General features: G+C 69.2%; 51 protein-coding genes (2 of these 51 cut by a window edge). 22 read left to right on the forward strand and 29 right to left on the reverse strand.

The genetic code is table 11. From position 1 onward, the window contains the following. From OHN74_RS07630 to OHN74_RS07680, 11 genes are all read right to left on the reverse strand, one after another. Positions 1-943: the 5' end (the start) of a DEAD/DEAH box helicase gene (locus OHN74_RS07630; RefSeq protein WP_327693762.1), read on the reverse strand. Its footprint begins 1,919 nt before the window's first position; only the first 943 of its 2,862 coding nucleotides appear in the window; it begins with the start codon at positions 941-943; the stop codon falls past the left edge of the window. Between the two features lie 116 nt (positions 944-1,059). After that, positions 1,060-2,019 carry a twin-arginine translocase subunit TatC gene (gene tatC / locus OHN74_RS07635; RefSeq protein WP_327693763.1) on the reverse strand — a complete coding sequence of 320 codons (960 nt, stop codon included), beginning with the start codon at positions 2,017-2,019 and terminating at the stop codon, positions 1,060-1,062. Positions 2,020-2,072: 53 nt separating this feature from the next. After that, on the reverse strand, positions 2,073-2,357 hold the full coding sequence (tatA, locus tag OHN74_RS07640) for a Sec-independent protein translocase subunit TatA (RefSeq protein ID WP_164408752.1): 285 nt from the start codon (positions 2,355-2,357) through the stop codon (positions 2,073-2,075). A 258-nt stretch (positions 2,358-2,615) separates the two neighbouring features. After that, complete coding sequence (locus OHN74_RS07645; protein ID WP_327693764.1) at positions 2,616-2,810, reverse strand: hypothetical protein; 195 nt, start codon at positions 2,808-2,810, stop codon at positions 2,616-2,618. A 51-nt stretch (positions 2,811-2,861) separates the two neighbouring features. Next, positions 2,862-3,155, reverse strand: a complete 294-nt coding sequence (locus OHN74_RS07650) for a hypothetical protein (RefSeq protein WP_189146338.1) — start codon at positions 3,153-3,155, stop codon at positions 2,862-2,864. Continuing rightward, positions 3,152-4,219: a helix-turn-helix transcriptional regulator gene (locus OHN74_RS07655; RefSeq protein ID WP_327693765.1), complete on the reverse strand. Its 1,068-nt coding sequence runs from the start codon at positions 4,217-4,219 to the stop codon at positions 3,152-3,154. The genes OHN74_RS07650 and OHN74_RS07655 overlap by 4 nt, the downstream gene beginning before the upstream one ends. A 16-nt stretch (positions 4,220-4,235) precedes the next feature. After that, the gene (locus OHN74_RS07660; RefSeq protein WP_327693766.1) at positions 4,236-5,189 is read right to left on the reverse strand and encodes a helix-turn-helix transcriptional regulator; all 954 of its coding nucleotides are present in this window, start codon (positions 5,187-5,189) and stop codon (positions 4,236-4,238) included. Between the two features lie 201 nt (positions 5,190-5,390). Beyond that, complete coding sequence (locus tag OHN74_RS07665) at positions 5,391-5,762, reverse strand: FKBP-type peptidyl-prolyl cis-trans isomerase (RefSeq protein WP_189146341.1); 372 nt, start codon at positions 5,760-5,762, stop codon at positions 5,391-5,393. A gap of 56 nt (positions 5,763-5,818) precedes the next feature. After that, positions 5,819-6,802 carry an FKBP-type peptidyl-prolyl cis-trans isomerase gene (locus OHN74_RS07670; RefSeq protein WP_327693767.1) on the reverse strand — a complete coding sequence of 328 codons (984 nt, stop codon included), beginning with the start codon at positions 6,800-6,802 and terminating at the stop codon, positions 5,819-5,821. A gap of 297 nt (positions 6,803-7,099) precedes the next feature. Continuing rightward, positions 7,100-8,461, reverse strand: coding sequence for a Pup--protein ligase (gene pafA / locus OHN74_RS07675; protein WP_327693768.1), 1,362 nt, complete (start codon positions 8,459-8,461; stop codon positions 7,100-7,102). A 9-nt stretch (positions 8,462-8,470) separates the two neighbouring features. After that, positions 8,471-9,730 carry an MFS transporter gene (locus tag OHN74_RS07680; protein ID WP_327693769.1) on the reverse strand — a complete coding sequence of 420 codons (1,260 nt, stop codon included), beginning with the start codon at positions 9,728-9,730 and terminating at the stop codon, positions 8,471-8,473. A gap of 108 nt (positions 9,731-9,838) precedes the next feature. On the opposite strand from OHN74_RS07680, the gene OHN74_RS07685 reads away from it, so the two are divergent. After that, a complete protein-coding gene (locus OHN74_RS07685; protein ID WP_327693770.1) occupies positions 9,839-10,858 on the forward strand; it encodes a LacI family DNA-binding transcriptional regulator in 1,020 nt (339 codons plus the stop codon). Positions 10,859-10,948: 90 nt separating this feature from the next. Here the strand turns inward: OHN74_RS07685 and prcA are convergent, their stop codons facing one another. From prcA to arc, 6 genes are all read right to left on the reverse strand, one after another. Then, the gene (gene prcA, locus OHN74_RS07690) at positions 10,949-11,686 is read right to left on the reverse strand and encodes a proteasome subunit alpha (RefSeq protein WP_327693771.1); all 738 of its coding nucleotides are present in this window, start codon (positions 11,684-11,686) and stop codon (positions 10,949-10,951) included. Between the two features lie 56 nt (positions 11,687-11,742). Then, entirely contained in the window at positions 11,743-12,588 is an 846-nt protein-coding gene (gene prcB / locus OHN74_RS07695; protein ID WP_327693772.1) for a proteasome subunit beta, read from the reverse strand. Next, complete coding sequence (locus tag OHN74_RS07700; protein ID WP_327693773.1) at positions 12,540-13,085, reverse strand: endonuclease VII domain-containing protein; 546 nt, start codon at positions 13,083-13,085, stop codon at positions 12,540-12,542. Before OHN74_RS07700 ends, prcB begins: the two co-directional genes overlap by 49 nt. An 80-nt stretch (positions 13,086-13,165) precedes the next feature. Next, on the reverse strand, positions 13,166-13,381 hold the full coding sequence (locus OHN74_RS07705; protein ID WP_006379817.1) for a ubiquitin-like protein Pup: 216 nt from the start codon (positions 13,379-13,381) through the stop codon (positions 13,166-13,168). A 155-nt stretch (positions 13,382-13,536) separates the two neighbouring features. Next, on the reverse strand, positions 13,537-15,048 hold the full coding sequence (dop, locus tag OHN74_RS07710; RefSeq protein ID WP_371658795.1) for a depupylase/deamidase Dop: 1,512 nt from the start codon (positions 15,046-15,048) through the stop codon (positions 13,537-13,539). A gap of 234 nt (positions 15,049-15,282) precedes the next feature. After that, the gene (arc, locus tag OHN74_RS07715; RefSeq protein ID WP_189146348.1) at positions 15,283-17,049 is read right to left on the reverse strand and encodes a proteasome ATPase; all 1,767 of its coding nucleotides are present in this window, start codon (positions 17,047-17,049) and stop codon (positions 15,283-15,285) included. 253 nt (positions 17,050-17,302) lie between these two features. Between arc and OHN74_RS07720 the strand changes: the two genes are divergently transcribed. Then, a complete protein-coding gene (locus tag OHN74_RS07720) occupies positions 17,303-17,608 on the forward strand; it encodes a ferredoxin (protein WP_327693774.1) in 306 nt (101 codons plus the stop codon). Between the two features lie 119 nt (positions 17,609-17,727). Here OHN74_RS07720 and OHN74_RS07725 read toward each other — a convergent pair whose 3' ends face one another. After that, complete coding sequence (locus tag OHN74_RS07725; RefSeq protein ID WP_327693775.1) at positions 17,728-18,303, reverse strand: hypothetical protein; 576 nt, start codon at positions 18,301-18,303, stop codon at positions 17,728-17,730. A 196-nt stretch (positions 18,304-18,499) separates the two neighbouring features. Next, positions 18,500-19,402 (reverse strand): tRNA (adenine-N1)-methyltransferase, encoded by a 903-nt coding sequence (locus OHN74_RS07730; RefSeq protein ID WP_164320531.1) that lies wholly within the window; start codon positions 19,400-19,402, stop codon positions 18,500-18,502. 206 nt (positions 19,403-19,608) lie between these two features. On the opposite strand from OHN74_RS07730, the gene OHN74_RS07735 reads away from it, so the two are divergent. The 3 genes from OHN74_RS07735 to OHN74_RS07745 all read left to right on the forward strand — a co-directional run bounded on the left by OHN74_RS07735 (position 19,609) and on the right by OHN74_RS07745 (position 23,633). Beyond that, a complete protein-coding gene (locus tag OHN74_RS07735) occupies positions 19,609-21,057 on the forward strand; it encodes a glycosyltransferase family 2 protein (RefSeq protein ID WP_327693776.1) in 1,449 nt (482 codons plus the stop codon). Positions 21,058-21,168: 111 nt separating this feature from the next. Continuing rightward, positions 21,169-22,203: a glycoside hydrolase family 113 gene (locus OHN74_RS07740; protein ID WP_327693777.1), complete on the forward strand. Its 1,035-nt coding sequence runs from the start codon at positions 21,169-21,171 to the stop codon at positions 22,201-22,203. Further along, positions 22,200-23,633, forward strand: a complete 1,434-nt coding sequence (locus tag OHN74_RS07745) for an acyltransferase family protein (RefSeq protein WP_327693778.1) — start codon at positions 22,200-22,202, stop codon at positions 23,631-23,633. The genes OHN74_RS07740 and OHN74_RS07745 overlap by 4 nt, the downstream gene beginning before the upstream one ends. Positions 23,634-23,661: 28 nt before the next feature. On the opposite strand, the gene OHN74_RS07750 is transcribed toward OHN74_RS07745, so the two are convergent. Continuing rightward, positions 23,662-25,119, reverse strand: coding sequence for a site-2 protease family protein (locus OHN74_RS07750; RefSeq protein ID WP_327693779.1), 1,458 nt, complete (start codon positions 25,117-25,119; stop codon positions 23,662-23,664). A gap of 178 nt (positions 25,120-25,297) precedes the next feature. Here OHN74_RS07750 and OHN74_RS07755 point away from each other — a divergent pair, with 178 nt between their 5' ends. Together OHN74_RS07755 and OHN74_RS07760 are read left to right on the forward strand one after the other, a co-directional pair. Next, positions 25,298-26,176, forward strand: coding sequence for a RecB family exonuclease (locus OHN74_RS07755; protein WP_443060354.1), 879 nt, complete (start codon positions 25,298-25,300; stop codon positions 26,174-26,176). Between the two features lie 130 nt (positions 26,177-26,306). Next, complete coding sequence (locus OHN74_RS07760) at positions 26,307-26,978, forward strand: response regulator (RefSeq protein ID WP_055529669.1); 672 nt, start codon at positions 26,307-26,309, stop codon at positions 26,976-26,978. Between the two features lie 76 nt (positions 26,979-27,054). On the opposite strand, the gene OHN74_RS07765 is transcribed toward OHN74_RS07760, so the two are convergent. From OHN74_RS07765 to metH, 4 genes are all read right to left on the reverse strand, one after another. Continuing rightward, a complete protein-coding gene (locus OHN74_RS07765; protein WP_327693780.1) occupies positions 27,055-28,635 on the reverse strand; it encodes an ABC transporter substrate-binding protein in 1,581 nt (526 codons plus the stop codon). Positions 28,636-28,720: 85 nt separating this feature from the next. After that, positions 28,721-30,325, reverse strand: a complete 1,605-nt coding sequence (locus tag OHN74_RS07770; RefSeq protein WP_327693781.1) for an ABC transporter substrate-binding protein — start codon at positions 30,323-30,325, stop codon at positions 28,721-28,723. Between the two features lie 460 nt (positions 30,326-30,785). Further along, positions 30,786-31,484, reverse strand: coding sequence for an HAD family hydrolase (locus OHN74_RS07775; RefSeq protein ID WP_327693782.1), 699 nt, complete (start codon positions 31,482-31,484; stop codon positions 30,786-30,788). Between the two features lie 118 nt (positions 31,485-31,602). Further along, positions 31,603-35,118 (reverse strand): methionine synthase, encoded by a 3,516-nt coding sequence (metH, locus tag OHN74_RS07780; RefSeq protein WP_327693783.1) that lies wholly within the window; start codon positions 35,116-35,118, stop codon positions 31,603-31,605. 307 nt (positions 35,119-35,425) lie between these two features. Between metH and OHN74_RS07785 the strand changes: the two genes are divergently transcribed. The 4 genes from OHN74_RS07785 (at position 35,426) to OHN74_RS07800 (ending at position 40,553) form a co-directional block, all read left to right on the forward strand. Then, complete coding sequence (locus tag OHN74_RS07785) at positions 35,426-36,190, forward strand: IclR family transcriptional regulator (RefSeq protein WP_327693784.1); 765 nt, start codon at positions 35,426-35,428, stop codon at positions 36,188-36,190. A gap of 313 nt (positions 36,191-36,503) precedes the next feature. Next, complete coding sequence (locus tag OHN74_RS07790; protein WP_327693785.1) at positions 36,504-37,295, forward strand: MIP/aquaporin family protein; 792 nt, start codon at positions 36,504-36,506, stop codon at positions 37,293-37,295. A gap of 81 nt (positions 37,296-37,376) precedes the next feature. After that, the gene (gene glpK / locus OHN74_RS07795; protein WP_327693786.1) at positions 37,377-38,927 is read left to right on the forward strand and encodes a glycerol kinase GlpK; all 1,551 of its coding nucleotides are present in this window, start codon (positions 37,377-37,379) and stop codon (positions 38,925-38,927) included. Positions 38,928-38,936: 9 nt separating this feature from the next. Then, positions 38,937-40,553, forward strand: coding sequence for a glycerol-3-phosphate dehydrogenase/oxidase (locus OHN74_RS07800; RefSeq protein ID WP_327693787.1), 1,617 nt, complete (start codon positions 38,937-38,939; stop codon positions 40,551-40,553). Between the two features lie 104 nt (positions 40,554-40,657). On the opposite strand, the gene mtnK is transcribed toward OHN74_RS07800, so the two are convergent. The 4 genes from mtnK to OHN74_RS07820 form a co-directional block, all read right to left on the reverse strand. Further along, entirely contained in the window at positions 40,658-41,827 is a 1,170-nt protein-coding gene (gene mtnK / locus OHN74_RS07805; RefSeq protein WP_327693788.1) for an S-methyl-5-thioribose kinase, read from the reverse strand. An 11-nt stretch (positions 41,828-41,838) separates the two neighbouring features. Continuing rightward, entirely contained in the window at positions 41,839-42,885 is a 1,047-nt protein-coding gene (locus OHN74_RS07810; protein WP_327693789.1) for an ABC transporter permease, read from the reverse strand. Positions 42,886-43,057: 172 nt separating this feature from the next. Further along, a complete protein-coding gene (locus OHN74_RS07815; protein WP_327693790.1) occupies positions 43,058-44,617 on the reverse strand; it encodes a sugar ABC transporter ATP-binding protein in 1,560 nt (519 codons plus the stop codon). Continuing rightward, positions 44,604-45,701, reverse strand: coding sequence for a substrate-binding domain-containing protein (locus OHN74_RS07820; protein ID WP_327693791.1), 1,098 nt, complete (start codon positions 45,699-45,701; stop codon positions 44,604-44,606). Before OHN74_RS07820 ends, OHN74_RS07815 begins: the two co-directional genes overlap by 14 nt. Before the next feature lie 595 nt (positions 45,702-46,296). Here OHN74_RS07820 and OHN74_RS07825 point away from each other — a divergent pair. Genes OHN74_RS07825 through mtnB form a run of 3 tightly spaced genes read left to right on the forward strand, consistent with a single transcriptional unit; the run spans position 46,297 to position 48,301 of the window. After that, positions 46,297-46,896 carry a 1,2-dihydroxy-3-keto-5-methylthiopentene dioxygenase gene (locus tag OHN74_RS07825; RefSeq protein WP_327693792.1) on the forward strand — a complete coding sequence of 200 codons (600 nt, stop codon included), beginning with the start codon at positions 46,297-46,299 and terminating at the stop codon, positions 46,894-46,896. Positions 46,897-46,898: 2 nt separating this feature from the next. Beyond that, a complete protein-coding gene (gene mtnC, locus OHN74_RS07830) occupies positions 46,899-47,696 on the forward strand; it encodes an acireductone synthase (RefSeq protein WP_327700037.1) in 798 nt (265 codons plus the stop codon). Next, positions 47,693-48,301: a methylthioribulose 1-phosphate dehydratase gene (gene mtnB / locus OHN74_RS07835; RefSeq protein WP_327693793.1), complete on the forward strand. Its 609-nt coding sequence runs from the start codon at positions 47,693-47,695 to the stop codon at positions 48,299-48,301. The genes mtnC and mtnB overlap by 4 nt, the downstream gene beginning before the upstream one ends. Positions 48,302-48,366: 65 nt before the next feature. Here the strand turns inward: mtnB and mtnA are convergent, their stop codons facing one another. Then, on the reverse strand, positions 48,367-49,407 hold the full coding sequence (gene mtnA, locus OHN74_RS07840; RefSeq protein ID WP_327693794.1) for an S-methyl-5-thioribose-1-phosphate isomerase: 1,041 nt from the start codon (positions 49,405-49,407) through the stop codon (positions 48,367-48,369). Between the two features lie 317 nt (positions 49,408-49,724). Here mtnA and OHN74_RS07845 point away from each other — a divergent pair, with 317 nt between their 5' ends. From OHN74_RS07845 to OHN74_RS07880, 8 genes are all read left to right on the forward strand, one after another. Further along, a complete protein-coding gene (locus OHN74_RS07845; RefSeq protein WP_327693795.1) occupies positions 49,725-50,777 on the forward strand; it encodes a BMP family ABC transporter substrate-binding protein in 1,053 nt (350 codons plus the stop codon). Beyond that, on the forward strand, positions 50,755-52,332 hold the full coding sequence (locus tag OHN74_RS07850; protein ID WP_327693796.1) for an ABC transporter ATP-binding protein: 1,578 nt from the start codon (positions 50,755-50,757) through the stop codon (positions 52,330-52,332). The genes OHN74_RS07845 and OHN74_RS07850 overlap by 23 nt, the downstream gene beginning before the upstream one ends. A gap of 1 nt (position 52,333) precedes the next feature. Next, a complete protein-coding gene (locus OHN74_RS07855) occupies positions 52,334-53,398 on the forward strand; it encodes an ABC transporter permease (protein ID WP_327693797.1) in 1,065 nt (354 codons plus the stop codon). After that, positions 53,398-54,303, forward strand: a complete 906-nt coding sequence (locus OHN74_RS07860; RefSeq protein ID WP_327693798.1) for an ABC transporter permease — start codon at positions 53,398-53,400, stop codon at positions 54,301-54,303. Before OHN74_RS07855 ends, OHN74_RS07860 begins: the two co-directional genes overlap by 1 nt. Beyond that, positions 54,300-55,085 (forward strand): nucleoside phosphorylase, encoded by a 786-nt coding sequence (locus OHN74_RS07865; RefSeq protein WP_327693799.1) that lies wholly within the window; start codon positions 54,300-54,302, stop codon positions 55,083-55,085. Before OHN74_RS07860 ends, OHN74_RS07865 begins: the two co-directional genes overlap by 4 nt. Beyond that, on the forward strand, positions 55,082-56,395 hold the full coding sequence (locus OHN74_RS07870; protein WP_327693800.1) for an amidohydrolase: 1,314 nt from the start codon (positions 55,082-55,084) through the stop codon (positions 56,393-56,395). Before OHN74_RS07865 ends, OHN74_RS07870 begins: the two co-directional genes overlap by 4 nt. Before the next feature lie 208 nt (positions 56,396-56,603). Beyond that, positions 56,604-57,275 (forward strand): FadR/GntR family transcriptional regulator, encoded by a 672-nt coding sequence (locus OHN74_RS07875; RefSeq protein ID WP_327693801.1) that lies wholly within the window; start codon positions 56,604-56,606, stop codon positions 57,273-57,275. Positions 57,276-57,500: 225 nt separating this feature from the next. After that, on the forward strand, positions 57,501-57,545 hold the start of the coding sequence (locus OHN74_RS07880) for a PAC2 family protein (RefSeq protein ID WP_327693802.1). 960 nt of this gene lie beyond the right edge of the window; the window shows 45 of its 1,005 coding nt (coding positions 1-45); its start codon is at positions 57,501-57,503; its stop codon lies beyond the right edge, outside the window.

The following is a 57,545-nucleotide window of genomic DNA, read 5'->3' on the forward strand; positions in this document are numbered from 1 at the left end:
TGATGGCGGGCAACAGGCCCTCGGAGTCGAGCCGTTCGATGACTTCGGGCCGCCCCGGCGTCCACACGCGTGAGCGGGATCTGCGCTCCCGCTCACGGTCGGCCTCGCGCATGGCGCGCCCGCGTTTGCGGTCCTGGAAGGACGGCCGCTGGGCCTCCATCCGCGCGAGCCTCGTGAGGTCGGGGTTGACGGCCTTCCTGCTGCCCTCGCCCTCCTCGAAGAGGTCGTACATCCGGCGTCCGGCGAGCACGTGCTGGAACAGGGGCACGGGCCGGTGCTCGGAGACGATCACCTGGGTGTCGCCGCGCACGGTGTCGAGCCAGTCGCCGAACTCCTCGGCGTTGGACACGGTCGCCGACAGCGAGACGAGGGTGACCGACTCGGGGAGGTGGATGATCACTTCCTCCCACACGGCGCCTCGGAAGCGGTCGGAGAGGTAGTGCACCTCGTCCATCACCACGTAACCGAGGCCCAGGAGGGTCTGCGAGCCCGCGTACAGCATGTTCCGCAGCACCTCGGTGGTCATCACGACCACCGGGGCATCGGAGTTGACGCTGTTGTCGCCGGTGAGCAGGCCGACCTTGTCCGCGCCGTAACGACGGCACAGGTCGGAGTACTTCTGGTTCGACAGGGCCTTGATGGGTGTCGTGTAGAAGCACTTCTTGCCCTGCTGGAGGGCGAGATGGACGGCGAACTCGCCGACGATCGTCTTGCCCGAACCGGTGGGGGCGGCCACCAGCACGCCCTTCCCCGCTTCGAGCGCCTGGCAGGCCTCGATCTGGAAGGGGTCGAGGCCGAAGTCGTACATCTCGCGGAAGGACGCGAGTGCGGTGGCCTGCTCGACAGCGCGCTTGCGTGCTGCCGCATACCGCTCGGCCGGTGAGAGGTCCTCTGTCATCGTGCTTTCGAGACTACCGGCCCCCACTGACAACAGGACGATCATTATCCGGATCGATGCCTGCGAAACCCGGGATCGACGCAGCTCAACAACGTGGAAGCGGCCGGGGCGCCTGGTGGGCGCCCCGGCCGCTTCCATGTCGGGGGTGTGGGGACTGAGCCTCAGGTCACGTCGTCATAGCCGTTGACCCGTTCCGTGCCCGTCTGTTCGGGCAGGGCGGCCCGGCTGGCGGAGACGGTCTCGATCTCGCCGATGTCCTCGGGGGTGAGGTCCAGGTCGGAGGCCTCGTCGTCGTCCGGTCCCTCCGCGTCGCGGCGGGACCGGCGTCTGTCGTTGGCCAGGGCGATGGCCGACGCGCCGAAGTACATGATCCAGATGGGGCCGGCCAGCGCCAGCATGGAGATGGGGTCGGTGCTGGGGGTGGCGATCGCGGCGAACACCGTGATGCCCATGATCATGCCCCGCCACCAGCCGGCCATCTTCTTGCCCGAGAGGACGCCACCGAAGTTCAGCATCACCAGCAGCAGCGGCAGCTCGAAGGAGAGGCCGAAGACGAGGATCATCCGCATGATCAGCTGCAGAAGGTCGTCGAGAGGCAGCTGGTTGTCACTGCCGATGATGGAGAACTCCAGCATCACGGACGCCATCTTGGGCAGTGACCAGTAGGCGAAGTAGCCACCCATCAGGAACAGGGGGAACCCCGCCCCCACGAAGCCGAGGCTGTACTTCTTCTCGTGCCGGTGCAGGCCCGGCGCCACGAAGCCCCAGAGCTGGTAGAGCCAGACCGGGGTGGCGAGCACGACGCCGGACGACAGCGAAACGGTGAGCGCGAGCGTGAAGGGGCTGAGCAGACCGTTCTGCACGATGCGCGCGCACTGGGTCGTGTCAGTGGTGGCCTCGGCCAGCTCCGCGAAGCTGTACTTGCACCCCACCGCATCCAGGATCGGGTCCGTGAAGAACTGGATGATGTCCTTGTAGAAGAAGGCCGCGATCACGGTCGTGACGACGATCGCGAGCAGGCTCTTCACGAGGCGGTTTCGCAACTCGCGGAGGTGCTCCACGAGGGGCATCCGCCCCTCGGGATCCCTCTCCTTCTCCTTGTTGCGGGCAGACTTGAGCAACCCACGTCCTCATCTCGTGCGGCAGGCCGGAGGTATCCGGCCTTGCGTCAGCGTCAGCGCTTGGTCGTGTCCGTGGGCTCGGTGACCGGGCGGGCGCTCGTCACGTCACCGGGGGCGGCCTGGATGGTGCGCTGCACCGGGGCCGGCTCATCGGTGTGCGGCGGGGCGGCGGGGGCGGGGTCCTGACCCTCTGACTTCATCGCCTTGGCTTCGCTCTTCAGGATGCGCGCGGACTTGCCGAGCGAGCGCGCCATGTCCGGAAGCTTCTTCGCGCCGAACAACAGGATGATGACGACGAGGATGAGAATGATCTCGGGGGCTCCGAGCCTTCCGAACATAAGTCTTTACCTTCTCACCGAGGCGGCTGGGTGGGGATGCTGTCCGATCGTTCGGACAGGCGTCCGACCGTCGTGTTCACAGCGATCGTAACGCTCGGGGGTAAACCTGAGGCAATCCCTTTGCGTACTCCCGGTTTGCGGTCCGGGCCTCGTTTTCCGGCCGCGATCAGCAGCGTACCTGCCGACACCGACAAGGTGACAGGGCGAAGTCGCCCAAAACACATCAACCCGTGGACTCACAGGAGAGCCGTCGGACAGTCACAGCGCGTCCACAGAGCGTGCCGTGTGCACGGCGGCCCGTTCCAGGTCCTCGGCGGCGCGGCTGATGCGCCGCGCCGAGTCCGTGACCTGCCTTCCCAGGCGCTGCGCCTCCAGGAAGACCCGGACGGCGAGCACCCCGAGAACGGCGAGTCCCAGGAACCCCACAGCGATCGCGAACATCGGCCAGAACATGGCGCCGAGCCTAGCCCCTCCCCGGGTCCCGTCCGCGGGCCGCCCAGGGCCTCACGAGGGCCCGGCCAGCCTCAGTGTCCTGACCCCGCCGCCGGTGAGCAGTTCCACGACACGCTCCCCGGCCGGTTTGCGGACGGTCACGTCGCAGTCGGGGCAGGTGAAGGAGTAGAACGTGGTCCGGCTGGTGGCACCGATGGCCAGGCGCAGGGCGCTCGCGGTGAGCTCGAAGTTGCCGCGGCAGTCCGGGCAGGCGGCGCGGAACACGACGGGGGCCACTCTTCTCATTCCGGCGAAGGCTGCGGCCACGGTCATGTCCCGCACACCTGACATCGGAGACTCGCTCAACGCCCCTGCTCCCGCCTGTCGTACAGCCCGTCCTGAACTCCGTGCGCCCCGGGCGTCCGCAGCTGCGTCCCAGGGGCGGCCCGGGGGGCGTCGTACGCCGCCAGCGCCTCCTGGGCGGCCTGTCGGGCGCTGTCCGCGAGGTCCTGCGGCGAGACGATGCGCCCGTCGCGGCCGAGCCGCAGTGCCAGGCGCCGCAGCGACGCCGGATCGGGGGTGCGCAGAGTGATACGCAGCCCGCCGTCGGGAAGCTCATCGGCGCTGTCGTGCGGGTAGTACTCGGCGACCCAGCGTCCGCCGGGGCCGACCTCGACGACCACCTCGGGGTCCTCGGCGGCGGGCTGCACCAGGCCCTCCGACAGGTCCCGCAGCTCTATCTCCGGCGGGGCGGCCGCCTCGTCCATGATCCTGATCTCGGCGACCCGGTCGAGGCGGAAGGTGCGGCGCGCCTCGGAGCGCCGGCACCAGGCCTCCACGTAGGTGTGTCCGACGCTGACCAGGCGGATCGGGTCGATCTCCCGTTCGGTGAGCTCGTCGCGCGCGGGCGAGTAGTAGCGGATCCACAGGCGGCGGCGCTCGGAGATCGCCCGGTCGACGTCCGCGAAGACCCCGCCCTCGGACTCGAAGGTCACCGACAGCCGCGCGCTGGCCCCGGCGGCCTCGCCCGCCGCCGTCTCCACCTTGGCGGTGGCCCGCAGCAGCGCCTGCCGGTCGCCCTCGCGCAGCCCGGGCAGGGTGGACACCGCGCGGGCGGCGACCAGCAGCGCGGTCGCCTCGTCGGCGGCCAGTCTGAGCGGTTCGGCGGCCTCCTCGCCGAGGGCCGCGGGGTTGTGCCACCAGATCCGGTCGCCGTCGGTGTCGATGTCGAGCAGGTCACCGCCGCGGAAGCTGGTGCCGCACATGGGCAGCACGTCCAAGTCCGAGACCAGCTCGTCCTCGGTGATTCCGAACGCGCGCGCGACGTCACCGACGCGCGCGCCGGGCCGCTCGCGCAGATACGTCACCAGGGACAGCATTCGCCGTGTCTGGTCGATGGCGTTCACGGGCCTGGCCGGTTTGCCTGCCACTTGCTTGTGCTCTCCCTCAGCCCTTGGCCACGGCGCGCAGCCGGTCCACCACGTCGGAACGCAGCTCGGCCGGCTCCAGGACCACCACGTCCGGTCCGAACTCCACCAGCCAGGCGTCCAGCCCGTGCCCGTACGGAATCTCCAACTCGTCCCAGCCGTCGCCGAGTTCCCGCACCGCCGACGCCTTCGCCCGAAGGGGGTAGCCGGCGCCCACCCGCAGCCGGATCAGCGCCGAACGGTCGGCGCTCTCCCCCGCCCAACTGGCGACGGTCTCGCGGACCGTGACGACATCGGGCACCTCGGCGGTGAACTTCGCGCTCCGGCTGCGGACCTTCCCGGTGATCCGCGAAAGCCTGAACACGCGTTCGGCGCTCCGGTCACGGTCCCAGCCCGCCAGATACCAGTGGCCGCGCCAGCACTCCAGCGCCCACGGCTCCACCTGACGGGGCTCCGGGCGGGCGGCGGTGGCCTTGCGGTAGTCGAAGACGACCGGGCGGCGGTCCCGGCAGGCCAGCATCAGCGGCTCGAAAGCCGCCTCGTGCACCGGAATACGGGGTTCCAGGGCGCCATGGGCCTCGTACGGGTCGACATCCTCGGGCAGCCCGGCCGCGCGCAGCTTCTGCAGCGCGCCACTGGCCGCGCCGGCGAGGCGGGCCTGCTGCCAGACCTTCGCGGCCAGGCCCAGGGCGGCGGCCTCCTCGGCGTCGAGGGTGATGGCCGGCAGCCGGTTGCTGTCGCGGCCGGCGCGGTAGCCGATCTCACCGTCGAGGTTCTCGACCGTTTCGATGACCAGTCCGAGCTCGCGCAGATCGTCCTTGTCGCGCTCGAACATCCGATTGAAGGAGTCGTCGCTGCCCGCTTCGAGATAGGCCTCGATGGAGTCACGCAGCTCGCGCTTGCTCAGCGGCCTGCGCGTTCCGAGCAGACACAGCGCCAGATTCATCAGCCGCTCTGCCTTGGCAATGGCCATCGACGCCCTTCGCCTTCCCTATGGTGCTTACGACGGATGACCGTACCGCCCCGAAGTGGCGCGGCAAAAGCCGAGGGCCCATGCCCGGACAGGCATGGACCCCGGATGATCAAGTCCGGTCGAACCCCGTACCTACGCCGTAGGACGATCCGACCTGATCCCGATCACATTCGACTGTCGTACGACGATCGGACCGGACGGTCAGACCGCGACCAGGTCCACCACGAAGATCAGCGTCTCGCCCGGCTTGATCGCCGGCGTGGGGCTCTGGTTGCCGTAGGCGAGGTGGGCCGGGATGGTCAGCTCACGCCGGCCACCGACCTTCATGCCCTGCACACCGAGGTCCCAGCCCTTGATGACCCGGCCCCCGCCCAGCGGGAACTTGAACGGGGTACCCCGGTTCCAGCTGGCGTCGAACTCCTCGCCCGTGCTGAAGGAAACTCCCACGTAGTGGACGGTGACGTTCTGACCCGCCACCGCTTCGGCGCCGTCGCCCTCCCAGATGTCCTTGATCTGGAGGTCCGCCGGGGGCTCGCCACCGGGGAAGTCGATCTCGGGCTTCTCGATGCTCACTTCATCTCTCCTTGTTGCGTGACCTGCGTCGGGAACAGTCTCACAGACGAGCGCGGTCAGACGGCGCCGAGGATGTCCACCACGAAGACCAGCGTGTTCTTCGCCAGCTCACTGCCGGGGCTCGCGCCGTAACCGAGGGAGGGCGGAATCACCAGCAGCACCCGGTCGCCCACGTTCTTGCCGACGAGACCCTGGTCCCAGCCCGCCACCACCGAACCGGTGCCGATCTGGAAGGCGGTGGCGCCACCGTGGTCCCAGGAGGAGTCGAACTTCTTCCCGTCCTCCCACTTGACCCCGGTGTACTGCGCGACCAGCCCCTGCCCGGCCTCGACCTTCTTGCCGCTGCCCTTGATCAGCACCTGCTGCTCAAGGGCCTTGGGAGCCTTGACCCCCTTGGGGATGGTGACGACCGCCGCCTTCTGCGACGGGGCCTCGACCTTGGGCAGGCCCGCCTCGGAGGCCGCCTGCTCGCCCTTGGCCTCGGCCTTGGCGTCGACGGTGCCGACGCCGACCGCGTCGACCACCCAGACCAGCACGTCGGTCGTGGCGAGCCCGGCGGACGTGTTCAGGTTCTCACCGATCAGGTCACCCGCGGTGCCCTGCACCAGGGTCCGGCTGCCGGGCTTCTTGCCCTTCACCGCATCGAGGACCTTCGCGGGCAGTTGCTGGCTCTGCTTGCCGACCTGCTCGACGGACTGCCGTCGGGCCGTCGAGCCGTCTGCCGCGGCAGCCCAGGTGCCGCCGAGTTCCTCAGCGCCGCCCCACTTCTCGACGGTCCAGTCCAGCCGGACGAAGTCGGAGGCCTTGATCGGACTTCCGCTGCCCTCCGAAACCGTCTTGACCACGGTCTTCCCGGCCGGCTTGCCGCCCTTGGGCACAGAGATCTCGGGCTTCTCCCCAACCTTCCCCTTGACCTCGGCGACGCCGCCCACCACCGCCTCGTCCTTCTTCTTGTCGTCCGATCCGCACGCGGCGGCGGTGAACAACAGGGCGGGAACGGCCAGCAGCGCGACCATGCGTCGTTTCGTGTTGTAGTTCATCAGTCCAACTGGGATCGGGGGCGGGGACAATGGCCGCCACTCTACGACCTACGCGCTCCCGGTACGGATCGGCACAGGACACGCCGTCGGACAGGCCATGGTCACAGCGGCCGCCGCGAAGCCGACACCCCGTCACAAATGAGCGCCACCAGGACGAACAATTCCACTCAGGAAATCAGCACAACCCGGAACGGGAACACCCACGGCGGCGCGAGGAAAACGCCGGTGCCCGGAGGCACGAACGCCTCCGGGCACCGGGATCCCACACTGATTACGCGCCGGCCGACCGACAGTCGGTCACATTCCGGCGATCAGCTTCTCCACCCGCTCGTCGACACTGCGGAACGGGTCCTTGCACAACACCGTGCGCTGTGCCTGGTCGTTGAGCTTCAGATGCACCCAGTCGACCGTGAAATCACGGCGCTGTTCCTGAGCCCGCCTGATGAAGTCACCGCGCAGCCGCGCCCGAGTGGTCTGCGGCGGAACCGACTTGCCCTCGAAGATCTTCAAGTCGTTGCAGATCCGCGCGGCTTGGTTCTTCCTCTCCAGCAGGTAGTAAAGACCCCGCCTGCGGTGAATGTCGTGATAGGCGAGGTCTATCTGAGCGACGCGCGGATGCGACATCGTCATGTTGTGCTTGGCCCGGTACCGCTCGATGAGCTGGTACTTCATCACCCAGTCGATCTCGGTGCCGATCCGGTCCAGATCCTCGGCCTCGATGGAGTCGAGCACCCGGCCCCACAGCTCCAGCACCTGCGCGACCGTGCCCGTACGGATACCTCGCCGCTCGACGAAGTCCACGGCCTTCTCGTAGTACTCGCGCTGCACATCCAGCGCCGAGGCCTCCCGGCCGCTGGCCAGCCGCACCTTGCGGCGGCCCGTGATGTCATGGCTGACCTCGCGGATCGCCCGGATCGGGTTCTCCAGAGTCAGGTCCCGCATCACCGTGCCCGCCTCGATCATGCGCAGCACCAGGTCGGTGGCACCGACCTTGAGGAGCATGGTCGTCTCGGACATGTTCGAGTCGCCGACGATGACATGCAGCCGGCGGTAGCGCTCTGCGTCCGCGTGCGGTTCGTCACGCGTGTTGATGATCGGCCGGGAGCGGGTGGTCGCCGAGGAGACGCCCTCCCAGATGTGCTCCGCCCGCTGGCTCACGCAGTACACGGCACCGCGCGGCGTCTGCAGCACCTTGCCCGCACCGCACAGCAGCTGGCGGGTGACGAGGAACGGAATGAGGATGTCCGCGAGCCGGGAGAACTCCCCGTGCCGGGCCACCAGATAGTTCTCGTGGCAACCGTAAGAGTTGCCCGCCGAGTCCGTGTTGTTCTTGAAGAGGTAGACGTCGCCCGCGATTCCTTCCTCGTGCAGGCGTCGTTCGGCGTCCACCAGGAGTCCTTCGAGAATGCGCTCGCCGGCCTTGTCGTGGGTGACGAGTTCCGTCACGTTGTCACATTCCGGTGTCGCGTATTCCGGATGTGATCCCACGTCAAGATAGAGGCGTGCGCCGTTTCGCAGAAAGACGTTGCTGCTACGGCCCCATGACACGACACGGCGGAAGAGGTACCGAGCCACCTCGTCGGGAGACAGACGCCGCTGTCCCCTGAACGTACACGTGACGCCGTACTCGTTCTCCAGCCCGAAAATGCGGCGGTCCATGACTGAACATTACGCCCGATCCCCCGAGCTGAAACGGGATCCGGCAGCACGGTTTGGATCATTTTCCGATGAGACCGCAACCACCGCACCCCCGGCGGGCACCGCCAGCACCCGCCCGGTGACCAGCAGAACCAGCAACGACACGGCCCCCGCGGCCCCGGGCACGACGAACCCCCACAGCGTTCCGCCCCACTCCACGACCGGCCCCGCGAGGCCCGTTCCCAGCGAAGCACCCACGGTGAACGTCGTCACAAGCCAGGAGAAAGCCTCGGTGACCGTCCCCCGCGGGGCATGCCGGTCGACCAGCACGAACACACACGCGAGAGCCGGCGCCAGGAACACACCCGCGAGCACCATCAGCAACGTCATCGCGACCGCACCAGGCATCAGCGTCAAGGGCAGGTAACACACCGCCAGCAGCCCTACCAGCACCGTCAGTCGCCGCTCCGCCGGCCCACTCCACTGCCGCGCCCCGTACACCGACCCACCCAGCAGCGCACCCAGCCCGACGGCCGCCATCAGCCAGCCGTACACCGTGTCACCCCCGTGCTCGTCCGCGTACGACACCGACGCCACCGTGATGGACCCCAGCGCGATCCCCACGAACAGGAACGCCCCCAGCATCACCAGCAGCCCCGGCGACCGCAGCGCCCCCAGCCAGTGCGCCTCGCGCGGCGCCGAACGCCAGTCCCGCGAAGGCGGCGACAGCACCACGGAGAGCGCCCCCAGGACCCCGATCACGTTCAGCACGAGCAACGCGGCCTGCGCCGACCACAGTGACGCGCACAACGTCACCAGCAAGGGCCCCAGGGTGAACATGACCTCCTGCGCCACCGCGTCTATCGCGTACGCCGTGTGCACCTGGCCCTCCTCGCGGAGCACAGAGGGCCACAGCGCCCGCAGACCGCCCTCCAGGGGAGGCGTGAACAACCCGGCGACCGCCACGGCGGCATACGCGAGGGGCAGCGGATCCGTGCCCGCGAACGCGAACGCCGCCATGCCGAACGCCGACACGAACGCGGCCGACAGCTGGACCCGCGGCTGCCCGTACAGATCGACCAGCCGCCCCAGCAGCGGCTGTCCCACGGCATTGGCCACCCCGTAGGCCGCGGCGAGCCCGCCGGCCAGGCTGTAGGTGCCGCCTTCGGCCCGGACGAACAGCACGATGGCGATCGCCGCCGTGGCGTTCGGCAATCGGCCCACCAGGGTGCCCACGAGCAGCCGCACCGCATGCCGTGCCCTGAGGATCTCCAGGTAACCCGTCGCCATGACCCGCCCTTCCCGTCCATCGCGACGCCGGAAGTGTTACGTATAACGTCGCCCGTCATACGTACCATGTGCCCAGTCCGCACGTCCACACGAAGGAGCAGGCACACGGTGGCACGAGGCAGCACCCGACCCACCAGCCGCGACGTAGCCCGGGCCGCAGGCGTCTCCCAGGCCGCCGTCTCCCTCGTCCTCGGCGACAAATGGCGCGGCCGCGTCTCAGAGACCACCGCGGACCGCGTACGCACCGCCGCCCGCGAACTCGGCTACCGCCCCAACCTCGCAGCCCGCAACCTGCGCCTCGGCCACACCCGCACCGTCCTCCTCGTCGTCCCCGCTCTCACCACCGAGTTCTTCGCCGGCGTCTACACCGGAGCCGCCCGCGTCGCCGCCGAACACGGCTTCGGCGTCGTCCTCTACCCCTCCCCCGAAGGCATCGGCCCCGCCCGAGACCCCTTCCACTCCGCCCAGGCCGCCCTCGACGGCGTCCTCGCCTCCTCCATGGCAGCCGACGCCCTCACCGCCATCCGCGGCGACCAGCTCCCCCTCGTCATGCTCGACAGCGACCCCCAGGGCAGCCTCGGCGCCGCCACCGTCAACCTCGACATCGCCGACGGCGTACGCCAGATCGCCGACCACCTCCTCGGCCTCGGCCACCGCAGCTTCCTCCACCTCGCCGCCGACATCCCCTCCTGGACCTTCGCCGTACGAGCCCACGAACTCGCCACACGGCTCGCCACCGTCCCGGACACCCACGTACGCACCATCCACGCCCCCATCTCCATCGAGGGCGCCCAGCAGGCCACCACAGCCGCCCTCACCGGCCCCGGCCCCCACCCCACCGCTCTCGTCTGCGACGACGACAAACTCGCCACCGGCGCCTACAAGGCCATCCGCCGCCTCGGCCTGCGCGTCCCCGACGACCTCTCCGTCACCGGCCTCGACGACCTCGCCCTCGCCACCGCCATCGACCCCGAGCTGACGACCGTCCGCCTCGACGCCGAACTCTTCGGCGAACGCGGTATGCAGGCCCTCCTCGCCGTACTCGACGGCCGCACCCCCACCCAGGGCGACATCCCCGTCCAACTCGTCGTACGCGGCTCCACAGCGCCACCCCGCAGCCGGCCCTGAACCCCACCAACGCCGACACCCCGGCCGCCAGAAGCGACCGGGGTGCGAAAACAGAAAACAAAAGGCGGAACACAACCGCCCACCGGACGACTACTCCTCGTCGGCGCTCTCCGCCTCCGTGGTCGCCCCACCGGCCTCCAGCAACCGCCCGAGCTGACGACCGACGATCCGCTTGAACTTCCGCTTCTGCGGACGCGTACGGTCCAGCACCGCCACCTCCAGCCGCTCCGCCGGAATCTCCCGCTCGGTGCCGTTCGTATCCCGCGACAGAGCCTGAACCGCCAACTTCAGCGCCTCCGCCAAGGACATCCCGTCCTGATGACGCTGATCCAGATACGTACTGATCTGCTCGGCGTTGCCACCGACCGCCACCGAACCGTGCTCATCGACGATCGAACCGTCGTGCGGCAGCCGGTAGATCTGATCACCGTCGGCCGTCTCACCGACCTCCGCGACGACCAACTCCACCTCGTACGGCTTCTCCGCCGCCGAGGAGAAGATCGTGCCCAGCGTCTGCGCGTACACGTTCGCCAGACCACGGGCCGTCACATCGGCACGGTCGTACGTGTACCCGCGCATATCGGCGTACCGCACACCGCCGATCCGCAGGTTCTCGTACTCGTTGTACTTACCGGCAGCCGCGAAGCCGATCCGGTCATAGATCTCGCTGAACTTGTGCAGCGCACGGGACGGGTTCTCGCCGACGAACACGATGCCATCGGCATACTGCAGCACAACCAGACTGCGACCACGGGCGATGCCCTTACGGGCGTACTCCGCCCGGTCGGCCATCGCCTGCTGGGGTGAGACATAGAACGGCGTCGACACCGGATTAACCGTCCCTTTCTTTCGAAGTCACTGGACCACCTGAACAGCGAGAGGTACTACAGCAGCTCGGCACGCGGGCCATCGGGCTGCTCAAGCCGCCGCTCCAGAATCGAACGGGCGATCTCAGCACCCTCGTCGTCCGTCAGCCTGCGGAAACCGTCCTCGGTGATCACGGTGACAATCGGGTAGATCCGGCGCGCGACATCGGGACCACCGGTCGCCGAATCGTCGTCCGCCGCGTCGTACAACGCCTGAATGACCAGCGTCGTCGCGTCAGCCTCACTCAGATCACGGTGATACAGCTTCTTCATCGCACCACGCGCGAAGATCGAACCCGACCCCGTCGCGGCATAACCGTGCTCCTCGGAACGCCCACCCGTCACGTCGTACGAGAAGATGCGCCCCTTCCCCCGGTCCACGTCGAACCCGGCGAACAGCGGCACCACGGCAAGACCCTGCATGGCCATACCGAGGTTCGAACGAATCATGGTGGACAGCCGGTTCGCCTTGCCCTCCAGCGAGAGCTGCGCACCCTCCACCTTCTCGAAGTGCTCCAGCTCCAGCTGGAACAGCTTCACCATCTCCACGGCGAGACCGGCGGTGCCGGCGATACCGACAGCCGAGTACTCGTCCGCCGGGAACACCTTCTCGATGTCCCGCTGCGCGATGACGTTCCCCATGGTCGCCCGCCGGTCACCGGCGAGGACGACACCACCCGGGAAGGTGACGGCCACGATGGTCGTGCCGTGGGGCGCCTCGATCGCGCCTTGGGTGGGCGGCAACTGCCGCCTACCCGGGAGCATCTCGGGCTGATGGTCGGACAGGAAGTCCATGAAGGACGACGACCCGGGCGTCAGGAAGGCAGCCGGTAGACGCCCGGTGCTACGAGTGTTGGCTTCCACGGGGATCCTTCCAAGTAGGCGGCAGCCCGACGAACAGCGTCGGGATCATCTCCCAACTTGCCGATGGCCGAATTGCAGTTGAAGCACAGTACGCCACGGACCCTACCCGTCTCGTGGCAGTGATCCACATGAATGGCAGGAGCTTTCAGGCAGATCACGCAGAGCCCCATTTGAGAGGCGACCATCTCGTCACGCTCGGCCACCGTCATGCCGTAGTGGCGCTTCAGATGCCCTGCTTGGCCCTTGCTTGCCCGGCAGGTTCTGCAACTCGTCGACAATCCGTCGGAGGCTGTTGCATTGCGATGCCACTCACTGTGTGGCTTGACCTCACCGCAGCTCCGACAGAACTTGTGCCCCTCCGGCGTCTCCACACGGGGCCGCACATTTTTTCCCTTCGCCAGCTGCCGGGTCTGGTGATATTGCGCCCAGCACTCCCGGCAGTAGGCCTGCAGCCCGTCACGGGCCGATTTGTTACTGGCGAAGGCTGCTCGCGGCATTGATTCCTTGCACCGCGAGCAGCGCTTCAAGCCCTCTTCGCTTGCCAACCTGAGCGCCCCCGAAGCCTTTGATTCGAAGGCTACTCGCCGCCCTTCTGAACGAAACTTCGAACGAAGTCCTCCGCATTCTCCTCGAGGACATCGTCAATCTCGTCCAGGACGGAGTCCACGTCGTCGCTCAGCTTCTCCTGGCGCTCCTTGAGGTCCTCCGACACCTGTGCCTCAGGTGCCTCCTCGACCTCCTCGGTGCTGCGCGTCGCCTTCTGCTGTCCGCCGCCGGTGTCCTTGGTCGCCATAACCCTCACCCCGCTCGGTTCGACGTTCTTGATCAGACCCTACAAGCAGGGTCCGACATTGGCCCCGCTGTTGCTACAACGTCCGGGAACCACCTCGATGATTCCCGGACGCCACACTTTCCACCCTGCCGGGCCGCCCCGGCCCAAAGGCCCGCTCAGTGGCCCGACAGGACCCTGACCAGGTCTTCTGCCGTCCGGCAGCGGTCCAGGAGCTCCTTCACGTGATTACGCGTTCCGCGAAGCGGCTCCAGGGTTGGGACGCGTTGGAGCGAGTCCCGGCCCGGCAGATCGAAGATCACGGAGTCCCAGGAGGCCGCCGCGACGTCGTCCGCGTACTGCTCCAGGCAGCGTCCGCGGAAGTAGGCGCGCGTGTCCTCCGGAGGCTTCGTGCGGGCCCGCTCGACCTCGTTCTCGTCCAGCAGGCGCTTGATGCGCCCACGGGCCACGAGGCGGTTGTAGAGGCCCTTCTCGGCCCGTACGTCGGCGTACTGGAGGTCGACCAGGTGCAGGCGGGCGGCGTCCCAGTCGAGGTCGTCGCGGCGCCGGTAGCCCTCCATGAGCTCCCGCTTGGCGACCCAGTCGAGCTCGCCGGCGAGGCTCATGGGGTCGTTCTCCAGGCGGTTCAGGGTGTCTTCCCAGCGGACCAGGACGTCCTTCGTCTGGTCGTCGGCGTCCGCCCCGTACCGCTCCTCCACGTACTTGCGCGAGAGTTCGAAGTACTCCATCTGGAGTTGTACGGCGGTCAGCGTCCGCCCGCTGCGGAGCTTGACCAGTCGCTTGAGCGTCGGGTCGTGGGAGACCTGGTGGAGGGTGCGTACGGGCTGGTCGACGGCCAGGTCGACGGCGATGAAGCCGTCCTCGATCATGGAGAGGACCAGGGCCGTGGTGCCCAGTTTCAGGTAGGTCGAGATCTCGGAGAGGTTCGCGTCGCCGATGATCACGTGGAGGCGGCGGTACTTCTCCGCGTCCGCGTGGGGCTCGTCCCGGGTGTTGATGATCGGGCGCTTGAGGGTGGTCTCCAGGCCGACCTCGACCTCGAAGTAGTCGGCGCGCTGGCTGAGCTGGAAGCCGTGTTCGTGGCCGTCCTGGCCGATACCCACGCGGCCGGCGCCGGTGACGACCTGGCGGGAGACGAAGAACGGCGTGAGGTGGCGCACGATGTCCGAGAAGGGGGTCTCCCGCTTCATCAGGTAGTTCTCGTGCGTGCCGTAGGAGGCGCCCTTGTTGTCGGTGTTGTTCTTGTAGAGGTGGATCGGCTGGGCGCCGGGGAGCTGGGCGGCGCGTTCGGCTGCTTCGGCCATGATGCGTTCGCCGGCCTTGTCCCAGAGGACGGCGTCGCGGGGGTTGGTGACTTCGGGAGCGCTGTATTCGGGGTGTGCGTGGTCGACGTACAGCCGCGCGCCGTTGGTGAGGATGACATTGGCCAGGCCGATGTCCTCGTCGGTGAGCTGGCTGGAGTCGGCGACCTCGCGGGCGAGGTCGAAGCCTCGCGCGTCGCGCAGCGGGTTCTCCTCCTCGAAATCCCAGCGGGCCCTGCGGGCCCGGTGCATCGCCGCCGCGTAGGCGTTGACGATCTGGGACGAGGTGAGCATGGCATTGGCGTTGGGGTGGCCGGGGACGGAGATCCCGTACTCCGTCTCGATGCCCATTACTCGCCGTACGGTCATGCGGCCCTCCTTGCCCGGCGGTGTCCTCGGTCGGGGACGCCGCTCAAGTACCGCTGGTGCTCCGGTGCGTGTGCGGTGCCCGTCCCCGCACTGCGCGACTCGGCGGTACGGAAGAGCCTAGAACGCCTTTGCGCTGGTGGGGAGATCATTTGCGTCATTGCCTCGCTCCGGCTGTGGCCTGAAAAACAGGTGGCTGCGGGTACCCGGTGAGGGCACCCGCAGCCACCCCGTTTTTTACAGGTACTGACCGGTGTTGGCCACCGTGTCGATGGAGCGTCCGGTGTCCGCGCCCTGCTTGCCGGTGATGAGCGTACGGATGTAGACGATCCGTTCGCCCTTCTTTCCGGAGATCCGGGCCCAGTCGTCGGGGTTGGTGGTGTTGGGGAGGTCCTCGTTCTCCTTGAACTCGTCCACGCATGCCTGGAGGAGGTGGGAGACGCGGATGCCCTTCTGCTTGTGGTCGAGGAAGTCCTTGATCGCCATCTTCTTGGCCCGGCCCACGATGTTCTCGATCATGGCGCCGGAGTTGAAGTCCTTGAAGTAGAGGACTTCCTTGTCACCGTTGGCGTAGGTGACTTCCAGGAAGCGGTTCTCGTCGGATTCCGTGTACATGTGTTCCACGGCCGTCTGGATCATGCTCTGGACCGTGGCCACCTTGTCGCCGCCGTGCTCCCCCACGTCCTCGGGGTGCAGCGGGAGGCGCTCGGTGAGGTACTTCTGGAAGATGTCCTTGGCGGATTCGGCGTCCGGACGTTCGATTTTGATCTTCACGTCGAGTCGGCCGGGGCGCAGGATGGCGGGGTCGATCATGTCCTCGCGGTTGGAGGCGCCGATCACGACCACGTTCTGCAGGCCTTCCACGCCGTCGATCTCGGCGAGGAGCTGGGGGACGATGGTGTTCTCCACGTCCGAGCTGACGCCGGATCCGCGGGTGCGGAAGAGGGATTCCATCTCGTCGAAGAAGACGATGACGGGGGTGCCCTCGCTGGCCTTCTCCCTTGCACGCTGGAAGACGAGGCGGATCTGTCGCTCGGTCTCGCCGACGTACTTGTTGAGGAGTTCGGGGCCCTTGATGTTGAGGAAGAAGCTCTTGCCCTGGGCCTGGCCGGTGACTTCGGCGACCTTTTTGGCCAGCGAGTTGGCGACGGCCTTGGCGATGAGTGTCTTTCCGCATCCGGGGGGCCCGTAGAGCAGGACGCCCTTGGGCGGCCTGAGTTCGTGCTCCTTGAAGAGGTCGGGGTGGAGGTACGGGAGTTCGACCGCGTCGCGGATCATTTCGATCTGGTTGCCCAGGCCGCCGATCTGCTCGTAGCCGATGTCGGGTACTTCTTCGAGGACGAGTTCCTCGACCTCGCTCTTCGGTACGACCTCGTAGACGTAGCCGGAGCGGGGTTCGAGCAGGAGGGCGTCGCCGGGGCGGATGACGACGTCCAGGAGCGGCTCGGCGAGCCGTACCACCCGTTCCTCGTCGGTGTGCCCCTGTACCAGGGCGCGCTCGCCGTCCTCGAGGATCTCCTTGAGGGTGACGATGTCTCCGACGCTCTCGTATTCCATGGCCTCGACCACGTTGAGAGCTTCGTTGAGCATCACTTCCTGGCCTCGTCGGAGCTCTTCGAGCTCGACGCTGGGGCTGACGTTCACGCGGAGTTTGCGGCCTCCGGTGAAGATGTCGGCCGTGCCGTCCTCGTTGGCGACCAGGAAGACACCGAAGCCTGCCGGGGGCTGTGCCAGCCGGTCGACTTCTTCCTTGAGGGCCACGATCTGGTCGCGGGCCTCTCGGAGTGTGTTGGCGAGCCGCTCGTTCTGCGCGGACACGCCGGCCAGGTTGGTCTGCAGTTCGACGATCCGCTCTTCGAGAATCCTCGTGTGTCGCGGAGAGTCGGCGAGCTTGCGCCGCAGGACGGCGATCTCCTGCTCAAGGTAGGCAATCTGCCCGGACGGGTCGTCGGACCCTCGTCCCGGGCGGATGCCGCGGTTCATGTCGTCGTCGTGGGCTGCCACGGTCCTCACCTCCTCCAAGGGGAGCTGGACGCTTCCAGACCCTACCTGGGTGGGTGTCGATTGAAACCCCTAGATCACAAAGACTGTCGAGGTGTGTCCGATCTTCACCCTTGCGCTCTCCCTCACGCCAGGGGAATACCCACAGAACGTGCTTGGGAAGCGGCCGGAGGTAGGGTCGAAGTGTTCAACACCCGTCAGAGCTGGGCCGACTTGCCGTCGGATTGTCTTGCTCGGGACAGAAACGGCAGGAGATGTGACCGTGCAGGAGAAGGCCGTGGCCGACGGTGAGGCATTGGAGGTCTGGATCGACCAGGACCTGTGCACCGGGGACGGAATCTGTGTTCAGTACGCGCCGGAGGTGTTCGAGCTGGACATCGACGGGCTGGCGTACGTGAAGAGTCCCGGGGACGAGTTGTTGCAGGCCCCGGGGGCGACGACGCCGGTGCCGCTGCCGTTGCTGACGGATGTGGTGGACTCGGCGAAGGAGTGTCCGGGCGACTGTATTCACGTACGTCGAGTTTCGGACAGGGTCGAGGTTTTCGGCCCGGACGCGGAGTGATGGTCCGACCACTCCGCGCCACCATCGGCTGATTCGCGCGCTCACCCCTGTCCGGTTTCTCACAGGGGTGAGCGCGATGCACACCTTCCACGATCGCCGGTCGATCAGTTGTTCTCGCGTCACACGCTCTGTGCGCCGGCGGGTGTCGAGCGGAGGAACGCGCCGTTCTTCCACTGCCACTTGGCGCGCTCGTCGATGTCGGGGCAGCACCGGGGCACGTCGAGGGACGAGTAGCCGAGGAGCGTGGCCGTGACGGCGCCGTCACTGACGGTCAGGTCGGTGACGGTGAGGCGGTCCTTGGGGTCGACGAGGGTCGCGACGATGCGCGGCTTCCCCGCGTCGGCGGCCTGGGTGAGGACGTACACACCGTTGGGCGGGGTTCCGGAGCCCGCGTCGCAGCGTACGGAGGCGACCGTTTCGGGTCTGCCGTCGCCGTCGAGGTCTCCGGTGGCCTTGTTCTGCACGAGGACCGGGAGCGGGCCGCACTGGAGGGGGAAGTCGACCCCGGTGGGGTCGGGGGGCGCTGCGGCCGCGGCGGGTCTTCCTGCGGGGCCGGCCGCCTGGGCCGCGGTGGCGGAGCCCGGCTGGAGGGCCGAGGAGAGGGCGACGACGCCGGCCAGGGCGGTGGCCGTGGCAAGCCAGTGGATGGGGCGGGTGTGCGTGTGTGCCAGTTCCGGGACGGCGGATTGCTGCACTCGGAGTGTCTCCCGTGGAGAGCTGTGCCGGTGGGGTGTCCCGCATAGTGCCACACGTCACAGTGCGGGGGAACGGCGGGGTCAGGGGGTGTTCGGTGTCGGCACCGGTGCCGTTGTGGCGTCAACGGGAAAGCGTTGTGGCCGAGTTCCCGGCGTGCTGCGGGAACTCGGCCACGGTGTCGGTGTGTTGCTGCGGTCAGCGGCCGTTGCCGCCGTCGGCGTTGGGGCCGGTGTAGTCCTCGCCGTAGGAGCCCTTGGAGGGGCGACGGCGGCGCATGGGCGGCTCCACGCCGTCGGCCAGGCGGCGGGCGGTGAGCAGGAAGCCGGTGTGGCCGATCATCCGGTGGTCGGGGCGGACCGCCAGGCCCTCGATGTGCCAGTTGCGGACCATCGACTCCCAGGCGCTCGGCTCGTTGAAGCAGCCGATCTCGCGGATGGACTCGACGGTCCGGGCGAGCTGGGTGGTGGTCGCCACGTAGCAGCAGACGATGCCGCCGGGGACGAGTGCCTTGGAGACGGCCTCCAGGCATTCCCAGGGGGCGAGCATGTCGAGGACGACGCGGTCGACCTCGGTGTCGCTGAGGTTGTCCTGGAGGTCGCCGACGGTGAGCTGCCAGGCGGGGTGGGGGCCGCCGAAGTAGCGCTCGACGTTCTGCTGGGCGATCTCGGCGAAGTCCTCGCGGCGCTCGTAGGAGTGCAGCATGCCCTGGTCGCCGATGGCTCGCAGCAGGAAGCTGCTGAGCGAGCCTGAGCCGACCCCCGCCTCGACGACGCGTGCGCCGGGGAAGATGTCGGCGAAGGCCAGGATCTGCCCCGCGTCCTTGGGGTAGACCACGGCGGCGCCGCGGGGCATGGACAGGACGTAGTCGGGGAGCAGGGGGCGCAGCGCGAGGTAGGCGACGTTTCCGGTGGTGCGGACAACGCTGCCCTCGGGTGCGCCGATCAGCTCGTCGTGCGGGAAAGAACCCTTGTGGGTGTGAAAGTTCTTTCCGGCTTCGAGCGTGAACGTGTAGTGGCGGCCCTTGGGGTCGGTCAGCTGAACCTGGTCCCCGACCTTGAAGGGCCCGCGCCTGCGGGCGGCACCGGTCGGTTCGGACATGTGAAGAGCCTACCGGTGTTGTCGGGGGCCGCCGACCATCGGGCTTGCGGGTGCGGGACCGGTTTCGGGAGTCCCGTTCTGTGACGGGAATCATCTTCACAAATTCTACAATCGGCATGCATGGTTCCGCTTAGTACTTCCGGTACTTCCAGGGTGTTACGGCCCTTGGTGATGAGTCAGTCCTTTACGTACGCAAGTGGGTGATCATGACCACCTCTGCAGACGGCGTCGACCTCTTCCGGTCCCGCCGCACTGCGCGGATGGTGAAACGTCAGGCGGTCTGGAAGCCGGGCCTGCTGCCGTTCCTGGTCACCGCGGGCCTCGCCTACGTCTTCTCCTCCGCGCTGTACTCCTCCGAGCGGACCCTGATGGGCTGGGTGGTCACCGTCCTGTGGACGCTGCCCGTCGTGTCCTCGCTCGTCGGCGTCGCCGGTGCCGTGCTGACCCGTCGTCGTATCGCGCGTCAGCGCGGCTGGACGGAGGCCTCCCCGGCGCTGCACGACCGGCTTGTCGTGCTGGTCCCGACCATCGGCCGTGACGACACCTATCCGGCGCTGGAGCGGTCGGTGCTGTCGTACTGCGCGTTTCTGCCGGCCTGGTTCCCCGCTCTGCGTATCGACGTCCTGACGGAGGAGGGCTGCGAGGCCGCCGGTCGTATCGACGCGCTGGCCGCCCGCAGTCCTCTGATTCGTGTGGTCACCGTGCCGAAGGCCTACCGGACTCCCCACGGCACACGTTTCAAGGCCCGCGCCAATCACTACGCCCATGAGTTGCGCATCGCCGAGGGTGAGGCGCTCGACGACGTGTGGGTGCTGCACATGGACGACGACACCGGTGTCGGTCCGGACACGGCCGAGCAGGTGGCGCGTTTCATCAACGCCCAGCGCCGTGCCGGTCCCGAGGGCAAGCACCTGGCCCAGGGCATGCTGACGTATCCGCGCGAGAACGCCGTCAACCGCCTGACGTGGCTGGCCGACGCGATCCGCCCCGCCGACGACATCGCCCGGTTCGCCGTTCTCACCGGCGGTGGTACTCCGCTGGCCGGGCTGCACGGCGAGCTGCTGCTGCTGCGCGCGTCCGTCGAGGCCACGATCGGCTGGGACTTCGGCCCGGACTCCATCTGCGAGGACGCTCATCTGGCGTTGGTCTTCGCGAGCCGTTACAAGGGGCGCAGCGACTGGTTCTCCGGCCGCAGTTACGGCGCGTCCCCGGCGACCATGGGGGACTTCCTCAAGCAGCGGGAGCGCTGGTCGTGGGGTCTGGTGGGGCTGGCCTTCAACCGCGGTCTGCCGCGCCGTTCCCGGGCGCTGCTCATGTACAGCGTGACGACGTGGGTCCTGGGCCCCTTCCAGCACGTCGGTGTCGTCCTGGCGGTCGGCGCGCTGCTCGGCGATCTCAACACCTCGCCGGTCACGCCGTGGATCCTGCCTCTGTGGGCGGTGACCATGGGCTACGCGGTCTGGATGTACTGGGAGGGCCTCAAGATCAACGCCTCGGTGTCGGCCAACGGCCGCCGTCTGTGGTGGGAGCCGGTCGCGGTGGTCGCCCTGATGCCGTTCTTCGCGCTGTGGGAGGCGGTCGGTTCCTTCCGGGGGCTGTTGCGGTGTCTGCGCGGCGTGGAGAACCAGTTCGTCGTGATCGCGAAGCCGGCCTGAGGGATGCGTACACGTCTGCGAGGTCTTCAAGGCCTCGTCCTCCTGCCTCTTCTGCCTCTCCTGGCTCTCCTGCTGACGGCCGGGTGTGTCTCCTCCGGTGCCGGATCCCCGGTGTCGGCCTCTGCCTCCGCCTCCGCGTCCGCCGGCGGGGAATCGGCGCCCGCGCGGGTCGCCCGGCCCTGGCGGCGTGGGGACCCCCAGCTCGGGGCGCAGGTGCTCTGGTACACCTACCCGGGCGAGACGGACTCGTCCGTGCGTGCCAACGCGCTGCGCCTGGTGAACTACATGGTCGGCAGGCACATGAACGCGGTCTCGGTGACGTTTCCTTTCGCGACCGCCGGCCCGACGGCGAGCCGGGTCGGTGTCTCGGCCGCGACGCCCTCCGTACGGCATCTGGGGATGCTCCTGGACACCGCGACGGCGGCCGGGCTGCGCATCACCGTGCGTCCGCTTCTCGATGAGCGGAGTCTGGTGGCCCGGGATCCGCTGGCCTGGCGCGGCTCGCTCGCCCCCGCCGACAGGGCGGCCTGGTTCCGGTCCTACGAAGCGTTCCTCGCGCCGTATCTCGCCCTCTCGGCCCGTCATCACGTGAGCACCTTCGTCGTCGGGGCGGAGCTGACGTCGCTGGAGGACGATCCGCGCTGGCGTTCGCTGATCGCCACGGCGCGCAGGTCGTTCCGCGGTGAGCTGTCCTACGACGCCAACTGGGACGACTACGTCTCCCGGCATGTCCCCGTCCCCGTCGACCATCTGAGCATCGACGCGTACTTCCCGCTCGCCCGGCTCGGCGACGACGCCTCCGTCGCGGAGATCGCCGAGGGCTGGCAGCGCTGGCTGGACCGCAAGAGCACCGGGAAGCTGCCCCGGATCGTCCTGAGCGAGGTCGGCATCATCGCCGAGGACGGCGCCTATCGTCACCCGGCGGTCTGGACCGGCGGGGAGAAGCTCAACCCCACGGTGCAGCAACGCTGGTTCGAGGCCGCCTGCCGGGTCGCGCGGGACCGGGAGATGGCCGGCCTGTACTGGTGGAACCTCGACTTCCACGCCGACCCCGCAGCGGGCGCCCCCGCCGGCTCCCACACCTCCTTCCTCGGCCGTCCCGCCGAGGCTGTCATCACCTCCTGCTTCCGGACCTGGCCGAGATGAACGAAGAGCGCTACGGGCACCTGCCCCCGAACCCGGCCGAGTCGTCCCGGTACGAGAACGGTCCCCTCCCCCATCCCCGTCCCCGTCCGCAGACCGGCCCGGCTCCATGGGCCGCCGGGCTGCCGGTGAGTGATGCCGGGCGCTTCCCCGCCGCCGGGTGGCCCCAGGGTGCCGAGGCCGGACGGGTCGCGGATCCGCATCCGCATCCGCATCCGATCATCCGGTCGGCACCCGGCGTCGAGGCGGGGCGGGCCGCGACCGGTGGACCCGTCGGCAGTGCTCCGTCTGTGGACACCGTCCGATTCGCCGCGCTGCTTCCCGGGCCTCTGCCCGGTGCCGAGGCTGGGCCGGTGTCGGCGCGGGAGGCGGGTGGGGGGCGGTTCTCCGCCGTGGACGGTCTGCGGGGAGTGGCTGTGCTGGCTGTTCTGTTGCATGACACCGGCGTGAGTGGGCGGTATGTCTCCTGGTCCGGTGCGGGCGTCGACGTTCTGCTGGTGCTGACGGGCTTTCTCGCCACCCTGCCCCTCGTCCGCAGGGCGACGGCCACCGGCAGGACCGGCGTCGTCGGTTTCCTGGCCCGTAGGGCGAAGCGGCTGGTTCCGGCCCTGCTGGTGGCCGTCGCCCTGACCGTCTCGGTGTGTTGGGCGCTGGGTTCCGCGCGTACCGTCGGCGACTTGGCCGGACCGATGGGTCATGGGGGCTGGGCAGAGTGGGTGCACTGTCTACGGCTGGGTGTCGTCCCCACGCTGGACCGGCCGCTGGCTCCGCTGTGGTTGTGGGTGGTCACCGCGTTTCCCGTGTCGGTGTGGGCGCTTCTGCTGGCCTGTCTCGGCCTGCTGGCCCGACACCGGCTCGCTGCGGTGGCACTGGTCGTCTCACTGCTCGCCGGGGCGGTGGCCGTCGCTTCGGCGAGCGGGGCGCTGCCCGGCGTCGACGTCGTCACCGGTACGCGGGTACTCGCCCTGGCGGCCGGTGCCGGTGCCGCTTGCCTCGTACACCTGGCCGAACGCGGTGGGCGTGCGGTGACCCGGCGGGTCGGCGTGTTGCAGGCGGTGGCCGGTGTCGCCGCCGCGGCGGTGGTGGCGGTGTCGGCCGTTCGTCTCGGCGGAGGGGAGGGCGGGGCCCGGTACGTGGTCGCGGTCGTGCTGGGCGCGGCTCTGCTGACGGCGGTGCTCTGCGGCGGCCGAGGCCCTCTGGCGCGGCTGCTGTCGGGCGACCTGCTCACGGAGGTCGGCCGGATGTCCTACAGCCTCTTCCTGCTGCACCTTCCCGTGTACTGGCTGCTGCGGCGCGGCCAGCCCGGTCTCGGTGCTCTCGGCCTGTTCCTCGTCGGGGGCGTGGTGACCTGGTTCCTGTCGCTGCTGGTCCACTACCTGCTCGTCGAGCGTCTGGCCGCCCGCTCCTGGCGTCGCGGGCGGGTGTCCCACTGACCCTCGTGGCAGTTCGGCCGGCCGGGCCCTAGTTCGGGCGGGCCATCGCCTTCACGAAGGCGCGCTCCACGTCGGCCGCCGAGAGGACTCCGTAGATCTCGCCGGAGTCCTCCACGACCAGGTACTCGGTGGCGGGGGTCGCGCGCAGGGCGTCGAGGAGTTCCTCGCCGGAGAGCTCCGCGGAGACCCGCATGCCGTCCGTGAGGTCCTGGGCGAGGCCGCTCACGGAGACCCAGGGGCGGCGGTGTTCGGGTACGCCGACGATCGCGGCCTCGCGGACCAGGGAGAGGGGTTCTCCGTCGGGGTCGACGACGACCAGGGCGCGGGCGCCTGCGTCGTTGGCTCGGCGCAGGGCCTCGGAGAGGGGGGTGTTGGTCTCGACGGGGACCGCGCGGCGGGTGAGGTTGCGGGCGCGCAGTTCCGGGAGGTGTTCGCGCAGGCGGGCCATACGGAGGCTGTTGCCGGCGCCGGTCCAGATGATCGCGGCGAGGATCGCGGCGAGCAGCGCGTCGGTGACGGTGTCCATGCCGACGCTGTCCTCGGCGTCGGAGCCGAGCGCGCCGGCCTGGGTGAGCAGCGGGAGTCCGATGAGGACGGAGACGGCGAGGGCGCGGCCGACCCAGGCGGCGGCGATCGTACCGGTCATGGGTTTGCCGGTGATCTTCCAGACGACCGCGCGGAGCATACGGCCGCCGTCCAGGGGCAGGCCGGGCAGGAGGTTGAAGGCGGCCACGATGAGGTTGGAGATCATCAGGCCGGCCAGCAGGACTCCGGGGACGGTACCGGGTTCGACGGTCTGGAGCGCGAGGTAGAAGACGCCCGCGAGGATCAGGGAGAGGAGCGGGCCGACGAAGGCGAGCACGAATTCGCGGCCGGGGGTCTCCGACTCCTTCTCGATCTCGGAGACGCCGCCGAAGAACTGGAGCTGGATGCGGCGGACCGGGAGTTTGAAGCGGAGGGCGGCGACGGTGTGGGCGAGTTCATGGACGAGGACGGACGCGTAGAAGGCGACCGCGAAGAAGAGGGAGACGAGGTAGCGGACGGCGCCGAGTTCGGGGAGCACGCGGTCGAGCTGGCCGCCGAAGACCCAGGTGATGAGGGCGGCGACGAGGAACCAGCTGGGGGCGACGTAGACCGGTACGCCGAAGGGGCGTCCCATGAGGAGCCCGCCGCCGGGGTCCTTGGGTTTCCGGGGCACGCGGGACTTGGCGAGGCGGGGTGTGGTGCCTGTGCGTCCGGGGGTGTCGGCGGGCGCGTCCGGTTTCGGGGTTTCCGGGGGTTCCGGGGCTGCCGGTTCGTCGGTGCCGACAGGCTCGTCGGTCCGCGTGGGCTCCGCGTCGGGCTTCCCGGTCTCCGCGACCCGGGTGTCGGTCGTCGCCGGTTCGGGCTGGGTGGGGTCGGTGGTCGGCGCCGTACCGCCGGTGTGGCGGTCGGTCGACTGGTCGTTGCCGGAGCGCGGCTGTCCGCTCCCGCCGCTCTCGTCCACGGTGTCCCCTTGTCGGATGCGTCTCCCTTTTCCGCTCCGGGGCGGAAGGGCCTCGGGTCGATGGTATGCGGCCGTCGCGACCGGTTTCGCCCCGGCACCCCCTGTGTTCGCCGGGGGTTGTGGTCGGGGCGTGGCGGCGGCTGGGTCACTGTCAGTGGTGGGCCGTATGGTCGTCGTCATGGAAATGAGCACCGAGGGCGCCGCCGAGTCCGTCTCGCCGGTGAGGCCGCCCTCCGCGCCGGCGTCGCTGTCGCCCTCGCGGGCCAGTGACTTCATGCAGTGTCCGTTGCTGTACCGGTTCCGGGTGATCGACCGGTTGCCGGAGAAGCCGAGTGAGGCGGCGACCAGAGGCACGTTGGTGCACGCGGTGCTGGAGCGGCTGTTCGATGTTCCGGCGGCGGAGCGGACGGCGCCGCAGGCCAAGTCGTTGATCCCGGGTCAGTGGGACCGGCTGCGGGAGTCGCGGCCGGAGGTCGTGGAGCTGTTCGCGGACGATCCGGACGGGGAGCGGCTGGCGCGCTGGCTGGGTGAGGCGGAGCAGCTGGTCGAGCGCTGGTTCGGCCTGGAGGATCCGACGCGGCTGGAGCCGGCCGAGCGTGAGCTGTTCGTCGAGGCGGAGCTGGATTCCGGGCTGAAGTTGCGCGGGATCATCGACCGGGTCGATGTGGCGCCCACGGGCGAGGTGCGGATCGTCGACTACAAGACGGGGAAGGCGCCGCGTCCGGAGTACGCGGAGGGCGCGCTGTTCCAGATGAAGTTCTACGCGCTGGTCGTGTGGCGGTTGAAGAACGTGGTGCCGCGGCGGCTCCAGCTGGTGTATCTCGGCAGTGGGGACGTGCTGACGTACGACCCGGTGATGGCGGACCTGGAGCGGGTGGAGCGCAAGCTGCTGGCGTTGTGGGAGGCGATCCGGGAGGCCACGGAGACGGGGGTGTGGCGGCCCCGGCCGACGAAGCTGTGCGGTTGGTGCGATCACCAGGCGGTGTGTCCGGAGTTCGGGGGTACTCCCCCGGTCTATCCGTTGCCGGTGCGCGAGGCTCCGCCGGAAGCGCCGTAGTGTTCCGCGGGCCGGGTGGGGGGCTGGTCGCGCCCCGTGGCGGAGCCGCAGATCGACAGAGCCCCGCGCCTCTTTCGGGGCGCGATGCGGCACAGGGCAGAATGACGGTGGACTAACGAAGGAGACTTACGTGGCCATCCGCGTCCTACTTGTCGACGACCAGCCGCTGCTGCGTACCGGGTTCCGGATGATTCTGGAGGCCGAGCAGGACATCGCGGTTGTCGGCGAGGCCGGAGACGGTCTACAGGCGATCGACCAGGTGCGGGCCCTGCAGCCCGATGTTGTGCTGATGGACATCCGGATGCCGCGGATGGACGGTGTGGAGGCGACCCGGCAGATCACCGGGCCGGGGCGGGACGGGCCGGCGAAGGTGCTGGTGCTGACGACCTTCGATCTCGACGAGTACGTGGTGGAGGCGCTGCGGGCCGGCGCCAGCGGCTTCCTGCTGAAGGACGCGCCGGCGAACGAGCTGGTGCAGGCGATCCGGGTGGTGGCCTCGGGTGAGGCGATGCTCGCGCCGAGCATCACGCGACGGCTGCTGGACAAGTACGCGGGGCATCTGCCGTCGGGCGACGAGCCCGTGCCGGACGCGCTGCACACGTTGACCGAGCGTGAGGTCGAGGTGCTGAAGCTGGTGGCGCGGGGACTGTCGAACGCGGAGATCGCCGCTGATCTGTTCGTCAGTGAGACCACGGTCAAGACGCATGTCGGGCATGTGCTGACCAAGCTGGGGCTGCGCGACCGGGTGCAGGCCGCGGTGTACGCGTACGAGAGCGGGCTGGTGCGGCCCGGCGCGCAGTGACGGGACCGATGTGTACGACGACGAGGGCGCCCCTTCCGGGAACGGAAGGGGCGCCCTCGTTCGTGTGCGGCCCGTGTCAGCCCTTGTTGATCTCCCAGAAACGGAAGACGGTCGAGGCGTCGAGGCAGTACTCCAGGCCGTAGACGTCATCGCGGACGACGGCGTACTGCTTGGCCTGCCAGATGGGGAGGACGGGGACCTCCCGGGCGACGATGTCCTGGAGCTCGCCGAAGTCCGTGTCGGTCGCGGCGCGGTCGCTCTGGGCGGCGGTGCCGGGGATCAGGGTGTCGGTGATCGTGGTGTTGGTGAAGTTGTTGCCGAGTACGTTGCCCTGGCCGAAGAAGGGGGCGGTGAAGTTGTCGGCGTCGGGGTAGTCCGGCACCCAGCCCTTCACGTACACGCCGTACTTGCCGGCCTCGATGTCCTTCTCGTACTGCGCGAAGGGTACGGACTTGACGGTCGCCTCGAACAGGCCGCTGGCGTTGAGCTGCTTGGCGATGGCCTGGAACTCGTCGTCGGTGGCGGGGCCGTAGCGGGACGGGGTCGACCAGAGGGTCAGCTTGACCCTGTCGGTGATGCCGTCGGCCTGGAGTGCGGCCTGGGCCTTCGCCTTGGAGGGGCGGGCGCCGTAGGTGTCGAAGAAGGCGGTGTTGTGACCGGCTATACCGGCCGGGATGATCGAGTAGAGGGGGGTCGCCGTGTCCTCGTAGACCTGGTCGACCAGGGCCTCGCGGTCGAGGAGGTAGGCGATGGCCTTGCGTACGCCGATCTTTCCGGCGATCGGGTCGTCCATGTTGAAGACGAGGTGCTGGACCTCGGCGCTGGTGCCCTCGACGACGTCGACGCCCTCGTTGCCACTGGCGTTCTCGATGTCGGCTATGTCGCCGGCCTTGAGGCCTCGGTAGGCGATGTCGATGTCCTTGTCGACGATCGCCTGCTTCAGCTTGGTCTGGTCGCCGTGGAAGAACTTGAGGGTGACGCCGGAGTTGTGGACCTCGGCGGTGCCCTTGTAGTTCGGGTTGACGGAGAAGACCGCGCTGTCCTCGTCGAACGAGTCCAGCTTGTAGGGGCCGGAGCCGACGGCTTGGCCGTCCTTGCGCAGGCCGTCCTTGTCGTACTGCTGGTGGTCGACGATCGAGCCGGCGCCGGAGGCGATCTTGCTGGGGAAGGTGGCGTCGGGCACCTTGAGGTTGAAGACGACGGTCTGCTCGTCGGGGGTGTCCACCGAGCCGAGCATCGGGAACATGATCGCGGGGCCCGCGGCGTCGTTGATCTTCAGCATGCGGTCGAAGGAGAACTTCACGTCCTCCGAGGTGAGTTCGTCACCGTTGCTGAACTTCAGGCCGTCGCGCAGGGTGCACTTGTACACCTTGGTCTGCGCGTCGCTGAAGGCGCACTCCTTGGCTGCCTCGGGCTGCGGTTCGGTGCCCCCGTTGGGGAAGCTCAGCAACGACTGGAAGACGTTGTTGAACAACAGCCAGGAACCGGGGTCGTAGCCGGAGGCGGGGTCGGTCGCCAGGACGTCGTCGGACATCCCCATGACCACGGCGGAGCCGTCGGCCCCCGAGTCGCCGTTCTCCGAGCCGCATCCGGTCAGCAGGCCGGAAGCCAGCCCCGCCACGATGGGCAGGACTGGCCACTGGTTGCGCAGGTTCACGTGGAAGTGCCTTGTCGTCGGGTCTTGGATACCCGGGGCCGTCCCAGCCCCGGGTCGGGATGTGTGCGTCGGACGGGTGTGCGGGTCAGTTGGTCACACCGCGGCCGAGCTCCCAAAGCTGGAGCGTAGACGAGGAGTTGATGGCCCACTCGGCTCCGGTGACGCCGTCGCGCGCTGCAATGTACTGGTTGCCCTGCCACAGCGGCAGGACGGGTACGTCGTCGGCCACGATGTCCTGGATGTCCGTGAGACTCGTGGAGGCCGTCAGGCGGTCGGCCTCGCGGCGGGACTCGGGGATCAGGCTGTCGCGGATCTTGGCGTTGGAGTACGGCAGGTTGAGGAAGTTGTCCTTGTCGAGGAACGGCGCGAGGTAGTTGTCGGCGTCGGGGAAGTCCGGGAACCAGCCCATCCCGTAGACGTCGTACTCGCCTTCCTTCTCGGCCGGACGGAAAGTGGTCCAGGGGGCGCCCTTGATGGTCACCTTGAACAGCCCGCTGGCGTTGAGCTGCTTCTGCAGTTCCTCGAACTCCTGCTTGGTGGCCGAACCGTAGTGGTCGGTCGTGAAGTGCAGGGTCAGTTTCACCGGGGTGGTGATACCGGCGTTCTCCATCAGGGTTTTGGCCTTGATGTCGTTCGGCTCGCCGTACTTGTTGAAGAAGGAGTTCGAGTGGCCGGTGATCGTGGCCGGGACCAGCGAGTAGAGCGGCTCGGCCTCGTCGCCGTACACCTTGGAGACGAGTTCGGCGCGGTTGATGATCTGGGCCATCGCCTGGCGGACCGCTTTCGTCTTCACCGTGGGCGCGTCGGTGTTGAAGGCGAGGTAACGGATTTCTAGGCCGGGCATCTGGACGAGGTCGATGTCGCCGCTCGAGTCGTCGTCGAGCTTTCTGATCTGCTCGGGGGACATCGTGCGGGTCATCAGGTCGATGTCGCCCTTGGAGAGCGCGGTGCCCATCTCGTCGGCGTCCGCGAAGGAACGCATTTCGACCTTGTCGTTCTTCGGCGTCAACTGACCCTTGTAATAAGGGTTCTTGGTGAAGACGGCATTGACGAGTTCGTCGTTCTTGACCTCGGAGTGGAGCGTGTACGGGCCGGAGCCGTCGACGTCGAAGCCGTCGCGCAGCTTGTCCTTGTCGTAGTCGTCCGGGTTGACGATGCCCGCGACCGGGGTGGACAGCTTGAACGGGAAGGTGGCGTCGGCGGACTTGAGGTGGAAGATGACCTCGCGGTCGCCCTGGGTCTCGACGGTGTCGATCGTGGACAGCAGGGCGAACACACCGCTGTCCGCCTTGATCCGCAGGGCCCGGTCGATGGAGAACTTCACGTCGGACGCCGTGATGGCCTCGCCGTCGGAGAACTTGAGGTCCTTGCGCAGGGTGCAGGCGTAGCGCTCGTTGCCGCTGTCCGTGAACGCGCACTTCTCGGCGGCCTCGGGCACCGGTTCACCGTCGCCGCGCGGCTGGACCATGAGGGTCTGCACGGTCTGGCGCAGGATGTTCCAGGTGCCGACGTCGTAGGCGTAGGCCGGGTCGATCGGCGCCGGGGCCTCCTTCGAGGCGGTGAACGTGTCCGTGGTGCCGACGACGATCGCGTCGCTGCTGCTGCCCCCGCCGTCGACTCCGCCACAGGCGGCCAGCACCGGAGCGAGCAGGCCGACCACTGTCGGCAGCACCAAAGTCTTGCGGTTCATGCTCGGGTTTCTCCAGGCTGTCGATCCCAGGGACCCGGCGGGCGTGGGGTGGTGCGCGCGGGCAAGGGATTGTGGCGATGTTCTCCCAACGAGGTTAGTCCGGACCGCAGAGAGGCCCGCATGCAGCCGGAGTTGGGGGCTCATCACGCTGCGAAACCGGGCGCGGACGCACCGAAAACCCGACCGTGGAAGGATTCCGCGCAGGCTCTCCCCAAACGGGACACAAAGGCACGCCGAGAGCCCCCGAACGAGGTGCGTGTACACGCCACTTGTCGCCTGTCGAGCCCCTGCCGCGTGGCGAACCTCACACGTTCGGAGCCGATGGGCGCTTACGTGAATTCGCCGCCGGTGGAGATCAGCAGAGGGCCGCATTTCTCATTTGATGGCCTGCCCGTTCATCCGCGCGTTATCCCGCATTCGATCGGACACACTCGGTAAACGCGTCAGCGCATTTCCGTCATCAGTTGTTCCTCATCAGCCCGTGCAGAAAGGGCAGGTCGACTTCTTCCAGCGAGGTGACGATCGTGCGGCGCGCGCCGGGGGCGATGGGCGCGACCGACGGCACGGCCACGACGTGGCAGCCGGCGGCCTCGGCGGCTGCGACCCCGGTCGCGGTGTCCTCGACGACGGCGCATCTCGCCGGGTCGGCGCCGAGGCCGGCGGCGGCGATCAGATAGGGGTCGGGGAAGGGCTTCGTACGCTCCACCTCGTCGCCGGCGATGCTCAGGGCGAAGTGCTGCGGGCCCAGGGAGGCCAGGACGCGGTCGATGATCCGGCGGTGCGAGGCGGAGACGAGGGCCGTCGGGATCTCGTGCGCGGAGAGTTCGGCGAGGAGGCGGGCGGCGCCCGGCATCAGGGGCAGGGCGCGGCCGATACGGTCCTCGAACCCGTCGTTGAGCAGTACCGAGAGTTCGGCGAAGGTGATGTCGGCGCCGGTGGCCTCGATGAGGAAACCGGCGCTGCGGGTCATGGGGCCGCCGACCACGACGTGCCGCCATGAGTCGTCGAGGGCGTGACCGAGACCGGCGAAGATCTCGACCTCGACGTCCCACCAGAAACCCTCGGTGTCCACCAGGGTGCCGTCCATGTCGAGGAGGACGGCCTGCAGTGCTGAGCCTTCGGCCGTACGGGTTCCGAGCGCGGGGACCGTGCTGGTCATCCTGGCGCACCTCCTTGAGGGACGATCAGGCCGGTTGCCCCTGAGTGCACAGAGGGCAACCGGCCTGCGGTGGACCGTCAAGTGTACGTCTTGTCCGATCAGCGCGCGCTGGAAGCAATCAGCGGGCGTTGAAGTACTTCGCCTCGGGGTGGTGGATGACGATGGCGTCGGTGGACTGCTCGGGGTGGAGCTGGAACTCCTCGGAGAGGTGGACGCCGATGCGCTCGGGCTCGAGGAGGTCGGCGATCTTGGCGCGGTCCTCCAGGTCGGGGCAGGCGCCGTAGCCGAGGGAGAAGCGGGCGCCCCGGTACTTGAGGGCGAACATGTCCTCGACGTCGGCGGGGTCCTCGGCGGCGAAGCCGAGTTCGGAGCGGACCCGTGCGTGCCAGTACTCGGCGAGGGCTTCGGCCAACTGGACGGACAGGCCGTGCAGTTCGAGGTAGTCGCGGTAGGAGTTCGACTCGAAGAGCTTGGCGGTCTCCTCGCCGATCCGATTGCCGACGGTGACGATCTGGAGGCCGACGACGTCGATCTCGCCGGACTCCTCCGGGCGGAAGAAGTCGGCCAGGCACAGTCGGCGGCCACGGCGCTGGCGCGGGAACGTGAAGCGCGTACGTTCGTTGCCCTGGTCGTCGAGGATGATCAGGTCGTCGTCCTTGGAGACGCACGGGAAGTAGCCGTAGACGACGGCCGCCTCCAGCAGGCTGTCCGTCTGGAGCTTGTCCAGGAGGCCGCGCAGCCGGGGGCGGCCTTCGGTCTCGGCCAGTTCCTCGTAGGTCGGGCCGTCGCCGCTGCGGGCCTGCTTGAGGCCCCACTGGCCCTTGAAGAGGGCGCCCTCGTCGAGCCAGCTCGCGTACTCCTTGAGCTGGATGCCCTTGATGACACGGGTGCCCTGGAAGGGCGGGGTGGGGATGGGGTTGTCGATGGCGACGTCGGAGCGGACGTGACCCTCCTCGGGGCGCTCCTCGACCTGTACGGCGGCGGTGGCGCGGACGCGGCGCTGCTTGAGCTCGGGGAGCTTGACGCCGGGGACTCCGCGCTTGACGCCGATGAGGGCGTCCATCAGACGCAGGCCCTCGAAGGCGTCGCGGGCGTAGCGGACCTCGCCCTCGTAGATCTCGTGCAGGTCCTGCTCGACGTAGGCGCGAGTGAGGGCCGCACCGCCGAGGATCACCGGGTAGTCGGCGGCCAGCTTGCGCTGGTTGAGCTCCTGGAGGTTCTCCTTCATGATCACCGTGGACTTGACCAGGAGTCCGGACATGCCGATGACGTCGGCCTTGTGCTCCTGCGCGGCTTCGAGGATCGCGGAGACCGGCTGCTTGATGCCGATGTTGACGACGTTGTAGCCGTTGTTGGTGAGGATGATGTCGACGAGGTTCTTGCCGATGTCGTGGACGTCGCCGCGGACCGTGGCGAGCACGATCGTGCCCTTGCCGTCGTCGTCCGTCTTCTCCATGTGCGGTTCGAGGTAGGCGACCGCCGTCTTCATGACCTCGGCGGACTGCAGGACGAACGGGAGCTGCATCTGGCCGGAGCCGAAGAGCTCGCCGACGACCTTCATGCCCTCCAGCAGCGTGTCGTTGACGATGTCGAGGGCGGGGCGGGTCGTCAGGGCCTCGTCGAGGTCGGCCTCCAGGCCGTTCTTCTCGCCGTCGATGATGCGGCGCTGGAGTCGCTCGTCCAGGGGGAGGGCGAGGAGTTCCTCGGCGCGGCCGTCCTTCATCGACTTGGTGTTGACGCCCTCGAAGAGGGCCATGAGCTTCTGCAGCGGGTCGTAGCCCTCGGTCCGCCGGTCGTGGATCAGGTCGAGGGCGGTGCCCACCTGTTCGTCGTCGAAGCGGGCGATCGGCAGGATCTTGGAGGCGTGGACGATCGCCGAGTCCAGACCGGCCTTGACGCACTCGTCGAGGAAGACGGAGTTCAGCAGGACGCGGGCGGCCGGGTTCAGGCCGAAGGAGATGTTGGACAGGCCGAGGGTGGTCTGGACGTCCGGGTGGCGGCGCTTGAGTTCGCGGATCGACTCGATCGTGGCGATGCCGTCCTTGCGGGACTCCTCCTGGCCGGTGCAGATGGTGAAGGTGAGGGTGTCGATGAGGATGTCCGACTCGCGGATGCCCCAGTTCGTCGTCAGGTCCTCGATCAGGCGTTCGGCGATGGCGACCTTGTGCTCGACGGTACGGGCCTGGCCCTCCTCGTCGATGGTCAGCGCGATCAGCGCGGCGCCGTGCTCCTGGGCCAGTCGGGTGACTTTCGCGAAGCGGGACTCCGGTCCGTCGCCGTCCTCGTAGTTCACCGAGTTGATGACGGCGCGGCCGCCGAGCTTCTCCAGGCCCGCCCGGAGGACGGGAACCTCGGTGGAGTCCAGGACGATAGGCAGCGTGGAGGCGGTCGCGAAGCGGCCCGCGAGCTCCTCCATGTCGGCGACGCCGTCGCGGCCGACGTAGTCCACGCAGAGGTCGAGCATGTGCGCGCCCTCGCGGATCTGGTCGCGGGCCATCTCGACGCAGTCGTCCCAGCGGCCGTCCAGCATGGCCTCGCGGAACTTCTTGGAACCGTTGGCGTTGGTGCGCTCGCCGATCGCCATGTACGCGGTGTCCTGGCGGAACGGGACGGTCTGGTAGAGCGAGGCGGCGCCGGGCTCGGGCTGGGGGTTGCGTTCGACGGGCGTGGCACCCTGCAGGCGCTCCACGAGCTTTCGCAGGTGCTCCGGGGTGGTGCCGCAACAGCCGCCGACCAGGTTCAGTCCGTAGTCGTGCACGAAGACGTCCTGGGCGTCGGCCAGGCCCTCGGGATCGAGCGGGAAGTGGGCGCCGTCCTTGGTGAGGATCGGCAGGCCCGCGTTGGGCATGCAGAGCAGCGGGGTGCGCGAGTGGCGGGACAGATAGCGCAGGTGTTCGCTCATCTCGGCGGGGCCGGTCGAGCAGTTCAGGCCGATCATGTCGATGCCGAGCGGTTCGAGCGCGGTGAGCGCGGCGCCGATCTCCGAGCCGAGGAGCATCGTGCCTGTCGTCTCGAAGGCCATCGAGACCAGCAGGGGTACGTCGAGGCCGGTGGCCTCCATGGCGCGGCGGGCGCCCACGATCGACGACTTCGTCTGGAGGAGGTCCTGCGTGGTCTCCACGATCAGGGCGTCCGCGCCGCCGGCCAGGAGTCCCTCGGCGTTCGCCTGGAAGCCGTCGCGGAGGGTGAGGTAACCGATGTGTCCGAGGGACGGCAGCTTGGTGCCGGGGCCGATCGAGCCGAGGACCCAGCGCTGACGGCCGTCACGGGCGCCGAACTCGTCGGCGGTCTCGCGGGCGATGCGGGCACCGGACTCGGACAGCTCGTACACGCGCTCGGCGATGTCGTATTCGGCTGCTGCCGTGTGGTTCGCGCCGAAGGTGTTCGTCTCGACGCAGTCCACGCCCACCGAGAAGTACGCCTCGTGCACGGAGCGGACGATATCGGGGCGGGTGACGTTCAGGATCTCGTTGCAGCCTTCGAGGTTCTCGAAGTCCTCCAGCGTCGGGTCCTGCGCCTGCAGCATGGTGCCCATCGCACCGTCGGCGACCACCACTCGGGTGGCGAGTGCGTCCCGTAGGGCGGACACACGGGTCCTGTTGTCGGTGGAAGGGGCGGACGACGAGGCGGCCATGTAAGGGCTCCCTGGAGTGCGACGGCTGTCGGCTTTGCGCCTTCCCCGGGAAGACGCACGCGGCCAGGGTAGCCCGGTACGGGGCCGTATGGTCAGGGCGTCCACGGGACGGACGTACGTGGCGCGTGCGCGGTGGCCGAAAGCTCACCCGCGTGGGCACGGCGTCAACACGGATGTACGCGAGATGTAACAGGTGTCGACGAGCCATTGGCGGGTGGTCGACATGGACCGGTAGTGTTCGACATTGCCGAACGGCGGCAGCGAACGCCGGTTGCTGGCGGTCGAAGGGGACGGAGGCAGGACGGCGATGGCACGGAACATCCAGTCGCTCGAACGGGCGGCGGCGATGCTGCGGCTCCTCGCGGGCGGCGAGCGTCGGCTCGGCCTCTCGGACATCGCCTCGTCCCTCGGCCTCGCCAAGGGCACCGCCCACGGCATCCTGCGCACCCTCCAGCAGGAGGGCTTCGTCGAGCAGGAGGCCGCCTCCGGGCGCTATCAGCTGGGCGCCGAACTGCTGCGCCTCGGCACCACCTATCTGGACGTCCACGAGCTGCGCGCGCGTGCCCTGGTGTGGACCGACGACCTGGCCCGTTCCAGCGGCGAGAGCGTGCATCTGGGCGTGCTGCACCAGCACGGCGTGCTGATCGTGCACCACGTCTTCCGCCCCGACGACAGCCGGCAGGTGCTGGAGGTCGGGGCCATGCAGCCGCTGCACTCCACGGCCCTGGGCAAGGTCCTGTCGGCCTTCGACCCGGTCGCGCACAGCGAGGTCCTGGAGGCCGAGCGCAAGTCGTTCACCGACCGGACGATCAGCGACCTGGACGGCTTCGAGGGCGTCCTGGACCTCACCCGCGCGCGCGGGTACGCGGCCGACGTCGAGGAGACCTGGGAGGGCGTCGCGTCCATCGCCGCCCCCATCCACGACCGGCGGCGGATGCCGGTCGGCGCGGTGGGCGTCACGGGTGCGGTGGAACGGCTCTGCCGGGAGGGTGAGCTGCGCCCGGAGCTGATCGCGGCGGTGCGGGACTGCGCCCGCGCGGTGTCACGCGATCTGGGCGCGGGACGGTTCTGACAGGTCCGACCGACCTGACAGCTTCTGAAGGTTCGTACGAGAACGGCCGGGACATCTTGGATGTTCCGGTCTTTTCGTGTGCGGGGCGTGTGCGCGCGGACGCGGGTCGCGACCGGCGCAAGATCGATAGCTCACAGCAATCAATAACGATCGTGTTTTCGATAACAGAGCTCTTGACGCGCCTGTAACACCGGAGCAAGACTCCCGTCCATCGGTCGACATTGTCGAACACCGACCGGCAATAGGCGTTAGAGTGTGACAACGCCAAGGGCCGGCAGCTCTTCCCCTGGAACGAAGGACAAAGGAGTCGCGGGTGTCCAGCTCCGACATCTTCATCGGCGAGACCATCGGTACCGCCATACTCATCCTGCTCGGCGGCGGCGTCTGCGCCGCCGTCACGCTGAAGGCCTCCAAGGCCCGCAATGCCGGCTGGCTCGCCATCACCTTCGGGTGGGGTTTCGCCGTACTGACGGCCGTATACACCTCGGCGCCGCTCTCCGGCGCCCACCTCAACCCGGCCGTGACTCTCGCGCTCGCGCTCAAGAAGAACGGCATCGACTGGAGCGACGTCCCGATCTACTGGGGCGGACAGCTGCTCGGCGCCATGATCGGTGCCTCCCTGGTCTGGGTCGCCTACTACGGCCAGTTCCTCGCGCACCTGACCGACAAGGAGATCGTCGGCACCCAGGACGTCAAGGCGAAGGCCGTCGAGGCGCAGGAGAAGGGGGCCGGTCCGGTCCTCGGAATCTTCTCCACGGGTCCCGAGATCCGCGTCGCCTGGCAGAACGTCGCCACCGAAGTCATCGGCACGATCGTGCTGGTGCTCGCCGTCCTCACGCAGGGCCTCAACGACAGCGGCAAGGGCCTGGGCGTCCTGGGCGCCCTGATCACCTCACTCGTCGTCGTCTCCATCGGTCTGTCCCTCGGTGGCCCGACCGGCTACGCGATCAACCCGGCCCGTGACCTCGGTCCGCGCATCGTGCACGCACTCCTGCCCCTGCCCAACAAGGGCGGCTCCGACTGGTCCTACGCCTGGATCCCGGTGGTCGGTCCGCTGATCGGCGGCGCCATCGCTGCGGGCATCTACAACGTCGCTTTTGCTTAGAGCAGCCCGCACAGTTAAGGCAGCCTTGAGCAGCAACGCCGTAAGCCAGCCCCTCACCCACGGACCTCTCAGGAGCACACAGTGACCGACGACGCGCACACCGCCGGCCCGTTCATCGCGGCCATCGACCAGGGCACCACCTCCAGCCGCTGCATCGTCTTCGACCGGGACGGCCGGATCGTCTCCGTCGACCAGAAGGAGCACGAGCAGATCTTCCCGAAGCCGGGCTGGGTGGAGCACGACGCCACCGAGATCTGGACGAACGTCGAGGAGGTCGTCGCCGGAGCCATCGCCAAGGCCGGCATCACCCGCGACGACATCAAGGCCATCGGCATCACCAACCAGCGCGAGACGACGCTGCTCTGGGACAAGAACACCGGTGAGCCCGTCCACAACGCCATCGTCTGGCAGGACACCCGCACCGACACGCTCTGCAAGGAGCTCGGTCGCAATGTCGGGCAGGATCGTTTCCGCCGCGAGACCGGCCTGCCGCTGGCCTCGTACTTCGCCGGCCCCAAGGCCCGCTGGCTGCTCGACAACGTCGAGGGCCTGCGTGCGCGCGCCGAGGCCGGGGACATCCTCTTCGGCACCATGGACAGCTGGGTCATCTGGAACCTGACGGGCGGTGTCAACGGCGGTCACCACGTCACCGACGTCACCAACGCCTCCCGCACCATGCTGATGAACCTGCACACGCTGGAGTGGGACCCGAAGATCGCCGAGTCGATCGGCGTGCCGCTGTCGATGCTCCCGGAGATCCGCTCCTCCGCCGAGGTGTACGGCGAGGTCACCGGCGGCAAGCTGGGCGACCTGCTCGGCGGCATCCCGGTCGCCTCCGCGCTCGGCGACCAGCAGGCGGCCCTGTTCGGCCAGACCTGTTTCGCCGAGGGCGAGGCCAAGTCGACGTACGGCACCGGCACCTTCATGCTGATGAACACCGGCGACAAGATCATCAACTCCTACAGCGGCCTGCTGACCACGGTCGGCTACCGCATCGGCGACCAGGCCCCGGTCTACGCCCTGGAGGGCTCGATCGCGGTCACCGGTTCGCTGGTGCAGTGGATGCGCGACCAGATGGGCCTCATCTCCACCGCCGCCGAGATCGAGACGCTCGCGTCGTCGGTCGAGGACAACGGCGGCGCCTACTTCGTGCCGGCCTTCTCCGGTCTGTTCGCCCCGTACTGGCGCTCCGACGCCCGCGGTGTGATCGCCGGCCTGACCCGGTACGTCACCAAGGCGCACCTCGCGCGCGCCGTGCTGGAGGCCACCGCCTGGCAGACCCGTGAGATCACGGACGCCATGACCAAGGACTCGGGCGTCGAGCTCGCGGCCCTCAAGGTCGACGGCGGCATGACCTCCAACAACCTGCTGATGCAGACCCTCTCGGACTTCCTGGACGCCCCCGTGGTCCGTCCCATGGTCGCCGAGACGACCTGCCTCGGTGCCGCCTACGCCGCCGGTCTCGCCGTCGGCTTCTGGACCAACACCGACGACCTGCGCGCCAACTGGCGCCGGGCCGCCGAGTGGACCCCCAACATGGACGCGGAGAAGCGCGACCGTGAGTACAAGAGCTGGCTCAAGGCCGTCGAGCGGTCCATGGGCTGGCTCGAAGACAGCTCTGTCGAGGAGTAAGAACCCCACATGACCAGTCAGTCCACCCTGCAGTCCGTGCCTGCCCTCGGTACGCACCCGGCCTACGGCTCCAACCCGAGCCGTGCCGAGACCCGGGAGCAGCTCTCCAAGGCGACGTACGACCTTCTCGTGATCGGCGGTGGCATCCTCGGCATCTCGACGGCCTGGCATGCCGCGCAGTCCGGTCTGCGGGTGGCTCTGGTCGACGCCGGTGACTTCGCCGGCGCCACCTCCTCCGCCTCCTCCAAGCTTCTCCACGGCGGTCTGCGCTATCTGCAGACCGGCGCGGTGAAGCTGGTCGCGGAGAACCACTTCGAGCGCCGTGCGGTGTCCCGTCAGGTGGCTCCCCACCTGGCGAACCCGCTCACGTTCTACCTCCCCGTGTACAAGGGCGGGCCGCACGGCGCGGCGAAGCTCGGAGCGGGTGTCTTCGCCTACTCCGCCCTGTCGGCGTTCGGTGACGGCGTCGGCCACCTGCTGTCGCCGGCCAAGGCCGCGCAGGACGTGCCCGAGCTGCGCACCGAGAACCTCAAGGCCGTGGCCGTGTACGGCGACGGTCAGATGAACGACGCGCGCATGGCGCTGATGACGGTCCGTGCGGCCGTCGAGGCGGGCGCTGTCGTGCTCAACCACGCCGAGGTGTCCGGTCTGCGCTTCACCCGGGGCCGGGTCACCGGTGCCGACCTGCGCGACCGGCTCTCCGGTGACGACTTCGGCGTCAACGCCCGGCTCGTGCTCAACGCGACCGGCCCCTGGGTCGACCACCTGCGCAAGATGGAGAACCCGGACGCGGCGCCGTCCATCCGGCTGTCGAAGGGCGCTCACCTGGTCCTGAAGCGGACGTCTCCGTGGAAGGCCGCGCTGGCCACCCCGATCGACAAGTACCGCATCACCTTCGCCCTGCCCTGGGAGGACATGCTGCTGCTCGGCACCACCGACGAGGTGTTCGAGGGCGACCCGGCGGATGTCGCGGTCACCGAGAAGGACACGGAGCAGATCCTCGACGAGGCCGCGTTCTCCGTCCGTGACCAGCAGTTGTCCCGGGATCTGATCACGTACTCCTTCGCGGGCCTGCGGGTGCTGCCGGGTGGCCCCGGTGACACGGCGAAGGCCAAGCGGGAGACGGTCGTGACCGAGGGCAAGGGCGGGATGCTGTCCGTCTCGGGCGGCAAGTGGACTACCTTCCGGCACATCGGCCGTACGGTCATGGAGAAGCTGGAGACGCTGCCCGGCCGTCCGCTGGGTGACGACTTCGAGCCGATCTCGTCCCTGCCGAAGCACCTGCCGCTGCCCGGTGTCGCCAACCCGCGCGCCGTCGCGCACCGGCTGCTGGTGGACAGCCCGGCACCGGGACCGCGCATGGCCGCCGACACGGCCAAGCACCTCGCGACGCACTACGGGTCGCTGGCGTTCGACATCGCGCGGCTGGCGAACGAGAACCCCGAGCTGGGTGAGCGGGTGCACGCCGATGCGCCGGAGATCTGGGCGCAGGTTGTGTATGCGCGGGACAACGAGTGGGCCGAGACGGCGGACGATGTGCTGCGGCGTCGGACCACGTTGACCATTCGGGGGCTGGCTACCGACGAGGTCCGGTCCAAGGTGCAGGATCTGCTCGACAAGAAGTAGGCGGTACGGCGTTTGAGGGGCGGCTCCCTGTTTTGGGAGCCGCCCCTTTCCGTTGTATTTCGTCTGCGGGTGCGTGGGGGCTTGTCGCGCAGTTCCCCGCGCCCCTAAAAGACCTCCGCCAGCGCCGTTACCTCGTTCGGGTTGTTCAACTCGCCTCTGCGTACGATCAGTTCGCGGCCGATCAGCAGTGCCCGTCGGGATGCCGGGACCGGGTCCTCCAGGGTTGTCAGGTCTGTCAGGTGAGCGAAGCCGATGATGCGGCGGATGATCTCCGTGCCCGCGTAGCCCACCGCCTCCGTCCAGATCCTGCGCAGGAAGCGGTCCAGGTAGGCGTCGTCGAAGAAGGTGTCGATCCTTGTCGGCCACAGGGCGCGGAACTCGGCCTCGAAGGCCTCCCAGGACAGGGCCAGTTGGTCTGCGTGGTCGCTCAACAGACCCAGTGCGCGTGCCCGTTCCTCCGAGACCAGGGCGTTCGCCCAGTAGAGGCCGAGGTCGTAGCCGATCGGGCCGACGAAGGAGAACTCGGGGTCGAAGACCCGTACCACCGGGGCGCCTTCCCGTTCCCCGACCATGACGCTGCCGGTGTGCAGGTCGCCGTGGAGGAGGGCCTGGGCGCTGGTCATGAAGGTGTGGCGGAGGTCGGCGACCTCGGTGCGGAGCCTCGTGTCGGCGCGGAACTCCCTCGCCAGGTCGTCCAGGTCCTCGTGCCAGTGGTTGTGTTCGTGCTCGATGTACGGCTCGGCGAGGACCACGTCCTCGGTGATCTTGCACAGCTCCGGGCTCACCGAGGCCGCCAGCAGTGCCTTGCGGTCCGCCGACGCCATGCCGAAGTCGCTGGTCGCGAACGTCAGTTGGGCCACGAACTCGCCGATACGGGTGGAGGTGTGCGGGCCGTACGACGCGCCCTCGTTGAGGAGGGTGCGCAGGACCTCCAGGTCCGACATGTCCTCCATGACGAGGGCGTAGTTCTCCGGGTCGTAGCCGAGGATCGCCGGGATCTTGTCGGGGGCCACCTTCGCGACCTGCTCGTACGCCCTTGCCTCGGCGTCGGCGCGCTCCGGGGTCATCGGCCAGGACGGGCCCGCCACCCGGACCCACGGCAGGGCCTGCTTGACGGCCAGGCTGCGGGTGCCGTCGGTGGACCTGGCCAGGAACACGCGGTTCATGTTGCCGTCGGAGACCTCGCGGACCCTGATGTCCGACGGATCGGGCCAGTGCCCGCGCTCGTTCAGGTACGCGGGGACGTCGGCCGGCTCCAGGATGCGGTAGCCCATCGTGAACTTCCTTATGCGGTGCGGCGCTTGGACAGGGTGAAACTGAAGACCAGGGCGAGGATCAGGACGGCGCCCTCGACCACGTCCTGCGTGTAGTACGGCAGGCCCTTGATGGTCAGGCCGGTGGTGATGATGCCGATGAGGACCGCGCCCAGTGCGGTGCCCCAGACGTTCGGGCGGCCCCGGCCGAGGACGGAGGTGCCGACCAGGGCGACGGCGACGGCTTCGAGGAGTTGGGACGTACCGGCGGACACATCGCCCTGGCCGATGCGCGCCGCCAGGATCAGGCCGCCGATCGACGCCAGGACGCCGGAAAGGACGTACGCCAGGGCCCGGTACGCACCCACGCGGATGCCTGCCAGGCGGGAGGCCTCGGGGTTGGCGCCGATCGCGTACAGGACGCGGCCCCAGCGGGTGCGGGCCAGGAAGATCCAGGCCACGACCGTCAGGGCGCCGAAGATGACCACGGAGACGGGGATGCCGAGGATCGTGCCCCGGTCGATGCGCAGGAAACCGTCGGTGAATCTGCCGGGGGCCGTCGTGCCGTCGGACTGGGTCATGCCCGGGGTGATCGACTGGCCGTCGACCAGGATGAGTTTGGTGCCCTGGATGACGAACATGGTGCCCAGCGTGGCCAGCATGTCGGGGATCTTGAGGACCACGATGAGCAGGGCGTTGAGCAGGCCGGCCAGGGCGCCCGCCACGATCACCGCGATGATCGCGACCACGCCGACCTGGTTGTACGTGACCATCGTCTTCGCGGCGACGGTCACGCCGAGCCCGGCCACCGCGCCGACGGACATGTCCATCCCGCCGACGGCCATGGTGAGGGTGACGCCGAGGCCGAGGATCGCGGCGACCGACACGTACCGCAGGGTGTCGAGGATGGTCGCGGAGTCACGGAAGGACGGCTCGCTCAGCGCGAAGTACGCGAAGAGCGTGACGGTGACGAAGATGAAACCGTATTTGATGACCGCGTTCTGGATGCGGGGACCGGCGGCGGCGCGCGTGGACGGGGTCGCAGTCTTCGCGGGGGCGGCGCTCTGGGTGGTGGTCATGGGGTGCTTCCTGGGGTGGCGGGGGCAGTGGGTAGCGAAGTGACTTCGGCAAGCGGAATCGGCGCTGTTCGGCGGGCGCGGAATCGCGCCCCCGAAGGGGCGCGGGGAACTGCGCGACCAACCCCCACCGGCCCGCAGCCAAAAACCCGCCCAGCCCGCGGAGCGCCCCGCATCAGACCGACGCCGAGATCGTCCGGATGACACGGTCCCGCTCCGCGTCCTCGCCGTACGCGTCGAGATGGATCTCGCCGGCCGCGAGGACGACGACCCGGTCGGCGACCTCCAGGACCTCGTCCACGTCGGCCGACAGGACCAGGACCGCGGCACCCTCCGCCGCCAGCGCGCGGGCGCGGCGGCCGATGTCGCGCCTCGCACCGATGTCCACGCCTCGGAACGGCTCGTCCAGGATGAGGACGCGAGGGCGTTCGGCGAGCCAGCGGCCGACGACGACCTTCTGCTGGTTGCCGCCGGAGAGTTCCTCGACGGTGGAGTGCTCGTCCCGGGCGACGACACCGAGCGCCTCGATGGTGTCGCGGCCCAGGGCGTCCTCCTTGGAGCGGTTCACCAGCCCGGCCGTGGACAGGGACTTGAGGAACGGGAGCGAGATGTTCTGGGCCAGCGACCAGCCGGGCACCAGGGCGTCCGCGTGCCGGTCCTCGGGGACGAGGTGGATGCCGGCCCGGATCGCGTCGGCGGGGCGGCGGGGCGCGTAGGCCCTGCCGTCCAGTTCCACGGCCCCGGTGGTGAAGGGTTCCGCGCCGAAGAGACCGCGGGCGAGTTCCGTCTTGCCTGCGCCCAACAGGCCGACGACGCCGGTGACTTCGCCCGCACGCAGGTCCAGGTCCTGGGGTGTACGGCCGTCCAGGAGCCGTACACCGCGCAGGGAGAGCAAGGTCCCGCCCTGCTCTCCGGCGGGCTGCGGACGGGCGGTGGTCGCTTCCTGGGCCTGGGCGAGCATGGCGCGCAGGGCGCTGTCCCAGTCGAAGGGCTTGACCTGGTCCTCGGTGAGACGGCCGTCTCGCAGGACGACCAGCCGGTCCGCCAGTGCGTCGATCTCGCCGAGGCGGTGGGAGACGTAGAGGACCGCGATACCGTCGTCGCGCATCCTCTCGACCAGCGCGAACAGGCGCTCCGCCTCCGCCGCCGAGAGCGCGGACGTCGGTTCGTCGAGGATCAGGAGCCTCGGGCTGGTCGCCAGGGCGCGGGCCAGGATCAGCAACTGGCGGTCGGAGATGCCGAGTTCGGTGACGTCCCGCTTGAGCAGGGCGTCGCTCCAGCCGAGGTCGAGGGCCGACTGGATCTCGCGGGCGCGGGCCAATACACGGCGCCCGTTGAGGAACGGGTTGCCGCGGGCCTGGGCCAGCTCCTCGAAGACCAGGTTCTCGGCGACGGTGAGCCCGGGCACGATGCCCTCGCCGATCCGCTGGTGCACCGTCTGGATGCCCAACTGACGTGCGGCGAGCGGCGACTGGAGGACGGCCGGGGAACCGTTCACCGTCACCTCGCCGCCGTGGTCCGTGTGGACGCCGGACAGGATCTTGATGAGTGTGGACTTGCCGGCCCCGTTCGCACCGAGCAGCGCGACGACACTGCCCGGTGCGATGTCCAGCGAGACGGACTCCAGGACCGTCCTGCCGCCGAAGGCCATGCTGACGTCCCGCAGACCGACCGCGGGCGTGCCGCCGGACGGTTCGGACGGTTCCGACGGGCCGGACGCCTCAGTGGGCGACATTGGCGATCCAGTCGGCCGTGCTGACCTGGGAGAGGTTCAGCGCGGGCAGCGCGGCGCGCAGCTGGTCCATGTTCTGGATCTTCTTGCTCTTCAGGAAGTCCTGGGTGATGGCGACGGCCGGGAACTCGACCGAGGTCTTGTTCAGCTGCCCGGCCAGCTCCAGGGCAGCCGTACGGACGACCGCGGCGCCGACTGCGGACGGGTCGGTGCCCGCGGTGGCGACCCAGGGGCTGTCCGCGGCGGTCATGTTCTGGATGTCGGCGTTGGAGACGTCCGCGCCGAACACCTTCACCTTGTCCTGCAGCTTCTTGTTCTGCACGGCGAGGACCGTGCCCTTGGCCAGCTCGTCGTAGGGGGCGAAGACGCCCGTCACGTCCGAGTGCTGGGTGAGCGCGGCGGAGACCAGGGGAACGTTGTCAGTGGCCGTGGAGTCGGTGACCTTGCCGACCTTGAAGGCCTGCTTCCAGCCGTTGGCGTCGACCGCCGACTTCCAGACGCTGTCACGCTTGTCGAGGGCCGCGTAGCCGGCGACGTTGACGTAGCCGACCTTGGCGTTCTTGCCGAGTTCCTTCGCCATCACGTCGAGGACGGCCTGGGCCATGCTCGCGTCGTCCTGCTTGGTGCTGACGACGCCCTTCGTCGCGGTCTCGACGTCGTAGACGACGACCTTGATGCCCTTCTTCACGGCCTTGTCGATCTCGGGCTGGATCGTAGACGGGAAGCCGTGGTCCACGATGATCGCCTGCGCGCCGGAGTTGATCGCCGAGGACAGGTCGGTGGCCTGCTTGGCGTTGTCGGCCTGGGCGTCGTACACGGTCAGGTCGATGCCGAGGGCCTTGGCCTGCGCCTTGGCGCCGTTGCCCCACTGCTCGAAGTAGTCGCCGGCGCCGCTCTGGCGGACCAGGGCGACCTTGACCGTGCCCTTGTCGAAGGGTGCGGGCTTCGTACCGGTGGCGGCGGACGCGGAGGCCGCCGTGTCACCGGTGTCCTTGGAGGCGTTCGTCGACTGTGAGCACCCCGCGAGGAGGAGCGCCGAGACGGAGGCCAGCGAGAGCGCGGCGAGGGGGAGACGGGTGCGGGACATGCGGGACTCCAGGGGCAGGGCAGCACGGGAGGGAGGGATGAGGATGAAGGGCGCGATGGCCGGAAGGCATAGGCGCGGGAGTGTCCGGCCCCGAGAGCGAGGCGGCGGCGTGGGGCGGGATTCGCGCCACGGCCGGGGCGTCTCGGGTACTCCGGGTCAGGTCAGCGACAGCGGGCTGTGGTCGACCGGAGCAAGTCCACGTACAGCCGCCGCACGAGCAGCAGCGTCTTCATAGGGAGATCATGAGAACGTTTCCAGCCATTCGTCAAAGCCTTGGACACCAGATCTCAGCATGTGGAACGCCGGATTCGTCACACTCTGCCGACCTGCCGACGGGAGTTACCATCACGGAACCGGCACCCGACCCGGGACAGTGAGGCTTCCGATGACGACGACACCCTGCGCGACAGCGGTACGACGCTGTACCGACGCGCTGTGTCGCGGCTGTCGCGACTGACGACCGGCCCCGGCCCCTCCTGTTTCGCCCCCCACTCCCGTTGCCCCCTCTCTCCCTTCTCGCTCTCCCCCGCTCCCCCTCCCTCCGCTTGCCTTCGTTTCGTTGTCGCATCCCTTCCAGCCATCTGGAGTTGCTCCCATGACCCTGTTGACGACCTGGCCCGAGTCCGGCCCGGAGACCGTCGTACGCCGTACCTCCGACCCGGCCGAGATCGCCGCCGCGCTGGCCCCGATCGGGGTGCGCTACGAGCAGTGGCCGATCCGCGAGGACGTGCCCGCGGACGCCGACAGCGACACCGTGTTCGCCGCGTACGGCCCGGAGATCGACAGGCTGAACGCCGAGGAGGGCTTCACCACGGTCGACGTCCTCGGTCTGCACCCCAGCGACGACCCGGAGTTCCCGGCGAAGGCGAAGGCGGCCCGCGCGAAGTTCCTCCAGGAGCACACGCACGACGACGATGACGAGGTCCGCTTCTTCGTCTCCGGCTCGGGCATCTTCTATCTGCACGTGGGCGGCGAGGTGCACGCCGTGTACTGCGAGAAGGGCGACCTGCTGGGCGTGCCGCGCGGCACCACGCACTGGTTCGACATGGGTACCAGTCCCGCCTTCACCGCGATCCGCTTCTTCCACGAGGAGGACGGCTGGATCGGCAACTTCACCGGCTCGACCATCGCCTCCCGCTTCCCGGACTACGACACGATCGACGCCGGGTTCCAGCAGGACAGGGCCACCGCGTGACCCTGCGGGACGAGGGGACCGACGAGGGAGCCGGCACGTACGCCGTGGACGGTGTGGACGCCGTGGTGCTCGACATCGAGGGCACCACGAGCGCCACGGGGTTCGTTGTCGACGTGCTGTATCCGTACTCCCGCTCACGTTTCGGAGCACTGCTCTCGGAACGGAGCGGTGATCCGGAGGTGGCGCGGGCGGTGGCTCAGGTGCGCGAGCTGATCGGCGAGCCCGCCGCCGACGCCGCGCTCGTCGAGAAGACGCTCAACGCCTGGCTGGACGAGGACCTCAAGGCGACGCCCCTCAAGACCCTCCAGGGCATCATCTGGTCCGAGGGCTTCGCGCGCGGCGACCTCGTCTCGCACTTCTACGACGACGTCCTGCCGGCGTTGCGCGCCTGGCACACGGCGGGGCTTCGGCTCCACGTCTACTCCTCCGGGTCGGTCGCCGCGCAGCGCGCGTGGTTCGCGTCCACCCCGGAGGGCGACCTGCTGCCGCTCGTCTCGGGCCTGTACGACACCGAGAACGCGGGACCCAAGCAGGAACCGGAGTCGTACCGCCGGATCGCTGCGGCCACCGGCACCACGGACCCGAGCCGTCTGCTCTTCCTCTCCGACCGGCCGGGCGAACTGGACGCGGCGCGCGCCGCCGGGTGGCGGACCGTCGGGATCCGGCGGCCCGGGGAGCCGTACTACGAGCAGGGCGTCGGGGACCACGCGCAGGCGGGGTCGTTCGACGCCATCAGCATCACCGGTTCCACCGGTTCAATCAGTTCCACAGGTTCCGTCAGTTCAGGGAGCACCACGTGACCGCCGACATCAGCACGCTCGACCTGGAGGAGGCGGGGGCGGTACTCGCCGCCGAGTCCGCCCGCTTCGCCTCCTTCGGCTGGATGCGGGGCACCTCCGGCAACCTGTCCGTGGTGTTGTCCCGGGATCCGCTGCTCCTCGCGGTCACCGCGAGCGGCCACGACAAGGGCGAACTGACTCCCGCCGACGTGGTGTTGGTGGACGCGCTGGGCGCGGCGGTGGACGGCGGCAAGCCGTCCGCCGAGGCCGAGCTGCACGCCCGCGTCGCCGCGCTGACCGGGGCCGGTGCGGTGGTGCACGTGCACACCGTGGCGTCGGTGGCGATGGGTCGGCGCGAGCCGGGCGGGATCGTGTTCAAGGACGTCGAGATGCTCAAGGGAGTCGGCCAGCCCGCCCACGACGTCGAGGTGACCCTGCCGGTCATCACCAACAGCCAGGACATGAAGGTGCTGGGCGACCGCCTGGAGGCGGCACGCGAGCCCCGGATGCCGGCCGTGGTGGTCGCGGGGCACGGGCTGTACGTGTGGGGGGACGACCCCCGTCAGGCACGGCACCACACCGAAGTCGTTGAGTGGCTGCTGGAGTTGGAGCTTTCACAGCGCTGACGTCCGGCGCGGTACAGGCAGAAGGGGGGCACCGGAAACCGGTGACCCCCTTCTGCTGTTGCCCCCTACTGCAGGCGCTCGCCCGGGAGTTCACCGGAGGACACCTCCAGCACCCCCCGTTCCGTGACCAGTCCCGTCACCAGTCGCCCCGGTGTCACGTCGAACGCCGGGTTGTGGCCGCGCGACTCGGCGGGCGCGGTCCGTATGCCCGACCACTCCAACACCTCGTCCTCGCTCCGGAGTTCGATGTGGATGTCGTCGCCGGTGGCCGTCGCCAGGTCGACCGTGGTCGTGGGCGCCGCCACCAGGAACGGGATGCCGGCGTCCGCGCAGGCGAGCGCGACCCCGACCGTGCCGACCTTGTTGGCGGTGTCGCCGTTGGCCGCGATCCGGTCCGCGCCGACGATCGCCGCGTCGACCTCGCCGCGCAAGATCGTGCCGGCCGCGGCCCCGTCCGCCTGGACGTAGTGCGGTATGCCCTCCTGGACCAACTCCCAGGCGGTCAGGCGCGATCCCTGGAGCAGCGGGCGCGTCTCGTCGGCGTACACGACCTCCAGCCGGCCGCGCGCGTGCAGTTCGCGGATGACGCCGAGTGCCGTACCCCATCCGGCTGTTGCCAGGGCGCCGGTGTTGCAGTGGGTCAGGATGCGCAGCGGGCGGTCGCCGACGGTGGAGGCAACGCGCTTGAGGAGCCAGTCGGCGCCGTGCGCGCCCATCGCCCGGTTGCCCTCGACGTCCTCGCGCTGAACGGCGGCGGCCTCTTCGAGAACCGCCTCCAGGCCCTCCTCGAAGCGGGTCATGACCCGGTCCACGCACACCATGAGGTTGACCGCTGTCGGCCGGGCCTCGCGGATCCGCGCCACCGCCGCCCGCACCTGGTCCTCGGTCCAGCCCTCGCGTTCGCCCTGGAGCAGCGCGAGGGCGACCCCGTACGCGCCCGCCGCGCCGATCGCGGGCGCGCCGCGTACGACGAGCCGCTGGATCGCGTCCACCAGGGTGTCCACATCGCGGACATCCCTGGTCTCGTTGCGGTGCGGCAGCAGGGTCTGGTCGATGAGCGCGAGGCTGTTTCCGGTCCAGCCGACGGCGCGCAGTTCCTGGGGCATGACGGGGCGCTCCTGAAGTTCCGACGGTGCGCGACACCGTACATGACCTCGGCGAACCACAGTTCGAGACAACTGAGCCGGTGGCCGAATTCCGGTGTTAGAGTCCAGCACCCGCACCTGTAGGGCCCATGTGAAGGAGGACGCGTGCTGCTCACCATGCGCCGCTTCCTCGACCACGGCCGGTGCGCGAGCGACGGCTGTCGACGCTGACCCGTCCCCCTCGGCGTCCCCCGTGCCGTCCCGCTCTTCCCGTTCTTCCTCCCCGTGCTCAGCGCAGAGCGTGGGCTGTGCCGTACGTACCTCCGGAAGGTCCCCCGATGCCTCGCAGATCCCGTCGTACGCTCCCGCTCGCCGCCATGACCGCGCTGCTCGTCGCCGGTGCCACCGCCTGCAACGCCGCCGCGAAGGACGACGCCTCCTCGGACAGCAGCGCGGGCAGCACGTCGTTCACCCTCGTCACGCCGGACGCCGTCGGGCAGAACGAGTTCCTCAAGCTCGCCGTGACCGGCGTCAAGGCCGCCGCGAAGGCGCACAACGGGACCGAGAAGGTGTTCGAGTCCACCGACACCGCCTCCCAGCAGCAGAACGTGCAGGCCGCCGTCGACGCGAAGCCCGACGTCGTCGTGCTGGTCGGCTTCGAGTTCGCGGACCTGGTCGCTCAGCAGGCCGCGGCGCACCCGAAGCAGCAGTTCCTGATGATCGACGCGTGCACGACGAGGGCGATCGACAACGTCAGCTGCGGGGTCTTCCGCGAGCACGAGGGCGTCTTCCTCGCCGGTGCGGAGGCCGGGCTGCTGAGCGAGAGCGGCAAGGTCGGGGCCGTGGACGTGCTGGACACGCCCGTGTTCCGCCGCTTCAGCGACCCGTTCGCGGCCGGTGCCCAGCATGTCGCCGCGAAGACGGAGACCGACACCCGCTTCGTCGGCGGCCAGTCCCCGTTCGACGACTCGGCGCGCGCCAAGGAGCAGGCGAACGACCTGCTCTCCAAGGGCTACGACCAGCTGATGGCGGCGGCCGCGGCCGGCAACTACGGCGTGTTCGAGGCGGCCAAGGCGAAGGGCGCGTTCGCGTACGGCGTCGACGTCAACCAGTGCCCCTCGGCGCCCGGCACGGTGGTCGACAATGTGATCAAGCGCACGGACATCGCCGTGGAGAAGGGCGTCGAGCAGGTCCTCGCCGGTCAGACGGGCACGACCACCTCGTACGGCCTCAAGGAGGGCGGCATCAGCCTCACGGGTCTGGAGAAGGGCGTCGACTCGTCCCAGTGCGTGATCGCCGAGCACCCCGACGTCCTGAAGAAGATCGAGGCGCTGCGCGACCAGATCGTGTCCGGAGAGCTGACGGTCGATGACCCCGCCGCCGTCGGCTGACCGGGAGGCGGCGGCTGTCGAGCTCCGGGGAATCACCAAGCGGTTCCCCGGCACGCTCGCCAACGACGCCGTCGACCTCACCGTCCGGCGCGGCGAGATCCACGCTCTGATGGGCGAGAACGGCGCCGGAAAGTCGACGCTCATGTCCGTCCTGTACGGGATGGAGCGCCCGGACGCCGGTTCGGTACGGATCGACGGGAACGCGGTCGCGTTCTCCGACCCGGGCGACGCGATGGCCTCCGGGCTCGGCATGGTCCACCAGAGCTTCAAGCTGTTCGACTCGCTGACGGTCGCCGAGAACGTGGTGTACGCCGCCGAGCCGCGCCGTTTCGGCCTGGTGGACCGGGGTGCGGCGCGCCGCCGGGTGCGTGAGCTGGCCGAGGAGCACGGGCTCGCGGTCGATCCGGACGCCCGGGTCGGTGACCTGCCCGTCGGGCTGCGCCAGCGCGTGGAGATCCTGAAGCTGCTGCACCGCGGCGCCCGGACGCTCATCCTCGACGAGCCGACCGCCGTCCTCACGCCCGCCGAGGCGGACGCGCTGTTCGCGGTCCTCAAGTCCCTTGCCGCACAAGGCCGTACGGTCATCCTGGTCACGCACAAGCTGCGCGAGGTCCTCGAAGGCAGCGACAACGTCACGGTGTTGCGGGACGGCCGGGTCGTCGCCCGGCTGGTCACCGCCGAGACGTCCGCCGCCGAGATCGCCGCCGCGATGACCGGCCGTGCCGTGGAACTCGACCGCGTCCACGCCCCCGGCACCCCGGGCGAGGTGGTCCTGGACGTCACCGGCCTCGCGACGGACGGTGTACGGGACGTCCGACTCACCGTCCGCGCAGGGGAGATCGTCGGTATCGCGGGCGTCGCGGGCAACGGCCAGAGCGAGCTGGTGGAGGCGCTGGCCGGACTGCGGCCGGTGTCCTCGGGCCGGGTCGCACTGCTCGGCGACGACATCACGCACGCCTCGGCGACCGAGCGCCGCGCCAGGGGCCTCGCTTACGTCCCCGAGGACCGGCACGCCGTCGGTACGGCGCCTGCCGCGTCGGTCGCCGACAACCTGGCGATGGGCCACCACCGCACGTCACTGTCCGCACGCGGGCTGCTTCCGCCGGCCGCCGTACGAGGTCACGCGCGGCGCCTGATCGAACGCTTCGGCATCAAGGCGGCGTCCCCGGAGGTGCCGGCGTCCGCACTGTCCGGCGGCAATCTGCAGAAGCTGCTCATCGGGCGCGAACTCGCCCACGACGCACCGCTGTTGCTGGTCGAGCAGCCCACGCGCGGAGTCGACATCGGCGCCGTCCAGAACATCCACGACCAGCTGATCGCCTACCGCGACGCCGGCCACGCCGTCCTGCTCGTCTCGGCCGAGCTGAGCGAGATCCGGGGGCTCGCGGACCGGGTCCTGGTGATGTACGAGGGCCGGGTGACGGCGTCGTACGAGAGGGCCGAGGCGGACGAACGGACGCTGGGGCTCGCGATGGCAGGCGGCGCCGGCGGTTCGGCTCCGGTGGCCTCAGTCGCCCCGGTGGCCCCGGTGGCCCCGGTGGAGGTCGGGGACTGACATGAAGCAAGCAACCCGAATATCGCCGGTCGCCCACGTGACGAGAGCTCTCCGCTCCCCCGTCGCCTTCTCGGTGCTGGCCGGGGTCGTCATCGGTGCCCTGTTCCTCATCGGGACCGGCGCTGATCCGGTCGCCGCGTACGGAGCGGTGCTCAGCGGCTCGCTCGGTGCCGACGGCATCGGGTCGACGCTGACCACCCTGACGAGCGTGCTGGGCCTGGCCCTCGCGCTGGCCGTGCCGCTGCGCGCCGGGCTCATCAACCTGGGCGGGGACGGGCAGATGGTGCTCGGCGGGATGGCGGCGGCCGTGACGGGGCTGTACTCGCCGCTGCCCGCGCCGCTCACCGTCGTCCTCGCGCTGCTGGCGGGTATGGCGGCCGGTGCCGGGTACGCGGCCCTCGCCGCCCTGTGCGAGAACCGGTTCGGTGTACCGCTGCTGGTCAGCAGTCTGCTGCTCAGCTACCCGGCGGCGTCCTTCGCCTCCTACCTGGCCCGCTACCCGCTCAAGGAACCGGGTTCCAGCCTCCCCCAGACCCGGCAACTGCCGGACGGGGTCGCGCTGCCCGCGTTCGGTTCGTCGACCGTGACGGTGGGGCTGCTGCTGGTCGTCGTGGCCGCCGCCGCGTACTGGTTCACCGACCGGCGCACCGCCTTCGGCTACGAGATACGGATGACCGGTCTCAACTCCCGGTTCGCCGCGTACGCGGGCGTCGAGCGCAAGGGCCTCACGCTCCGGCTGATGGCGGTGTCGGGCGCGCTGGCCGGACTCGTGGGCGCCATAGGCGTGTTGAGCTTCCCGTACCGCTTCCTGGACGGCTCACTCACCGCGTCCGGCTACACCTGGACGGGTCTGACGGCGGCCCTGCTGGCCGCTGCCGCGCCGGTCGGCACGGTCCTCGCGTCCTTCTTCTTCGCCGTGCTGCAGGTGGGCGGCCTGTCGATGGAACGGACGACCGAGGTACCGCGCGAGCTGACGCAGGTGCTCCAGGCCATCGTGATCGTGTTCCTGGCAGCGCGACTGCGCTTCCCCCAGTGGTGGTTCAACCGTCGTAAGGAGGCGGTGTGATGTTCTTCGACTCCGATCTCCTCATGTCGGCGCTGCGCGCGCTGACGCCCATCCTGCTGGCCGCGCTCGGCGGGGCGATCTGCGAACGGGCGGGCGTCTTCAACATCGGCCTCGAAGGCATGATGCTGATGGGCTGCTTCACCGCGGTGGCCACCAGCTGGTTCACCGGCAGCCCCTGGCTCGGCGTACTGGCGGCGGCGCTCGCCTCCGCCGCCTACTCCCTGATCCTGGCCGTGGGCGCGGTGACCTTGCGCGCAGACGCGGTGGTGCTCGGAATCGCCCTGAATCTCCTGGCAGTTGGCCTGACCAGCTTCCTCCTCCGTACCGTCTTCGGCGTGCAGGGTACTTTCGACGACCCGTCACTGGCCGGGCTCTCGTTGGTCGGTGGCTTCTCACCGCTCGCGTATCTGGCGTGGGCGGCGGTCGGTGTGGCCGCGCTGATGCTGTCCCGGCATGTGTGGGGGCTCAGGCTGCGCGGGGTCGGCGAGGCACCGGACGCGGCGGCCACCCTCGGCGTGAGCCCGGTCAGGTACCAGTACGGGGCCGTGCTGGTGTCCGGCGTGCTGTGCGGGCTCGCGGGGGCCCAACTCGCCCTCGGCAACGTCACCTTGTTCTCCGAGAACATGACGGCGGGGCGCGGCTGGATCGCGGTCGTCGCGGTCATGCTCGGCCGTGCGCTGCCGCTCGGTGTGCTGCTGGCGGCGCTGCTGTTCGGCCTCGCGGAGGCCGCCGGTTTCCGCCTCCAGGGCCTCGGTCTGCCGCAGCAGGCGACCGACGCCGCGCCGTACGTCGTCACGCTCGGCGCCCTCTTCCTGACGACGGCCCGCCGCCGTCGCCGTACCCCTTCCACGTCCTCCACATCTTCCCCGTCTTCCACGTCCCCTTCCGCTGGAGCCGTCACATGACGCAGGACCTGTTGCCCGTCACCCGAATACCCCGCACGGGGCTGCCGCCGCGCGCGCTGGTCGTCGGCGATCCGCTGCGCGCCGCTCTCGTCGGCGCCAAGCTGGAGGACGCGCAGGAGGTGTCGTACCACCGCGAGTACCGGGTGTTCAGCGGGAGTTGGAAGGGCGTGCCGGTGGTGGTCGCCTCCCACGGGGTGGGCGCCCCGGGCGCGATCCTGCTGTTCCAGGAGCTGGCGGACGCCGGTGTGCGGACCTTCCTGCGGTTCGGTACGGCCGGTGCGATGAAGCCGGGGATCGGCGACGGCGACCTCGTCATCGCCGAGGCCGCCGTCCGGGACGACGGTGTCACCCAGCAGTTGCTGCCCCCGGAGTACCCGGCGGTGTCCTCCCCCGAAGCTGTACTCGCGCTCCAGCAGGCGGCGCGCGAGGCGGGCGCCCCGCACCACCGGGGCATCGTGTGGACGCGGGCCGCCTTCCAGCCCGGTCTCCTCCCCCTCTTCTCCTACGAGGGCGCCGGACTCGCCGCCATCGAGATGGAGTTGAGCGCACTGCTGGTGACGGCCTCGCTGCGGGGACTGGTCGCGGGCGGAGTGGTCGTCATCGACGGGGCGAACGCGGACGAACTCGTCGACGAGGCCAATCCCTTGTCGACAGGTCACTACGACCCGCACCGGGAGATCGTGGCGGCCGGCGTCGAACGCGGTGCGGTCGTGTCACTGGAGGCCCTGCGCCTGCTGGCGGAGAACGAGGCCGGTACCGACGACGAGGAGTACGGCGTATGAGCGGGCCCCGGAGCGAGCGGATCGACCTGCTGGTGCACGGCGGTGACGTGCTCACCGTGGACGAGGCCGGAACCGTCGTACCGGACGGGGCGGTTGCCGTCCGCGACGGCGAGATCGTCGCCGTGGGCCCGACCCAGGAGCTGACAACCCGGTTCACAGCCGACGAGTCCCTTGACGCCGCGAACTGCCTTGTTCTGCCCGGCCTGGTCAACACGCATACCCATCTCGCGATGACGTTCCTGCGCGGCCGGGCCGACGACGTCACCCTTCAGGGCTTCCTGGAGCGTGTGCTGAAGTGGGAGGCCCAGCTGCTCTCGCCGGAGAACGTGGCGGCGGCGGTCCGGGTCGCGATCGCCGAGAGCGTACGGGCCGGGGTGACCTCCGCGCTCGACATGTACTGGTTCCACGAGGCTGCCGAACAGGCGGCGCGCGAGGCGGGCTGGCGCCTGCACACCGGCCCCACCTTCATGGACGTACCGGAACCGCCCGACGGCATCGTCTACGAGGAGCGGCTTGCGTGGGCCCGGCAGGACCTGGCCGCCCGCGGGACTCCCCGACCCGGCCACCGCCCGATCCTCTTCGCGCACTCCACCTATACCCTCTCCCCCGACCAGCTGGTCGAAATCGCCGCGCTGGCAAGGGAGTTCGGCGCGCTGCTGCACATCCACGCCGCCGAGAACGCGACCGAGGTCGCCACCGTCGAGGTGCGGTACGGCAAGCGCCCGGTGGAGCTGCTCGACTCGCTCGGGCTGCTCGGCCCCGACCTGCTGCTGGCCCACGCCGTGGACCTGACCGGCCCGGAGATCGCGGCGCTGGCCCGCACCGGCACGTCCGTCGCCCACTGTCCGGTCTCGAACCTGAAGCTCGGCTGCGGGATCGCACCCGTGCCCAGGCTGCTCAGCGCGGGCGTGACGGTAGGTCTCGGCACCGACGGAGCCGTCAGCTCGAACACCCTGGACGTACTGGGGGCGGTCCGGCAGGCGGCCCTCGTGCACAAGGCGGCCGGCGACCCCACGGCCGTCGGCGCCGAACAGGCCGTACGCATGGCGACCGCCGAGGGCGCGAAGGCACTGGGCCTGGGCGACCGGCTGGGCTCCCTGGAGGTGGGCAAGCGCGCCGACCTGATCGTGCTCGACCTCGGTGCGCCGCATCTGCGGCCCCGGCACGACCCCTGGTCGACGCTCGCGTACGCGGCGCACTCCGCGGACGTCCGGGACACGGTCGTGGACGGCAGGGTCCTCATGCGGAACCGGACCCTGACCACCCTCGACGAGGCCGCCGCGCTCACCGGCCTGGAAGCACTGGCCTGACAGCAGGCGGGGAGGGCGGCCCGGCATCCGTACGGACTGCCGGGCCGCCACCCGAACGTGCTGCCGAACCGGCAGTCCGCAGGTACCGTTCCAGCCACTCGTAGGTCACCCCCGTACGGGCTGACATCGCATTTTGTGGTCCGTTCAGCCCATCGAACCCCCATAATGGCCTGAGACATCGGATGTCTGATCGACAGGGAGGCCCGCCATGGCAGTCACCGACGAGGCGATCGAGAAGATCAAGGGGATGATCGTCTCCGGGTCGCTGCGCCCCGGCGACCGGCTGCCCAAGGAGAGTGAACTGGCCGCCGAACTGGGGCTGTCCCGCAACTCCCTGCGGGAGGCGGTGCGCGCCCTGTCGCTCATCCGGATCCTCGACGTACGGCAGGGCGACGGCACCTACGTCACCAGCCTGGATCCCCAGCTCCTGCTCGAAGCGCTGAGCTTCGTCGTGGACTTCCACCGCGACGACACGGTCCTGGAGTTCCTGGCGGTGCGCCGCATCCTGGAGCCGGCCGCCACCGCGATGTCGGCGGCACGCATCAGCGAGCAGCAGCTGGACGCGCTGTCCGCCCAGTTGGAGCGGCTCGGCGGTGAGCCGTCGGTGGAGGAACTGGTCGCCGCCGACCTGGAGTTCCACCGGGGGATCGTGCAGAGCTCCGGCAACTCGGTGCTCTGTTCCCTCCTCGACGGTCTGTCCGGGCCCACCACCCGGGCCAGGATCTGGCGCGGTCTGACCCAGGAGGACGCGGTCAGCCGCACCCTGCACGAGCACCGGGCGATCCTGGGCGCCCTGCGCGACCGGGACGCGGAGGCGGCGCGGTCATGGGCGACGGTGCACATCGCGAGCGTGGAGCAGTGGCTGAGGTCGACCCTCTAGCCGTACCGGAACCCGGACCGGAACCCGTACGGGAACCCTCAGGACCGCCGCTCCGACCGCTCGGATGAATACGGGGGTGGTGAAGGGTGGCTCACGGATGGTGTTTCGGGGGGTCTATCGGGGCAGTGATCCGTTCACTCCCCCGTGCAAGGGGGCTGCGAGCGCCCCCGCCGCACGCCGTAAGGTTGGGTGGTCAAGCGAGGGCACGTCGGAAGGAGGCGCTGGGTGATCGAGCTGGAGGGGGTTCCCGAGCTGATCGACCCAGTCATG

Source organism: Streptomyces sp. NBC_00459 (genome assembly GCF_036013955.1).
In the GTDB taxonomy this organism is placed as follows: domain Bacteria; phylum Actinomycetota; class Actinomycetes; order Streptomycetales; family Streptomycetaceae; genus Streptomyces.

Excerpts from the sequence above, each read along its gene's own strand:
- OHN74_RS07800 (WP_327693787.1), top strand. The coding sequence starts at position 38,937 with ATGACCAGTCAGTCCACCCTGCAGTCCGTGCCTGCCCTCGGTACGCAC.
- mtnK (WP_327693788.1), bottom strand. The coding sequence starts at position 41,827 with ATGGGCTACCGCATCCTGGAGCCGGCCGACGTCCCCGCGTACCTGAAC.
- OHN74_RS07865 (WP_327693799.1), top strand. The coding sequence starts at position 54,300 with ATGACGCAGGACCTGTTGCCCGTCACCCGAATACCCCGCACGGGGCTG.
- OHN74_RS07810 (WP_327693789.1), bottom strand. The coding sequence starts at position 42,885 with ATGACCACCACCCAGAGCGCCGCCCCCGCGAAGACTGCGACCCCGTCC.
- dop (WP_371658795.1), bottom strand. The coding sequence starts at position 15,048 with ATGACCGTACGGCGAGTAATGGGCATCGAGACGGAGTACGGGATCTCC.
- OHN74_RS07735 (WP_327693776.1), top strand. The coding sequence starts at position 19,609 with ATGACCACCTCTGCAGACGGCGTCGACCTCTTCCGGTCCCGCCGCACT.
- OHN74_RS07785 (WP_327693784.1), top strand. The coding sequence starts at position 35,426 with ATGGCACGGAACATCCAGTCGCTCGAACGGGCGGCGGCGATGCTGCGG.
- pafA (WP_327693768.1), bottom strand. The coding sequence starts at position 8,461 with ATGGACCGCCGCATTTTCGGGCTGGAGAACGAGTACGGCGTCACGTGT.
- metH (WP_327693783.1), bottom strand. The coding sequence starts at position 35,118 with ATGGCCGCCTCGTCGTCCGCCCCTTCCACCGACAACAGGACCCGTGTG.
- OHN74_RS07670 (WP_327693767.1), bottom strand. The coding sequence starts at position 6,802 with ATGAACTACAACACGAAACGACGCATGGTCGCGCTGCTGGCCGTTCCC.
- OHN74_RS07705 (WP_006379817.1), bottom strand. The coding sequence starts at position 13,381 with ATGGCGACCAAGGACACCGGCGGCGGACAGCAGAAGGCGACGCGCAGC.
- OHN74_RS07770 (WP_327693781.1), bottom strand. The coding sequence starts at position 30,325 with ATGAACCGCAAGACTTTGGTGCTGCCGACAGTGGTCGGCCTGCTCGCT.
- OHN74_RS07745 (WP_327693778.1), top strand. The coding sequence starts at position 22,200 with ATGAACGAAGAGCGCTACGGGCACCTGCCCCCGAACCCGGCCGAGTCG.
- OHN74_RS07875 (WP_327693801.1), top strand. The coding sequence starts at position 56,604 with ATGGCAGTCACCGACGAGGCGATCGAGAAGATCAAGGGGATGATCGTC.
- OHN74_RS07680 (WP_327693769.1), bottom strand. The coding sequence starts at position 9,730 with ATGGCGACGGGTTACCTGGAGATCCTCAGGGCACGGCATGCGGTGCGG.
- OHN74_RS07815 (WP_327693790.1), bottom strand. The coding sequence starts at position 44,617 with ATGTCGCCCACTGAGGCGTCCGGCCCGTCGGAACCGTCCGAACCGTCC.
- OHN74_RS07845 (WP_327693795.1), top strand. The coding sequence starts at position 49,725 with ATGCCTCGCAGATCCCGTCGTACGCTCCCGCTCGCCGCCATGACCGCG.
- OHN74_RS07860 (WP_327693798.1), top strand. The coding sequence starts at position 53,398 with ATGTTCTTCGACTCCGATCTCCTCATGTCGGCGCTGCGCGCGCTGACG.
- OHN74_RS07820 (WP_327693791.1), bottom strand. The coding sequence starts at position 45,701 with ATGTCCCGCACCCGTCTCCCCCTCGCCGCGCTCTCGCTGGCCTCCGTC.
- OHN74_RS07645 (WP_327693764.1), bottom strand. The coding sequence starts at position 2,810 with ATGTTCTGGCCGATGTTCGCGATCGCTGTGGGGTTCCTGGGACTCGCC.
- OHN74_RS07855 (WP_327693797.1), top strand. The coding sequence starts at position 52,334 with ATGAAGCAAGCAACCCGAATATCGCCGGTCGCCCACGTGACGAGAGCT.
- OHN74_RS07730 (WP_164320531.1), bottom strand. The coding sequence starts at position 19,402 with ATGTCCGAACCGACCGGTGCCGCCCGCAGGCGCGGGCCCTTCAAGGTC.
- OHN74_RS07755 (WP_443060354.1), top strand. The coding sequence starts at position 25,298 with ATGGAAATGAGCACCGAGGGCGCCGCCGAGTCCGTCTCGCCGGTGAGG.
- OHN74_RS07700 (WP_327693773.1), bottom strand. The coding sequence starts at position 13,085 with ATGCCGCGAGCAGCCTTCGCCAGTAACAAATCGGCCCGTGACGGGCTG.
- OHN74_RS07775 (WP_327693782.1), bottom strand. The coding sequence starts at position 31,484 with ATGACCAGCACGGTCCCCGCGCTCGGAACCCGTACGGCCGAAGGCTCA.
- OHN74_RS07870 (WP_327693800.1), top strand. The coding sequence starts at position 55,082 with ATGAGCGGGCCCCGGAGCGAGCGGATCGACCTGCTGGTGCACGGCGGT.
- OHN74_RS07850 (WP_327693796.1), top strand. The coding sequence starts at position 50,755 with ATGACCCCGCCGCCGTCGGCTGACCGGGAGGCGGCGGCTGTCGAGCTC.
- tatA (WP_164408752.1), bottom strand. The coding sequence starts at position 2,357 with ATGTTCGGAAGGCTCGGAGCCCCCGAGATCATTCTCATCCTCGTCGTC.
- OHN74_RS07660 (WP_327693766.1), bottom strand. The coding sequence starts at position 5,189 with ATGGCCATTGCCAAGGCAGAGCGGCTGATGAATCTGGCGCTGTGTCTG.
- OHN74_RS07825 (WP_327693792.1), top strand. The coding sequence starts at position 46,297 with ATGACCCTGTTGACGACCTGGCCCGAGTCCGGCCCGGAGACCGTCGTA.
- mtnA (WP_327693794.1), bottom strand. The coding sequence starts at position 49,407 with ATGCCCCAGGAACTGCGCGCCGTCGGCTGGACCGGAAACAGCCTCGCG.